Here is a 56763-nt window from a genome sequence, read left to right on the forward strand (position 1 = left end):
CTCGAACACCGCCCGAGCCGACGCGCTGGCCCCATGGCTCAAGCACTACAACTACGCTCGAGCCCACACCGCCTGCGGAGGCAAGCCACCGATCAGCCGACTGTCACCAACGTGCTGACCGAGTACACCTAGGCCGACCCAGGCCAGCCGACCAGTCGACCGACGCCGCCCGGGTCCGCCCGGGCGGCGTCGTCGTGTCAGCGGTCCTGCCGGGGCGCGGCGAGGGAGCGCGCGAACTCGCGGTTGCGGGCGACCGCCGCGGTAGCCGCGTCGCCCGGCGCGTGCGCGACCTCCCACGCGTACCCGGCCGGGTCGACGACGTACCCGCTGTAGCCGCCCCAGTCCCGCCGCTGCGCCTCGCGAACCTCGCGCGCACCCGCCGCCCGGGCACGCTCCAGCACCGCGTCGACCTCCGCGTCGGAGGCGACGTTGTGCGCGAGCGTGATCGGCGGCAGGCCGGTGCCGGGCTCCCCCACCTCCTCGCGGAAGGAGGCGACGTCCCACAGCGACAGCAGCACCCCGGGCGCGACCGGGAGCATGATGACGTCCTGCTCGTCGACGACCGCGTGCCAGCCGAGACCGTGCACGTAGAAGTCGCGCGCCTCCTCCAACGACGGCACCGCCAGGGTCACGAGGCTCACGTACTGCTCCATGAGCCCATCGTCGCGCCCCGGTCCCACACGCGGGGTCGATCGGCGCGGTGCTTGTGGGAACTCCACAACCCAGGCCCTATCGTGGCGGCATGACGTCGGAGACCCGACCCCGGGCCGGTGCCCGCGGCAGCGACGACATGGTGCGTCGGCTGCGGCACGGCACCAACCAGCTCACCTCGGCCGCGCTGGCGCGGCTGGACGCCGAGCTGGCGTGGTACCGGGCGCTGCCGGCCGAGGACCGGTCCTGGATCGGCCTCGTCGCGCAGGCCGGCATCGCGAGCTTCATCGCCTGGTACGAGAACCCGACCCGGGGCACCTCCAACGCGGCCGAGATCTTCCGCGCCGCTCCCCCGGAGCTCACGCGCTCGATCTCGCTGCAGCACACGCTGCAGCTCGTGCGGATCGTCGTCGAGATCGTCGAGGCGCACACCGACACGCTGGCCGCGCCCGAGCACCGCGGCGCGCTGCGCGAGGCCGTGCTGCTGTACTCGCGCGAGGTCGCCTTCTCGGCGGCCGAGGTCTACGCGCGCGCCGCCGAGTCGCGCGGCGCGTGGGATGCGCGCCTGGAGGCGCTCGTCGTCGACTCGCTGCTGCGCGACGAGCCCGACGACGGGCTGCGCTCGCGCGTCGCGGCGCTGGGATGGGCGGGCCGCGGCAACACGATCGTCATGGTCGGCTCGGTCGACGAGCACCTCGACGACGTCTCCGCCGCGGACCTGCGGCGCGCCGCCCGCCGTGCCGCCTCGGACGCGCTCGTCGGCATCCAGGGCGACCGGCTCGTCGTCGTCCTCGGCGGCGAGGGGAACCTGCGCGAGCAGGCGGCGACGCTGCTCGACCGGTTCGGCCCCGGGCCGGTCGTCATCGGGCCGCAGGTCCGCGGGCTCGCCGACGCCGGCCGCTCGGCCCGGGCGGCGCTGTCCGGCCTGGTCGCGGCGCGCGCCTGGCCCTCGGCACCGCGTCCGGTGCTCGCCGACGAGCTGCTCCCCGAGCGGGTGCTCATCGGCGACGAGGATGCACGGCGCACGCTGCTGGCGGAGGTCTACACGCCGCTGCTGGGCGTGGGCGGCCACCTGCTGGAGACGCTCGGCGCCTACCTCGACGCCGGCCGCTCGCTCGAGGCGACCGCTCGGCAGCTCTACGTGCACCCGAACACCGTGCGCTACCGGCTGCGCCGCATCAGCGCCGTCACGGGGTGGGACCCGACCGACGCGCGCGAGGGCTTCGTGCTGCAGATCGCGCTCGCCGCGGGCCGGCTCAGCGCCGACGAGCCGTCCTAGCAGCCGCCGACGTGCGCGGGCGTTTGTAGGGTGTCCACAATGTCGCTGCGGCACGTTGGTCCGTTCCGGCGTGCTCGACGGCGTCCCTCGGACGGGAGAGTAGACAGCGTGATCGCCATCCTGTGCCCGGGTCAGGGCTCCCAGACACCGGGCATGCTCGAGGCCTGGCTGGAGATCGACGGCACCCGCGAGCGGCTCGACCGCTACGCGGCCGCCGCCGGTGTGGATCTCCTCGGCCTCGGCACCACCGCCGACGCGGAGACGATCCGCGACACCGCGGTGGCGCAGCCGCTGATCGTCGCGGCCTCGCTCGTCAGCCTCGCCGCGCTGACCGAGCGCACGGGACCGCACACCGCCTGGGCGGGCGCGGCGGCCGGCCACTCGGTCGGCGAGTACGCCGCCGGCGCCGTCGCCGGCGTGCTCGACGACGAGGACGCGCTCGCGCTCGTCGCGACCCGCGGCCGGGCGATGGCCGAGGCGGCCGCCACGACGCCGACCGGGATGTCCGCCGTCGTCGGCGGCGACCCCGACGAGGTGATCCGGACCATCCGGGCCCACGGCCTCGTGCCGGCCAACGTCAACGGCGGCGGCCAGGTGGTCGCGGCCGGCACGCTCGCGGACCTGGCTCGGCTCAAGGAGGCCGCGCCGGCGAAGGCGCGCGTCATCCCGCTCCCGGTCGCCGGGGCGTTCCACACCGACCACATGCGACCCGCGGTCGAGGCCGTCGCCGCAGCGGCCGCGGCGCTCACGCCGTCCGACCCGGCGCTCACGCTGCTCACCAACGCCGACGGCGGCGTCGTGCCTTCGGGCACCGCCGCCCTCGAGAGCATGGTCGCCCAGATCGCGCGCCCGGTCCGTTGGGACGCCTGCCAGGCGACGCTCGCCGACCTGGGCGTCACCGCGGCCGTCGAGCTCGCGCCCGGCGGCGTGCTCGCCGGGCTCGCCCGCCGCAGCCTGCCCGGCGTCGAGGTCGTGGCCGTCAAGAGCCCCGCCGACCTCGACGCCGCCGCCGACCTCGTCGCCCGTCACCGCACCGACACCTCCGAGGAGTCCCGATGACCGCCCTCCGTCTCGCGCCGCCGGTCGCCGGCTCGCGCATCGTCGCCATCGGCGGCTCCCGCGGCGAGAACCTCGTGCCCAACGACGACATCGTCGGGCCGATCAACTCCTCGGACGAGTGGATCGTCCAGCGCACCGGCATCCGTACCCGGGTCCGTGCCGACGAGGGCACCAGCGTCCTCGATCTCGCGGCCGCGGCCGCCGAGGACGCCCTGGGCAAGGCCGGCATCGAGCCGGCCGACCTCGACGCCGTCGTCGTCGCGACCGTCACGCACTTCGAGCAGACCCCCGCGCTGGCCACCCTGCTGACCGAGCGGCTCGGCGCCACCCCGGCGGCCGCCTACGACATCTCCGCCGCATGCGCCGGCTACTGCTACGGCATCGCGCAGGCGGACGCGCTCGTGCGCTCCGGCACCGCGCGCCACGTGCTCGTCGTCGGCGTGGAGCGGATGAGCGACTTCATCGACCCCACCGACCGCACGATCTCGTTCCTGCTGGGCGACGGCGCAGGCGCCGCGGTCGTCGGCCCCTCCGACGAGCCGCGCATCGGCCCGACCGTCTGGGGCAGCGACGGCAGCCTGGCGAGCGCGATCTACCAGACCCGCTCCTGGCTCGACTACCGCCGCGAGGAGCTCGGCGAGCCCGTGCCGGCCCGGCCCGAGCTCGCCGAGGAGGTGTCCCAGATGGTGACGCCGACGCTGCGCCAGCAGGGCCCGACCGTCTTCAAGTGGGTCATCACGAACATCCCCAAGCTGGCGCTGCGCACGATCGAGGCGGCCGGTCTCACGCCCGCCGACATCGACGTGTTCGTCCCGCACCAGGCGAACATGCGGATCACCGACCAGCTGCTCAAGACCCTCAAGCTGCGCGACGACGTCGTCGTCGGCCGTGACATCGCCGACACCGGCAACACCTCCGCGGCCTCGATCCCGCTCGCCACCGAGCGGCTGCTGCGCGAGGGAGACGCCAGGTCCGGTGACGTCGCCCTGCAGATCGGCTTCGGCGCCGGAATGGCGTTCGCCGGCCAGGTGGTGATCCTGCCGTGATCCCCGCCGACCACAGCGCGTTGCCGTCACCAGCGGCGCCGCGTCCGCAACACTGAGTCCCGCCAACGGTCACCCACGACCGCGAACACCTACCGTCTCCAGAAAGGGAGCACCCAGCATGGCGCACAGCGAAGACGAGATCCTCGCCGGCCTGGCCGAGATCGTCAACGAGGAGACGGGTCTGCCGACCGACGCCGTCACCACCGACAAGTCCTTCACCGAGGACCTCGACATCGACTCGCTCACGATGATGACCGTCGTGTCGGTCGCCGAGGAGAAGTTCGGCGTGACCATCCCCGACGAAGAGGTCAAGAACCTCGCCACCGTGGGCGACGCCGTCCGCTACATCGCGCAGGCGCAGTCCTGACCGCGGGACGGGTGCCGCTGCCGATCGGCGCGGCACCCGTCCGCCCACCCGTACCACTGAGGAGGAGCGACCAGCCGTGACCAACCACGTCGTGATCACCGGACTCGGCGTCACCAGCCCGCTGGGCGGTGACGTGGCCAGCACGTGGGAGGCCGCGCTCGCAGGTCGCTCCGGGGTGAACAGCCTCGAGCACGACTGGGTCGAGCAGTACGACGCCCCGGTCCGGTTCGCCGGCGAGCTCGCCGTGCCGGCCGCCGAGGTGCTCAGCGTCCCCGAGACGCGCCGCATGGACCCGAGCGCGCAGTACGCCGTCGTCGCGGCGCGCGAGGCCTGGGCCGACGCCGGCAGCCCCGAGCTCGACCCCACCCGGCTGGCGACCGTCGTCGCCTCCGGGATCGGCGGCGTCTGGACGCTGCTGTCGCAGTGGGACAACTACAAGGAGAAGGGCCCCCGCCGGGTCTCCCCGCTCACGGTGCCGATGCTCATGCCGAACGCACCCTCGGCGCAGGTGTCGATGCTCGTCGGCGCCCGCGCCGGCGCGCACACGCCGGTGTCGGCGTGCGCGTCCGGTGCCGAGGCGATCGGCTACGCGGCCCAGATCATCCTCTCGGGGCGTGCCGACGTCGTCCTCGCCGGCGGCACCGAGGCCCCGATCCACCCGCTGCCCCTCGCAGCCTTCGCGCGCATGCAGGCGCTGTCGACCCGCAACGACGACCCGCAGGGGGCGTCACGCCCCTACGACGTCACGCGCGACGGCTTCGTCATGGGCGAGGGTGCCGGCATCGTCGTGCTCGAGCGCGAGTCTCACGCGCGTGCGCGCGGCGCCCACATCTACGCCCGCATCGCCGGCTTCGGCATCACCTCCGACGCCGCGGACATCGCGGCGCCGTCGCCCGAGGGCCAGGAGCGCGCCATGCGCGCCGCGCTCGCCGAGTCCGAGCTCAGCGCCTCCGACATCGTCCACGTCAACGCGCACGCGACGTCGACCCCGGTCGGCGACATGGGCGAGGCCGGTGTGATCGCCAAGGTGCTGGGCGACCGTGCGGCCGTGTCCGCGACGAAGTCGATGACCGGTCACCTCCTCGGTGGTGCCGGTGCGCTGGAGACGATCTTCACCGTGCTCGCCCTGCGCGACCGCAAGGCGCCCCCGACGATCAACGTCACCCAGCCCGAGCCCGACCTGCCGATCGACCTCGTGCGGGACGTGCCGCGCGACCTGCCCGCCGGCGACGTCGCGGCGTTCAACAACGGCTTCGGCTTCGGCGGCCACAACGCCAGCCTCATCATCGCCAGCGTCTGAGCAGCCGCTCCCCCACGCCGTCGCGCGCAGCCGGACGCCGCCGCGCGCGATCTCGTAGCCGGCTGCCGATCTCGTACGGTGCACGCCACGAGATCGGCAGCGAGGTACGAGCTCGCTGGCAGCGCCGGGCTGCGACGGTCAGCCGACGCGGTGCAGCCAGCGCACCGGCACACCCGCGCCGGCGTAGCGGAAGGGCTCGAGCTCGTCGTCCCAGGCCTGCCCGAGCGCGAGGTCGAGCTCCTGGCGCAGCCGCACCGGGTCGGCGACGTGCTCCATCGCGGCACGGATCCGGTCCTCGGGCACGACGACGTTGCCGTGCACGTCGGTCTGCGCGTAGAAGATGCCCAGGTCGGGCGTGTGGCTCCAGCGACCGCCGTCGGTGCCCCGTGAGGCCTCCTCGGTGACCTCGTAGCGCAGGTGGGTCCACCCGCGCAGCGCGGACGCCAGCCGCGCGCCGGTGCCCACCGGGCCGGTCCAGGACAGCTCGGTCCGGAACAGGCCGGGTGCAGCAGGCTGCGCCGCCCACTCCATGGACACGCGCGTGCCCAGCACGGACCCGATCGCCCACTCCACGTGCGGGCACAGCGCCCGGGGTGCAGAGTGCACGAAGACGACACCGCGGGTGCTCACACCTGACGCCACAGCTGGCATCGCCGCTCCTTCCGACTCGGTCGAGATTCGTCTTCCCCTACGCATCTCGCCCGGCGCCGTCCAGAGACGACCACGGCTCGTTGCCGCCATTGTGCCCTATCGGGCGGGTTCCGGCCACTCTCCGGAGTGCGACGCGCCCGGACCGGCACCTGGCCGGCCCGGGCACGCGGTGCCGTCACTGGTCGGCGAGCACCCAGCGGTAGGACTGGCTCTCGCCGGAGAAGTCGAAGATGTTGGCGTACGTCACGGCGGTGACGCTCGTCGGCACGTCGAGCAGCACCCAGCCCTCGTACTCCTTGTCGGGCTGCATCTCGCTCGGCGCGCTCTGGCTCTCGTCGAGGCAGAAGATGCCGGCACCGAACCCATTGGCCTCGAGCTTCGCGCCATCGACCTCGGCCCCGATCTCCCAGCCGATCAGGGTGTAGGTCGGCGGGTCCTCCTGCGCGAGCGCCGGCAGCGTCGTGATGTCGAACCGCAGCGCGAGGTACTGGCCGTTCTCCGCCTCGCTGCAGAACATGCTGTCGGCGCCGGGCTGCCAGTCGGCCACGACCTCCGCGAGCCGCAGCTCGGCGATCGGGTCGCCGTCGACGCCGACCGCCACGGCCGGCTGGTCGCCGGTGAGCTCGACGACGCCGTCGCCGCCGGCTGGCGGGTCGGTGGCGTCGTCGGTCGGCTCGTCGGTGGGCTCGTCCGTCGGCTCGTCGGTGGTCGGGTCGTCCGTGGGCTCGTCGGTCGGCTCGGCCGTGGTGGGCGCGACCGTCGGGTCGGGCTCGTCACCGCCGCCGCCGAGCAGCGACGAGATCCCCCACGCGCCCAGCGCGAGCACGAGCGCCGCGATCACGCAGACGACGACGATCGCGGCCGTGTTGCGCTGCTTGGGCTGCGGACCGCCCGGGTACCCCGGCTGACCGCCGGGGCCAGGCATCCCGGGCCCTCCCGGACCACCCGGTCCGGCCTGGCCGGGCCCGCCGTAGGGCGAGGCGCCCGGCTGCTCCAGACCAGCGCTCGGCGCGTAGCTGTACAGACCCGGACCGGAGCCGGCTCCCGGAGCGCCCTGCGGAGCGGGCGGGCCCGCGTTCGGCATCACCTGGGTGGGCTGGCTGCCCATCGTCTGGGTCGCGAACGGGTCGGCGGCAGGCGGCTGCTGCGCCGAAGCCGCGGGTGCGGCGTCGTCGACCCAGAACTGCCAGCCCTCGGGCGCCGGCGGCCACGAGGGGTCGGGTGCCCACCCGGGCGGTGGCGTCCAGCCCTCGGGGGGCTTGGGCCAGCCGGGTGGTGAGTTGAACGTCGCGGCCATGTCGTGCAGACCCCCTGGTCGATCCAGCCGGCCGGCGAGCGCCTGCTCGGCTGTCACATCCTAGGAGGCCGCGCGCCGCGGGCGGTGCCCGCGGCGCGGGCAGGTCTACCCCTCCGGCGTGAGCGCGAGCTCGACGGTCGCGAACGAGTGCGGCGGCAGCGTGACCGGCAGCTTCCCGTCCGTCACGGCGCCGACCTCGAACGCGGCGGGGGCGACGGCGTCGGGACGCCCGGAGGTGTTGTGGGCGGCGACCTCGGGCGCGGTGAGCAGCCGGCCGCTGACCTCGGCGACCACCCGACCGCGCAGGTCGAGCGTGACCTCGACGGGCTCGGTCAGGTGGAGGTTGGACAGCGACACCAGCGCCCGGCCGTCCTTGACCGACGCCGACGCCGAGACCCGGTTCAGCGAGCGGTCGCCGACCTCGATCGCGTTGTCGTCGCCCAGCAGGTGCACGGCGAGCGACGCGGCGTCCTGGTGCCCCTTGTTCATCTCGAACACGTGGTACGTGGGCGTGACCACCAGCTCCTGCGTGTCGGGGTCGGTGAGGATCATCGCCTGCAGCACGTTGACGGTCTGCGCGATGTTGGCCATCACGAGCCGGTCGGCGTGCCGATGGAAAGCGTCGAAGTGCACCGAGGCGACCAGTGCGTCGCGCATGGTGTTCTGCTGGTACAGGAACCCCGGGTTGGTGCCGGGCTCGACGTCGTACCAGGTGCCCCACTCGTCGAGGATCAGGCCGACCCGCTTGTGCGGGTCGTAGCAGTCCATGACGGCGGAGTGGCCGGCGATCAGCTCCTCCACACGGGCGGCCTTGGCGAGGGTCGTGTAGTACTCGTCGTCGCCGAACTCGGTCGCGCTGCCCTTGTGCTCCCAGGGGCCAGGCACCGTGTAGTAGTGGAAGGTGAGGCCCTGGAAGATGTTGCGGGGCTCGCGGGTGCAGCCGAGGCAGCTGATCGCCTTCATCAGCGTCTCGGTCCAGCGGTAGTCGTCGTCGGCGGCGCCTGCCGCGATCCGGTAGAGCTTGTTGTCGCCGTGGTCGCGGCAGAAGGTCGCGTAGCGGCGCAGCTCCTCGGCGTAGTGCTCGGCGCTCATGTTGCCGCCGCAGCCCCACGCCTCGTTGCCGATGCCCCAGAACGGCACCCGCCAGGCCTTCTCGCGCCCGTTGGCCTTGCGCAGCCGCACCATCGGGGAGTCGCCGTCACGGGTCAGGTACTCGACCCAGTCGCTCATCTCCTTGACGGTGCCCGAGCCGACGTTGCCGTTGACGTAGGGGTCGGCACCGAGCATCTCGCACAGCGCCATGAACTCGTGCGTGCCGAAGTGGTTGTTCTCCTCGACGTCGCCCCAGTGCGTGTTGATCATCCGGGGCCGGTCCTCCTTGGGACCGATGCCGTCCATCCAGTGGTACTCGTCGGCGAAGCAGCCGCCCGGCCACCGCAGGTTCGGGATCCGGAGCGCGCGGAGGGCCTCGACGACGTCGAGCCGGATCCCGCCCTCGTTCGGGATGTCGGAGTCCTCGCCCACGTAGAAGCCGCCGTAGATGCAGCGGCCGAGGTGCTCGGCGAAGTGGCCGTAGAGGTGCTTGTTGATCCGCGGTCCCTCGACGTCGAGGTCGATCACCGCACGCAGCGCAGTCATGGATGTGAACGCTAACAGGCCGGGTGGCACGCGTTCCAGCGTCATCTCACGCGTGGCGGTCGGCGCGCCGGTGCAGCACCCACAGCCCGAGACCGAGCAGGGTCAGCAGCAGCGCCGTCGTCGCCACCTCCAGGAGGCTGCCGGCGACGAGCGGCACGATCGCGCCGGCGAGCACGGCGTTGAAGGCGAGCGAGGCGAACGTGCCCAGCGAGGCGGCCGCGCCGCGGTGGTGCGGGAAGCCGTCGAGGATCTCGAGCTGGATCGCGGGGAACGCCACGGCGATCGCGAGCGCGAGCAGCGCCGGCCCGATCATCGCGAACGGCAGCCGGGGCGCTCCGGCCACGATCGCGACGTTGAGCACCGCCGCCAGCAGCCCGACCGCCAGCGCCAGGTCGACGAGGCGGGTGCGTGGGACCCGCTCGGCCAGCCGCCCCGACAGCCACGCACCGACCATCAGGCCACCGATGATCGGGACGAACAGCACCCAGAAGTCGCGCTCGCCGAGCCCGAACAGGTCGACGACGATGATCGGGGCGCCCATGATGTAGACGAACTGCCCCGCCATCACGAACGCCGTGACGAGCGCGAGCCGCACCATCCGTGGGTGCCGCCCCACGAGCACCAGCGAGCGCACCACCGCACCGACCCGCAGCGGTGAGCGCTCCTGCGGCGGGTGGGTCTCGGGCAGCACGACCAGCACGGCCAGCGCCGCCAGCGCGCCGTAGCCGGCGACGGCCCAGAAGATGGTGCGCCAGTCCCCCACCTGCAGCAGCCAGCCACCGGCCACGGGCGCGATCGCCGGTGCGACGCTGAAGATCATCATGATCCGGCTCATCAGCCGGTGCGCCGCCGGTCCGGCGAACATGTCGCGCACGACGACGCGCGACACGATCGTCGCGGCCCCCGCGCAGGTGCCCTGCAGGGTGCGCATGACGAGCAGCACCGCGAGGTTCGGCGCGAGCGCGCAGCCGACCGAGGCCACGACGTACCCGACGAGGCCAGCGACCATCACCGGCTTGCGCCCGAGGGCGTCCGAGATCGGGCCGTGGAAGACGCTCATGACGGCGAACGCCAGCATGTAGACGCTCGTCACCTGCTGCATCGCGGTCGCGTCGGCGCCGAGCTCGGCACCCATGCGCGCGAACGCGGGGAAGACCGTGTCGATCGTGAACGGGCCGAGCATGCTCAGCGCCGCGAGCACGACGGTCACGACGGCGCCCGCGCCGCGGTCAGGGACGGCCGGGTCCCCTGGAGTCTCGACCGCCCCGCTCACCCGGGTCACTCTAGGAGGCGCCACGAGGATGCCACGGCGTGCCCCCACCGTGCGCCCCTCTCGCGTGCCCTCCCGCCGAGATCGAGGTGTTGGGTCGAGATCGAGGAGTTGTTTCCTCGATCTCGACGCAGAACCTCGATCTCGACGGCGTCGGTCGGGCGGCGTCGGCTCAGGCGACCTTGGCGCCGGCGGCCAACCGGGCCGGCGTCTCGTCGGTGAACTCCGCGAAGAACCCGCCGACGCGCTCGGTGAGCTCCGACATCCCGTCGCAGGCGAAGAGCACCGGCTGGTAGTGCGTGATGTCGTAGTCGAAGGTGCCCATCTCGTGGAAGTCCAGCGGGCGGATCTCGGCGCCGCGGAACTCCTCGATCTCGCCGTAGGAGGACAGCAGGCCGGCGCCGTAGCAGCGCAGCTCGCCGTGCTCGTGCATGACGCCGAACTCGATCGTGAACCAGAAGACGTCGGCGACGAACTGCAGCCCCGCCTCGGTCTCGCACCGGCGGGCGGCCTCGCCCGCGAGGCGCTTGACCTCGGCGACCTCGGGCGAGGCGAGCAGGTTCCCGTGGCCCACGATCTCGTGGAGGATGTCCGGCTCCGGCGTGTACAGCGGTGTGGAGCCGTGCCGCAGGTACTGCGTGGAGTGGAACACGCGGTCGGCGAGCGAGCCGTAGAAGACGTCGAGCGGCACCAGCCCGGCGGCCGGGTGCAGCCGGAACCCGGTGAGCGACGAGAGCCGGTCGCTGACCTCCTGCAGCTGCGGGACGTGGTCCTCGGGCAGCGCGAGGGCCTCCTTGCCCTCGAGGAACGCGCGGATCGCGTACGTCTCGTGCTTGGCGCGCAGCTCGCGGCTGACGGTCGCCCAGATCGCGTGCTCCTCGTCGGTGTAGTCGACGGTCGGCAGCGGCTGCCCCGGCTCCCAGGACAGCGCCGCCTGCGCGATCTCGTTGCGGCGGCGGCGGTAGTCGGGGTCGTTCGCGCCGGGGTGGTCGTCGGCGAGGTGGACCTGCGCGCCGTCGGGGCCGTCGGTGACAGGGGCGTAGAGCTGCGCTTCCTCGAACATGCGGCATCTCTACGCGTGATCCAGGTCACATGCAATGATCATGTCGATAACCTCGACGTCGATGGCAACGAAGCCCACACTCGACGACCTCGATCGCAAGATCCTTGCGATCCTCCGCCGCGACGGCCGCCGGTCGTTCGCCGATGTCGCACGCGACCTGGACATCTCGATCGCCACCGTCAAGCGTCGCGTCGACCGGCTCGAGGACTCGGGCGTCGTGCAGGGCTACGCCGCCGTCATCGACACCACGCGGCTCGGCGCCGGGTTCGAGGCGATCGTCGAGGTCTACTGCGCCGAGAAGACGACACCACGCGACGTGCTGTCCACGATCAGCGGCCTCGAGGAGGTCGTGAGCGCGGTGACGGTCAGCGGCGAGCCGGACGCGGTGCTGCGCGTGCAGGTCCTCGACGTGCCGCACCTGGAGCGACTGATCGAGAGCCTGCGCCGCCGGCCGAGCATCGTCCGGACCCGCACGATGCTCGTCCTGTCGGTGCTCGCCGACCGGCCCTCGGGGCTGATCGGGACGAGCGGCGGCTCGGCTGCCTCCGTCTGAGCGTCCGGTCGACGACTAGGCCGGCCGCACCAGGTAGCCGTCGTCGTTCTTCTCGAGCGTGATCACGCCTGCCGTCTCCGCGGCCCGGCTGAACTGCAGGAACGAGCGGTAGCCGAACGTCTTCTCGGTGAAGTCGGGGTTGTCGCGGCGGATGTGGTCCTTCAGGCCGCTGAGCGGCACCGGCTGGCCCTTCCCCACCTCCTCGACGGCGGCACGCAGCAGCCCGAAGGCCTCCTCACGGCTGCCGCGCTCGCTCAGCCGCACCACGGGGTCGCCCTGGGCCGGACCGTCGCTGACGTCGAGCACGCCACGGTCGGCGAGGTGTCGGACGAGCTCGCCGAACGCGCGGAAGCCGTAGTCGGCCTCGTTGAAGGTCGAGTCCTTGCGCAGCAGCGTGCGCTTGAGCAGCGAGGCGGTGACGCCGGAGCCCGACGACTGCTCGAGCCCCGCCACCGTCTGGGCCACGAGCACGGCGATGTCGCCACGGGAGGTCGGTGCGCCGTCGTCGGTCTCGGGATCGGCGACCGGCTCGGCGGGCGACGGCGCGGACGGTGCGGCGGGCGCCGACGCCGCGGCGCCGCCGTCGGGAGCGGGCGACGAGGCGGCCTTGCCGCCCCGGCCACGCCGTCGCGGCGGCTCCTGGGACTCCAGCCCGGCGAGGTCGTCGTAGTAGAGGAACTCGTCGCACGCGGGCGGCAGCATCGCCGAGGTCGAGTGCCGCACCCCGACACCGATGACGCGCTTGTTGAGCTCGCGCAGCTTGTGCACGAGCGGGGTGAAGTCGCTGTCGCCGGTGCAGATCGCGAACGTCGAGACGTAGTCGCGCGAGAACGCCAGCTCGATCGCGTCGACGGCCATCTTGATGTCGGCGGCGTTCTTGCGCGAGGCGCCCATCCGCTGCGGCATCTCGATCAGCTCCACGTGGGCGCGGGTGAGCATGCGGCGGTCCTCGTCGAAGTAGGACCAGTCGGCGTAGGCGCGCCGCGCGACGACCCGACCGCGCTCGGCGAGCGCGTCGGCGATCGGCCGGAGGTCGAAGCTGGCCCCGAGATGGTCCCGCGCACCGAGCGCGAGGTTCTCGTAGTCGAGGAACAGGGCGATCCGGTCTTCGTCATCCACGCCGCGAGCCTACGCGGGTCGAGCGGTCCGGGACGCCGCCGCGGCGTATCACCCCCGCGCGCCGTCGGCTCCTGACACCTGACGGTGCACGAGCGGGAGGTTCGAGATGACGACACCGGCAGGCGACCTCGCCGACACGCAGGCGGCGACGAGCGAGGTCAGGTGGGACGACGTCGTGACCGAGGTGGTCGCGACGCCGTTCGAGGAGATCCCGGGATCACCGCCGGTAATCCCGGCGGACGACACCTTCGAGGAGCTGGGCACATGAGCATCGCGAGCGTCGAGCAGCGCATCGGGTTCGCGTCGGGCAAGGTCGGCGCCGGCCGGGAGTTCACCGGGCGCTGCGAGGCGTTCGTGCGGTCGTGCTTCGGCTTCCCGGCCAGGTACGCCTCCGCGCGGCTGGCGTTCGAGGCGACGACCCGGCGCCACCCCGAGATGGCGGCACCCGCCGGCGTGCCGGTGTTCTGGGACATCCTGGCCGGGCCCAACGTCAACGCCGACCACATCGCGCTGAGCGTGGGCGGCGGGTTCTGCATCAGCACCTCCGCCGGGCGGAACCGCACGGTGGCGAAGGTGTCCATCGACGACCTCACGCGGCGCTGGGGGATGCGCTACCGGGGCTGGTCGGAGGACTACCACGGGGTGGTGGTGCACGCCGGGTCGCATGGCATGGCGAGCGCGGAGGAGCAGGTCGTCACGATGTCGCCGGACGCGCGGCCGATGCGCGACCTGCCGGTCGCAGGCAACCACACGCCGTCCTCGCTGCGCGCGTGGCGCACGCTGATGGCGAGCATCGGGTTCACCGACGACGACCTCGACCTCGCGATGCAGCGCTGGTTGCGCAGGCGGGGCTTCTACGCCGAGCACCTCCTGCTCGACGGCGACTTCGCGGTCGAGTCGGTGAAGGCGCTGCAGCAGTTCCTGGCCGGCAAGGGGCTGTACCCGTTCGGGATCGACGGCGACCGCGGCCCCGACACCGTGCAGGGCGAGATCCGCTACCTCAACCAGCAGCGTCGCTTCCTGGTGTGAACCGTGGGTGGTGCCCCAGGTGGGGCTTGAACCCACGACCGACGGATTATGAGTCCGCTGCTCTGACCGGCTGAGCTACTGGGGCCGACGGCCTCCCACCCTAGTGCGGCTGCCGTCGCCCCTGAGCGGCCCGCGCCGGGCAGGTGCCGGCGTCGCGATGTGATGCACTGGAGCCGTGGAGAAGCGCAGCAAGCCGCCGGCCTGGGTGGGCCGGTCCGTCCCCGGCAAGGTCATGGTCGCGGAGGCGCTCGACGACGGCCGCTGGCTCGTGCTGACGCGCGACGAGGTCGCGCTCGTGGCCGAGTCCGGGCTCCAGTGGCGCCGGCCATGGTTCGAGGTGGAGCGCGGCGAGTGGGACGGCGAGAGCCACACTCTCACCGTGCACTGGGTCGGCGACGCGACCCCGGTGCCGCTGACGACGCGGAGTGAGTCGCCGAAGACCCTCCCGCTGGCGTTCCGGGAACGGGTCGACGCCAGCGTCGTGCACGTCGAGACCGAGCGCGCGCGTGGCGGCGGCAGCCTGCGCGGCGCGGTGCGCCGTCGGCCCGACGGGAGCCTGCTGGTGCAGGTGCTGGGTGTCGGCCGCCTCCGCCCCGGCCCCGAGCTGGAGACGCAGGTCGACGCGCTCGAGGCGCGGCTGCGCGACGCCGTCGGCCTGTGAGCCGCCGGCGGGTGTGACGAGCGCCGCAAGCGCGTGTGTCGGGGCACCCCCGCGAGACCGCTATGATCGTCCGGGCGATCCCCCGTAGCTCAATTGGCAGAGCGTCCGACTGTTAATCGGCAGGTTACTGGTTCGAGTCCAGTCGGGGGAGCTTCACCAGCGGGACGACGACGGCGTCACTCCCCCGCAGCCCCATCGCCCGCCCGCCGCTCACCGGCGCGTGATCGCGCCCGCCCACACCCACGCCACGCCCTCGCGGCCGTGCTCGTCGCGGTAGCGGACGTGACCGGCCGTCGGGGTGTAGGCGGTGGCGACGGCCTCCAGCCGCGCCCAGCCGAACCGCGCCCGCGGCACCCACACCAGCACGGGGACCGGCGGGTCGAGCGGCCGCACCGGCTGGCCGACCGCCGCCGGCGGCAACGACAAGGCACCCTCGTGCAGCGGCACCCGGTCCGGGTGGCGTCCCTCTCCTGTCACACGACCATTCGAACAGGTGTGCGAGTGATGTGTGCGGGATCGGCACGCCGTGGGCGCACGCTGTTGCACGGGCTCTGCGGTCCCGCGGGTCTCGGCCACCACCACACGACCCCGAGGTCGCCGCGCTCCCGGCGCTACTCCCCCTGCAGCGCCCTGCGGCGCTGCTCGAGCGCGATCAGCTCGGCGAACGTGGTCTGGTAGCTCGGGTCGTCGGGCTCGGTGCGCTGCAGGCGGGCCTTCATCTCGCCGATCTGGCGGTTGAGCCCCAGCCGCACGAGCGCGAGCAGCACGCCGCGCGCCCACGGCCCGATCGCCTCCGGGCGATCCTCCGGCAGCGGCGCCACCGCGAGCTCGGTCACCATCCCCGCGACCGGCCCGGCCGACTCGCGCACCGACTCCGCCCACTGCGCCACCGCCTGGGCGGGCGCTGACGTCCCGGCTCCGCGCGCCGTCAGCTCCTCGACGAGCGCGCCGTAGGCGGCGACCCCGCCCGCGGCGCGGATGGCGTCGTGGACGGCGCGGTGGGCGGGCACGGCGAAGGTGTCGGCACCGAGGTCGTCGAAGCCGGCGGCCAGCGCGTGCTGCGGCAGCTGCAGCACCGCGACCAGCACCTCGCGCTCCAGGCGCACGACCGGGTCGTCCGACCGCGGGCGCTGCTGCTGCGGCGGGGGCGCCGGTTCACCGCGGTCCTCCGGACCGGTGCGTCGCTCCTGGGGCCGGCCGTCCTCGCGCCCGGCGCGCTGCACCGCCTGCCGCACCGACACCTCGTCCATGCCGAGCCAGCCGGCGAGCTCGCGCGCGTACTCGCCGCGCAGCGCGTGGTCGCGGATCCGGGCCACCACCGGCGCGGCCGTGCGCAGGCCCGCCACGCGCCCCTCGGCGGTGCCGAGATCCACCTGCCGCAGCACCGAGCGGATCGCGAACTCGAACAGCGGCTCGCGCGCCGCGACGAGCTCGCGCACCGCGGCGTCGCCGCGCTGCTGCCGCAGGTCGCAGGGGTCCATCCCGCTCGGCTCCACCGCCACGAACGTCTGCGAGGCGAACCGCTGGTCCTCGTTGAAGGCCCGCAGCGCGGCCTTCTGGCCCGCCTCGTCGCCGTCGAACGTGAAGATCACCTCGCCGCCGACCGCCGCGCCGCTGGAGAGCATGACGCCCGAGGCGCCGCCGACGCCGTCGCCCAGCAGCCGCCGCACCACCCGCACGTGCTCCGCACCGAACGCGGTGCCGCACGTCGCGATCGCCGTCGGCACACCGGCGAGGTGCATCGCCATGACGTCGGTGTAGCCCTCGACGACGACGACCTGCTTGCGGCGTGCGATCTCGCGCTTCGCGAGGTCGATGCCGTAGAGCACCTGCGCCTTGCGGTAGAGCGGGGTCTCCGGGGTGTTGAGGTACTTCGGCCCCTGGTCCTCCTCGTACAGGCGGCGGGCCCCGAAGCCGACGACGTCGCCCGTGGTGTCCCGGATCGGCCACACGAGCCGGCCGCGGAACCGGTCGTAGGCGCCGCGGTTGCCCTTCGACGCCAGGCCCGACGTGACCAGCTCGGCCTCGGTGAACCCGCGGCCGCGCAGGTGCCGGCTCAGCGACTCCCAGCCCTTGGGCGCGTACCCGACGCCGAACGGCTCGGTCGCGGCGCGGTCGAAGCCGCGCTCCGCGAGGAACTCGCGCGCCACGCTCGCCTCGGGCGACTCCAGCTGCTCGACGTAGAACTCGGCCGCCACCCGGTGCGCCTCGAGCAGCCGCTGCCGCCGCCCGGGCTCCATGCCGGGCCGCGCGCTGCCGCCGTCCTCGTAGCGCAGCTGCACGCCCACCCGGCCGGCGAGGTGCTCGACCGCCTCGGTGAAGGAGAGGTGGTCGATCTTCTGGACGAAGGAGATGACGTCGCCGCCCTCGCCGCAGCCGAAGCAGTGCCACAGCCCCACCTGCGGCCGCACGTGGAAGCTCGGGGTGCGCTCGTCGTGGAAGGGGCACAGGCCCTTCATCGAGCCGACGCCCGCCGCCTTGAGGGTGACGTGGGCGCCGACGATCTCCTCGATCCGCGCCCGTTCCCGGACCGCCGCGATGTCGTCGCTGCGGATCCGGCCTGCCATGGCGCGAGTCTATTGCTCCCGCACGGCCGGACTCGCTCCGTCCACGTTCCCCGCCGCGGTGCCGGCTGCCGGGCCCGGCACGCCGTCGGCCACCTGCTCGTCGAGGTGCTGACCGGCGTCGGGCAGGTCGTCGGCGACGCCGGTCTCGGCTGCCGCGGCGGCCTCGGCCGCGCGGATCTCGGCGGTGCTCACGCGGCGCAGCGCGTAGCCGAGCACGAGGAAGTGGCCCACGCCGGCGAGCAGGAAGACGCCGCGCAGCGCCCACTCGCGCGGCACCACACCCTCCCCCAGCGTCACAAGCGCGCCACCGAGCACGGTGCCGATCGAGATCGTGCCCCAGCCGAAGAACCGATAGACCGAGTTCACCCGGCCGAGCAGCCGGTCCAGGATCAGCCGCTGCCGCAACGAGACCGTGATGACGTTCCACACGACGATGAAGACGCCGCCGACCAGACCGCACAGCCAGAACGCGACCGCCCACGGCAGCAGGCCCATGAGCGTCGTCGCGGCCCCCATGCCGACGATCGAGACCACCAGCGCGGTGCCCGGCGAGAGCCGCGCCGTGACGCGCTCGGCGAGCAGGGAGCCGAGCACGGCACCCGCGGCGAACCCGGTCGTCACCAGCCCGAACTGCCAGCCCTCGTAGAGACCGAGCACCTCCTGCACGAACAGCACGCTGACGACGAACGCGATGTTGCTCAGCAGGTTGAGGATCCCCAGCAGGATCGCGAGCGTGCGGATCAGCCGGTGGCTCCACAGCCAGCGCAACCCCTCCCCGATCTCGCCCTTCCAGTCGATGCGGCGGCTGCGCTCGACGTCCTCGCCGCGCGGGCGGAACGTCCCGACGAGCGCGAACACCAGCGCCGCGCTGACCGCGAGCAGGCCGGCGTTGACGAGGAACGGCACCGCGAGCGCGACCGCGAGCAGGATGCCCGCGAGCGGCGGGCCGACGAAGCTGTTCATCGTGGTCTCGGCCGCCCACATGCGCCCGTTCGCCTTCTCGAGCTGGTCGGACCGCACCACCGAGGGCATCAGCGTCTGGGCGGTGTTGTCGCGCAGCACCTCGGCGCAGCCGAGCAGCAGCGACGCCGCGCACAGGGCCGCCACCAGCAGGGGCCCGCTGGCCGGCTCGGGTGCACCGGCCGCCAGCTGCTCCGGCGTCGGCAGGTCCTGCTGGTAGCGGAGCACGACCGCACCGAGCGCCGCGACCACCACGACGCGCACGACGTCCATCCAGGCGACGAGCCGCCGTCGGTCGACACGGTCGGTGATGACGCCCGCGGGCAGGCTGAACAGCAACCACGGGATGCGGCTGGCCACGCCCACGAGGGCGATCGCGAGCGCGTCGCGCGTGACGGCCGAGGCCAGCCACACCATCGCGACGCTCATGAGGCCGTCGCCGAGGTTCGCCGCCGTGGCGGAGGCGAACAGCTTGCGGTAGTTGGCGCCCAGCGGCGCGCGGGTCGCGGTGGTGCTCATGCGTCCTCCTGGTGGCGCAGGGGCGGCCGCTCGGTCGCGTAGACGCCGAACACCAGCGCGTAGGTGACGTCGCCCTCCGCGGGCTGGGAGGCGAACTCCATGACGAGGTCGTTGAGGCGATGCGCCCACTCCCGCGCCCGCTCCGGCGAGATGCGTGCGTAACGCATGTTCGCGGTCAGCTCGCCGCCCGGCGCGTGCGAGATCTCGGCGGCGGCCTGGGCGAGCACGCGCTCCTCCTCCCCCACGGCCTCGTGCTCGCGCTGGTAGAGGAACACCCGCGCGGTACGGCCGTAGTATTTGGCCTCCAGCGCACGGACCCGCTCGGTGCGCACGACCCGCACCAGGCCGGCGTCGGCGAGCACCTTGAGGTGGTGGCCGACCGTGCCCTTCGGCTTGCCGAGCACCTCCGCGAGCTCCGACGTCGTGGCCGCGCGCTCCAGCAGCAACGACACGATCTCCTTGCGGGTGTCCTCGAACAGCGCCCGGTACTGCGCCGGGTCGTCGAGCTCGAGCATCTCGTCGAGCTCGTAGTCGGGTGTCGACGGCGGCGCCCCGCCGGGCTTGTTGTCGGCCATTCCCGTATGGTCGGCCATTCCCGACCATACTGTCAAGGCCGACCATTCGCCGTCGTCCCGGGGGCGGGTCGGGAGGCGGGCTACGCGCCCCCGACGGGCCGGACCGCGGCGGACTGTCGCCACGGGAGACGCGCGACGCCCCGCGTGGCCAAGCCCCGCACGCGCACGGGCCCATCAGCGCGCAGAACCCGCCCACGCGGTCGATTCCGCACACACGACACCCACCTCCACGCGCAGAACCCGCCCACGCGGTCGATTCCGCACGCACGACGCCCACCTCGAGGACCCGCGGTCGGACCCGCACGCCGGCGTGCCGCGCGCGCACGGATCACACGGGCCGACGCCGCAGACGCGGCTCGAGCCGGCGGAGCCGTCTCTCGTGCGCCCTCAGGCGGGATCGCGCGGCCCGCAGAGACGGGCGTGCCAGGCGTAGGCCGACAGGTCGGTGAGCGAGGCGACCTGGTCGATGACAACGCGCAGCCGGGCGGCGTCGTCGGCGGCCTCGCGCCAGTCGGCCAGGAACATCGGCTCCAGCGCCGCCTCGGCCCTTTCGGCGAGGACCTCGACGAGCTCGGCGAGGACGACCCGTTGCCGGTGGTAGACCGGCTCGTCCTCGCGCGGCGCCATCACGTAGGCGGCCGCGATCCCCTTGAGGACCGCGATCTCGGCGAGGATCTCGGTCGGCACGACGATCGAGGCGTCGTAGCGGACCAGCCGGCCCTCGCCGTAGCGGGCGCGGGTGGCGGCGGCAGCGGCGTCGCAGAACCGGCCGATCAGCTGGCTGGTCATGTCCTTGAGCGCGGCGAGCGCGCGGCGGCTGCCGTCGTGGGCCGTCACCCAGTACGGCAGCGCGACCAGCCGGTCGAGCGCGTCGCCGAGCTCGTCGTCGGAGATGTCCGGGTCGTACCAGTCCCGCACCTGCGTGACGACCTTCTCGTGCGCGGCGGCTGTCGTGAGCATGCCGGGGTCGACGCGGCCCAGCACGATCGCGTCCTCGACGTCGTGCACCGAGTAGGAGATGTCGTCGGCGAGGTCCATCACCTGCGCCTCGAGGCACCGCACCCCCGCCGGGGCGCCCTCGCGCAGCCAGCGGAACACCTCCGCGTCCTCGTGGTAGACCCCGAACTTCGCGGTCACCAGACCGTCGGAGCCGACCGGCCCCTCGCCGCTGAACCACGGGTACTTGGTGGCGGCGTCCAGGGAGGCGCGGGTGAGGTTGAGACCGCACGGGACGCCGTCGGGCGTGAAGGTCTTGGGCTCCAGCCGGGTGAGGATCCGCAACGTCTGGGCGTTGCCCTCGAAGCCGCCGATCGACATCGCCACGAGGTCGAGCGCGTTCTCGCCGTTGTGCCCGAACGGCGGGTGGCCGAGGTCGTGCGACAGGCAGGCGGTGTCGACGACGTCGGGGTCGCACCCCAGGGACTTGCCCAGCTCGCGCCCCACCTGCGCGACCTCGAGGGAGTGCGTGAGCCGGGTACGGACGAAGTCGTCGGAACCCGGCCCGAGCACCTGCGTCTTCGCACCGAGGCGCCGCAGCGCCGAGGAGTGCACCACACGTGCGCGGTCACGCTCGAACGGGGTGCGGCTGGCGCGCTTCGCGGGCTCGGGGAACCACCGCTGCACGTCGCTCCCGGCGTAGCCGGCCCCCGGCTGCTCGGCGCCCGAACGCATGCTGGAGGTCACCCCGAGGAGCCTAGTTGCTGCGGTCGCGCGACCGGACCGCGCCGTCGGTGACGGCGCATGACCTCCGAGGTCATCGACGTCGAGCGACGCCTCCGGCACCGTGGCGTGGGTACCCCACCCGACGCACGAGGAGGAGCCACCGTGACCGCGTACGTGATCGGCCACCTGCGGCCGACCTACCCGCACACCGACATCGCCGACTACATGGACCGCGTCGTCGCGACCTTCGAGCCCTACGGCGGGGAGTTCCTCGTGCACGGCACGCGCCACGAGGTCCTCGAGGGCACCTGGGAGGGTGGCGTCGTCGTCGTCGGGTTCCCCGACCTCGAGGCCGCCCACGCGTGGTGGGACTCCTCCGGCTACCGGGCGATCGCGCCCCTGCGCTCGCGCCACATCGACGGCGACATCGTCGTCGTCGACGGCGTCGCCCCGGGGTACCGACCCGCGGCGGCCGCGGCAGAGATGCGGGAGGCGGCGGCAGCCGACGGCTCGCGCGCGGTCAGCCCAGCAGCCGTCGACGCGTGAGGTCGTCGGCGGGCAGGAAGGTCTCCAGGTGCAGGCCGGCGAGCGCGGCGTCACCGGCGTCCTCGACCTGGGTCGCCACGCTCACCAGCCGCAGCAGCTGCCCACCGCTCTCGACCTCCAGCAGCGAGACCGGGCCGAGCGGCGGCGCGCCCGGGTCCGGCTCGGCACCGGGGTAGCCGCGCACCTCCTCGCGCAGCGCGACCAGAGCTGCCGGCGCCGCAGCGCGCGCGATCCGGCGGTCGAGCTGGTGCAGCAGCCGCGCCCGCCAGGCGGCCAGGTTGCGGATCCGGGGGGCGAGGCCGTCCGGGTGCAGGCAGAGCCGGACGACGTTGAGCGGCGGCTCGAGCAGCCGCGGGTGGCTACCGGCGACGAGCGCGTCGACGGCGGCGTTCGTGTCGACGACGTCCCACCGGTCGTCCAGGAGCAGCGCCGGGTAGGGCTCGTGCGCGTCGAGCAGCCGGCGCAGACCCGCCATCACCGCGGCGACCGCGTCCGCCTCGAGGCCCCGGGCGGGTCCGCGCGGCGCGAAGCCGCCCGCGACGAGGAGCCGGTCCCGCTCCGCCTCGGGCACGTCCAGGACCGCGGCGAGCCGCAGGATGAGGTCCGCCGACGGCGTCGACCGGCCGTTCTCGACGTAGCTGAGGTGCCGTGTGCTCACCTGTGCCGCGGTCGCGAGCGCGAGCTGGCTCAGCGACCGTCGCTGCCGCCAGCGGCGCAGCTCGGCGCCCACCGGCGAGACCTTCACGGGGCTGACCACCGTCCGAGGGTAGGCATCGGCACGTCGGGCGCCGGCCGACCCCCGCTCGGCGTTTTGCGTCGCCGAGAGGCCGCGGGAACAATGAGGTGGTGACGACGACCTCCCCCGCGCTCGACCCCGAGGCCCTCACGACCACGACGCTCGTGCACCCCGCGACGGCCGAGGCGCAGTGGTGGCGCAGCGCGGTGATCTACCAGGTCTACCCGCGCAGCTTCGCTGACTCCGACGGCGACGGCCTGGGCGACCTGCCGGGCATCACGGCGCGCCTGGGTCACCTGACCCGGCTCGGAGTCGACGCGCTGTGGCTGTCGCCCTTCTACACCTCGCCGCAGCGCGACGCCGGCTACGACGTCGCGGACTACCGGTCGGTGGACCCGCGCTTCGGCACGCTCGCCGACGCCGACGCGCTCATCGAGAAGGCGCACCGGCTGGGGCTGCGGGTCATCGTCGACCTGGTGCCCAACCACACCAGCAGCGAGCACGCGTGGTTCCAGGCCGCGCTCGCCGCGGCGCCCGGCTCGCCCGAGCGTGCCCGGTACGTGTTCCGTGACGGCAAGGGGCCCGGCGGCGAGCAGCCGCCCACCAACTGGCGCAGCGTCTTCGGCGGCCCCGCCTGGAGCCGCGTCACCGAGGCCGACGGCCGCCCGGGCCAGTGGTACCTGCACCTCTTCGACGCCACCCAGCCCGACCTCAACTGGGAGAACGACGAGGTCCGGGCCGAGCTGGAGTCGGTGCTGAGGTTCTGGCTGGACCGTGGCGTGGACGGCTTCCGCGTCGACGTCGCGCACGGGCTCGTCAAGGACCAGTCCTTCCCGGACTGGGGCCACCGCACCGACATGGTCAGCGGCGACGACGAGGACGACGCCGGGCACGACCCGGGCCCCTCGCCCTACTGGGACCAGCCGGGCGTGCACGACATCTACCGCCGCTGGCACCAGGTGCTCGCCGGCTACGACGGCGACCGCTGCCTCGTCGCCGAGGCGTGGGCGGACACCCCGGAGAAGATCGCCGCCTACACGCGCCCCGACGAGATGCAGCAGGCGTTCAACTTCGACTACCTCACCACGCCGTGGGACGCCACCCGGCTGCGGGAGGCGATCACCGACGGGCTGACCGCGAGCGACGCCGTCGGGGCGCCCTGCACCTGGGTGATGTCCAACCACGACGTCGTGCGCGCGAGCTCGCGGCTCGGGCTGCCGGAGACCGGCAAGGGCCCCAACGGCATCGGGGCCGACGACCCGCAGCCCGACGCCGAGCTCGGGCTGCGCCGCGCGCGCGCCGCCGCCCTGCTGATGCTGGCGCTGCCGGGCTCCGCCTACCTCTACCAGGGCGAGGAGCTCGGGCTGCCCGAGCACACGACGCTGCCCGACGAGGTCCGCGAGGACCCCGCCTTCTTCCGCACCGGCGCGGCGGAGAAGGGTCGCGACGGCTGCCGCGTGCCGCTGCCGTGGGAGGCCGACGCACCCGCGTTCGGCTTCTCCCCCACCGGCGCCACCTGGCTGCCGCAGCCCGCGGACTGGGGCGGCTTCGCCGTCGACGCGCAGAAGGGCGTGCCGGGCTCGACCTACGAGACCTACCGCACCGCGCTGCGGCTGCGCCGCGACTTCCGGCTCGGCACCGGCTCGCTCGCGTGGGTCGACGGGCTGCCCGACTGCACCGCCGAGCGCGTGCTCGCCTTCACCAACCGCGAGCTGCTCGTGCTGGCCAACCTCGGCGCGGAGGCCGTCGCGCTGCGCGACGTCGAGGTGCTGCACGCCAGCGGCCCGCTGGGCGGCGGGCTCGACGGCGAGGTGCTCGTGCCGCACGACACGACCGTGTGGGCCCGGCTGCGTCGCGACGACGCCGAGCGGGACTGACCCGCCCGACGGCCGCGACGCCGTCGACCCGCGAGGCGCGGGACGCCGTCAGCCCTTGACGGCGCCGGCGACCAGCCCACCCACGATGTAGCGCTGCAGGAACTGGAACAGCACGACGATCGGGATCGAGGCGATCACCGCACCGGCGGCGAAGATCCCCCAGCGCGCGTCGAACTGCCCGGACACGAACTGGTAGAGCCCGACGGCGACCGTCAGCTGGTCCTGCTGCGTCAGCACCACGCGGGCGATGATGAAGTCGCTGAAGGAGCCGACGAACGCGAGCAGCGCCACGACCGCCAGCACCGGCGCGACCAGCCGCAGGATGATCGTGAAGTAGATACGGCTGTGCGAGGCGCCGTCGATGCGCGCCGCCTCGTCGAGCTCCCGCGGCACCGAGTTGAAGAACCCGTACATGAGGAACGTGTTCGCGCCCAGCGCGCCGCCGAAGTAGACCGCGATCAGCGCGGCCTTGCTGTTGAGACCCAGCAGCGGCACCGCGTGCCCGAGGGCGAGCAGCAACAGCAGGATCGCGACGAACGCCAGCAGCTGCGGGAACATCTGCAGCAGCAGCAGGAACGTGAGCGTGCCGCGGCGGCCACGGAAACGGAAGCGGGAGAACGCGTATGCGGCCGCCGACGCCATCAGCACGGTGCCGACCGAGGACACCCCGCCGATGATCAGCGAGTTCGCCATCCACGTCCAGAACAGGGTGTCGAACAGCGCGTCGTACTGGACTGTGGTGACCGAGGTGAACAGCCCCGAGGTGCCGCTCAGCGTGCCGCGCGAGGACAGCGACGCCGAGAGCACGAACACGATCGGGAAGATCGCGTAGAGGATCGCCGCCACGGCGATCAGGTAGCGCCACGACAGCTCGCGCCACCACCGCACCCGCTGGGCCTGCTGCCGGGAACCGGTCGCGTCGACGACGGCCATCTCAGAGCACCTCCTCGAGCTTGCGGGTCTGTCGGAAGCCGAGCCAGGACACCAGGCCGACGATCAGGAAGATGACGATCGACATCGCGGCGGCCAGCCCGTACTGCTTCGTGCCCGCCACCACGGCCACCTTGTAGACGACCGAGATGAGGATGTCGGTCTCCCCCAGCGCCAACGGGTGGCCGGGGATGTTCGGCCCGCCCTCGGTCACGAAGTAGATGAGGTTGAAGTTGTTGAAGTTGAAGGCGAACGAGGCGATCAGCAGCGGCGCCACCGAGATCATGAGGAGCGGCAGCGTGATCGAGCGGAACTGCCGGAAGGCGCTGGCGCCGTCGAGCCGGGCCGCCTCGTAGACGTCGCCCGGCACGGCCTGCAGCGCGCCGGTGGCGATGAGGAACATGTACGGGAACCCCAGCCACAGGTTGACCGCGATGATCGAGAACCGCGCCAGCCACTCCTCGGTCAGCCACGGGATGTCGGCGCCGCCGAGGATCGTGGAGTTGATGAAGCCGTACGGGTTGTTGAGCATGCCGCGCCACACCAGCGCTGCCAGGAAGCCCGGGAACGCGTAGGGCAGGATCAGCAGCGACCGGATCACCTTGCGGCCGCGCACCCCCGGGTGGTTGAACGTCATCGCGAGGAACAGCCCGAGGAAGAACGTCGTCGCGACCGACAGGAACGCGAACGCGAACGTCCACGCACCGGCCTGCAGCAGCGCGCTGCTGATGCGGCTGTCGGTCAGCATCCGCTGGAAGTTCTCGAACCCGACCGTCACCGGCCAGCCGGGCGTGAGCCGGGAGCCGTCCGGAGCGGCGAAGAAGCCGCGGTCGTTCGGCGTGTAGACGACCTCGGTGGTGAGGTCGGTGAAGGTGTCGGTCGCCTCGTCGTAGCTGTAGCGCGGCGACGACTGGAAGCCGACCGAGCCGGTCTGGGTCCGCACCCAGCCGTCGGCGGGGTCGTCCGAGAACGGCACCCGCAGCGCCGTCACCTCGCTCTGCACCTCGAGGATCTGGCCGAGGTTCAGCACCGTCCAGCCGGGCACCTCTTCGGGCGCACCGTTGCCGCCGACGGTCGCGCCGCCGACCGGCTCGAGCGGCTCCTCGGCCGTCCCTGCCTGGACGACGCCGTCGACGACGACGGCGAACCCCAGGTCGCCGGCCTCGTCACGGACGACGGCGAGCGGCAGGTCGGCCGCGCCCTCCACGCGCACGTCGCCCGTGCGCAGGATCTGCTCGATCGCCTGGTCCTTGCGGATCGTGTTCTCGGAGCCGTAGTTGGTGAACGCGATGTAGGCCGTGTAGCCCATCGTGAACACCTGGTAGACCAGCAGGAAGACGATGCCGGGCAGCAGGTACTTCGCGGGCACCATGCGCCGGCTGACGTAGACCCAGTTGACGACGACCAGCAGCACGGCGGTGAAGCCGAGGATCGCCCACTCCTGGACCATGAGGGCCGAGTACGCGGCGTACAGCAGGCCGGCGTTCAGCAGCGCCATCACGGCGAGCTTGACGACCCACCAGCGGTTCAGCTCGCGGGCGTGGGAGGTGGTGGCCCGTGGCGGGGTCTCCGACGGGGCGACGGTGCTCATCGAGTCTCCTGGGTCAGGCGCGACGTCGCGCGAGACGGGCGGCCGGCTCCGCCCGGTGCAGGTGGACCGTGCCCCCGAGGCGCGGTGCGGCGTCCCGGGGGCACGGTCGGAGCATGCAGGGCATGCCCGAGGGCGTCAGCCGATCGCGCCCTGGATGTTGTCGACCATGGTCTGCCAGGCGGCCTCCGGGTCGCTGGCGTCACCGGAGATGATGTCGGCCTGGGTGGTGCCCCAGAAGTCCCACACGGCGCCCATCTGCCGCAGGGAAGGCATCGGGACGCCGACCTCGCCGGCGGCGGCGAAGCCCTCGACGATCGGGTCGTCGGCCGCGATCGCGTCGGCGGCCTCGGTCAGCGCCGGGATGCGGCCACCGGACTCGTAGAGCGCGGTGTGCACCTCGAGGGTGGAGACGTAGTCGAGCAGGAAGGTGTTCGCCAGCAGCGCGTTCTCCGACTGCGCGTTCACGAAGAAGCCCTGCACGCCCACGAACGGGGCGGCGGTCTCACCACCGGCCGACGGCACCGGCAGCACCGAGACCTCGAGCCCGGCGTCGGTGAACGCCGAGATGTTCCACGGGCCCGTCACGATGAACGGGGCCTCGCCGTTGGCGAACTTCTCCTTGGCGATGTCCGCGGTGATCGCGGTGTCGAGGATGCCCGAACCGTTCGAGCCGTTCTCGGCGAGCCAGTTCGCGAAGGCCGCACCGGCCTCGCCGCCGAGCGCGAGCTCGGGCAGGTAGGAGCCGGACTCGTCGGTCGCGAAGACCGGCGCCCCGAAGGAGGTCTGGAACGGGTACATGTGGTACGCGTCGCCCGCGTCGCCCTGCTGGAGCAGGAAGACGTGCTCGCCGCCGGCGGCCTCGCCGGCCTCGACCATCTCGTCCCATGTGGTGGGGCTGGCGTCGGTCATGCCGTCGTTGCGGACGAGCGCGATGTTCTCGATGCCGTACGGGACGCCGTAGTTGGCGCCCTCGTAGCTGAAGGCGTTGACGGCGACCTCGGCGAAGCCGTCCGCGGTGGCGCCCAGGTCGATCGGCGCGACGACGCCGCTCGAGACGAGCTCACCGGTCCAGTCGTGCGCGCCGACGATGATGTCCGGGCCCTCACCCGTGGGGGCCTGCGCCAGGAACTCGGGACGGATGTCGTCGAAGTTCTTCTGGACGATCTCGATCGTGATGCCGTTGTCGGCCTCGAACTGGGCGGCGACGTCGGCGAGCGGGCCTGCCCGCAGCTCGTCGGCCCAGATGGTCAGCGTGCCGCCGGCGGCGGGGGCGCTGGTCTCCTCGCCGGTGGCGTCGTCGGTCGTGGGGTCCTCCCCGCCGCCGCCACCGGAGCATGCGGCGAGAGCCAGGGTCAGGCCCGAAGCCGCAGCGATCATGATGCCTCGACGCATCTGTCACTCCTGTTGTTCGTGAGCTCGGCCGCGAACGCGTCCTTGGCGTGCGGCCCTTGGCGGGAACCGTACGCCGGAGTCTTTCGGGATGCAAGATCTTGCTGTAACTTTCAGAACGCCGTTGCAGGACGAGGAGGTCGGGTGTGAGCACCCCCAGCACGAGCAGCCGGACACGGTTGACGGACCTGGCCGAGCTGGCGAACGTCAGCACGGCCACCGTCTCGCGCGTCCTCAACGGCAAGCCCGGCGTCGCCGCCGAGACCCGCCAGGCGGTGCTGCAGGCGCTCGACCTGCTCGGCTACGAGCGCCCCGAGCGGTTGCGAGGCCGCTCCAAGGGCCTGGTGGGCCTGGTCGTGCCCGAGCTCACCAACCCCGTGTTCCCGCTGTTCGCGCAGCGGATCGCGTCGAACCTGGCGACAGCCGGCTACACGCCGCTGCTGTGCACGCAGGTGCCGGGCGGCACCACCGAGGACGAGTTCACCGAGATGCTCCGCAACCACGGCGTCGAGGGGATCGTGTACGTCTCCGGTCTCCACGCCGACCGGCAGGCCGGCCACGAGCGCTACCAGCGGCTGCGCGCGGACAACCTCCCGATCGTGCTCGTCAACGGCTACCTCGACGACCTCGACGCCTCCTTCATCTCCGCCGACGACGGCGAGGCGATGCGTCTCGCGGTGCGCCACCTGACCTCGCTCGGGCACCGCCGCATCGGTCTCGCGGTCGGCCCGCACCGCTTCACCCCGGTCGTGCGCAAGATCGAGGGGTTCGCGCAGGCGCTGCGCGCCGCGCTCGACGTCGACGACCCCGAGGAGTGGGTCGCGACGTCGCTGTTCACGCTCGAGGGCGGCCAGGCGGCCGCCTCGGACCTGCTCGACCGCGGCTGCACCGGCATCGTCTGCGCCTCGGACGTGATGGCGCTCGGCGCGGTGCGCGCCGCCCGCAGCCGCGGCCTCCACGTCCCCGACGACGTGTCGGTCATCGGCTACGACGACTCGCCCCTCATCGCGTTCACCGATCCCCCGCTCACGACGATCCGGCAGCGCGTCGAGGAGATGTCGGCCGCCGTCGTCCACGCCCTGCTCACCGAGATCGACGGCGCCACGGCGCCGCGCACCGAGCTCGTCTACGCCCCCGAGCTCATCGTGCGCGGGTCCACCGCCCCCGCCCCCTCCTGATTTCACCGCACTTTGCAACACACCCCGGTTTCACCGCGCTTTGCAACTGGCCCCGGTTTCACCGCACTTTGCAACAAGGTCGGGTCGCCCGTGCTGCGTAGCGCGCGATGCGGTCGCGCGCCTATCCACAGGTAGCCCGCGCTGCACCGCCGTCCACAGCAGGGGTCGGACGCCTGAGAACCTCACGGCGGGGTGGCGTAGTCATCCTTCGATGAGCGACGCCGTCCTTCACCACCTCGGCCGTGAGACCTCAGGAGTCTTCACGCCCGCCATGGCCGCTGCCGCCGGAATCCCTCGCGTCGGCCTGACGAGGATGCGACGCGCCGGCCTCGTCTCCCGCGTCTGCGGACTCGGCCACGTCGCGGGCAGCGGACGTCCGACGATCGAGCAACGCGCAGTGGCCGCGTGCCTGACCTGGCCCGACGCCGTCGTGTGCGAGCGCACCGCCGCCATCCTCCACGGGCTGCTCGGGGCCGAGCATGACGACGGGCTGACGCACGTCCTCGTCCCGAACGGTCGGCGACCCTTTCGTGGGCTCGCCACCCACTACTGGAGCGTCCGACCGACCGAGGTCGAGAGGCGCGGCGCGATCGCTCTGACGGATGGGCTGACAACGCTCGCCGACTGCCTCGGTCGCTTCGACGACGTCGACGCCTGGGGTCTGCTCGCCTGGCTCGCCACCCGAGACCGGATCACGGCTGACGACGTCGAGGCCCAGATCGCCGAGCGATACCACCTGTACGGCGTCCCACGGCTGCGCTCGATGGCCGCCGCGCTGCGTCGAGGTGCCGTCAGCGCAGCAGAGGTGGAGCTGCACGAGTTCCTCGATCGGTGCGGCTTCACCGGCTGGGCGGGCAACCAGAAGATCTGGCACGCGGGCACGATCGTGGCGAACGCCGACGTGCTCTTCGCAGAGGAACGCCTCGTCCTGGAGTTCGACGGTCGGCTTGCGCACCCGCGCGAGCGAGGTCGCACGACGCCCCGCCAGCGGCGCGACGACCAGCGCGACCGCCTGCTGCGTGCCCTCGGTTATCGGGTGATTCGCATCAGGTGGGAGCAGCTCGTGTTCCGGCCTGACCTCTTGCGACGCCTCATCGAGTACGCGCTCTCGGCCGCACGCGAAGCTGTCGGATAGCACCGGGCGGATGTCTCCCAGGCGTCAACACGACGGCGGACGTTTGTCTGAAAGTACGGTCACACACTTGGGATGTTCCAAAGTGCGGTGACACCGCGGAGTGTTCCAAAGTGCGGTGAAACCGGGGTGTGTTTCAAAGTGCGGTGAAAGTGGGGCGGGGCGTGAGGGGCGGGCGTCAGGGGCGGGCGAGCGCGAGGGCGTGGATCGCGAGGGCGGAGACGGGGGCGACGGTGGCGGTGACCGTCCCGTCGTCGGCGACCTCGACCGTCTCCCCCGCGCACGCGCCGTCGACCATCGGGCCGGCGGCGACGTCGCAGTAGGTGCCCGGGGCGAGCGACGTCGACCAGGTGCCCTCGTACGGCTCCTCGGCCTTGTTGACCACGACGAAGCCGGCGTCGCCGCGGCCGAAGGCGATCTGGCGGGTGTCGTCCCACCAGTCGGTGACCGGCTCGCCGTGGGTGGCGTCGTGGAAGCCGACCATGCCCGCCACCGCCGGCCAGGCGTGCGTGCACACCCACTCCCCCTCGGACCGCCCGACGGCGGGACCCACCTCGGCCGGGCACGTCGCGTCGATCACGGCGCCGTCGGCGTCCTGGGGCGGGCCGGCGTCGCGGTCGGAGAAGGCGTAGCCGGAGTAGACGACCGGGGTGCCGTAGTCCGTCGCGAGCAGCAGCACGTTCGCGAGCGCGTACGTGGCGCCGTCCTCGGCGGTCAGCGTGCGTCCGTTGCGCTCGGTGTCGTGGTTGTCGACGAAGGTGACCGCGTGCTCGCCGTCGAGCATGGCGACCGTGCCGAGGTCGGCGAAGACCCGCAGCGACCCGCCCTGCAGCATCCCGACGAGGTTCTCGCCCCATGCGAACTCGTAGACGAGGCCGGCGTCGACGTAGTGCTCGGGGGCGATCGGCTCGCCCGCGCCGCGGATGACCTCCTGCAGGATCGCGACGTCGTCGGGCAGGTCGGCGACGATCGCGGCGACGTCCTCGGGCGGCATGTGCTTGGCGGCGTCGATGCGCAGGCCGGTGACTCCCAGCGAGACGAGGTCGGCGAGGTAGGCCCTCAGCCGTTCCCGCACGCGCGGCTCCTCGGTGCGCAGGTCGGCCAGGTTGACCAGCTCGCACTCGCGCACCTGGAGGCTGTTGCGGTAGTCGGCGATGTCGCCGTCGGGTGTGAGCCCGCAGCGGTGGAAGTCGTCCTCGGTCCAGATCCCGGGGTACTCGTAGTGGCGGTAGCTCGACCCCGCCCAGCCGGTGGCGACCTGCTCGTCGTCGCCGATCCCGGTCATGTGGTTGACGACGGCGTCGGCGTAGACGGCCACCCCCGCCTCCTCGCACCGCTGCACCATCGTGGCGAACTGCTCGCGCGTGCCGAGCCGCGACTCGACGAGGTAGGAGACCGGCTGGTACGCCGTCCACCACTCCTCCCCCAGCACGTGCTCCTGCGGCGGCGACGTCATCACCCAGCCGTACCCGGCCGGGCCAAGGGTGCGCTCGCACTCCTCGGCGATCGCGTCCCACGTCCACTGGAACATCTGCACGCCGACGACGTGCGGCCCGTCCTCGCGCTCCGGCGCGTCGCTCGTGCAGGACGCGACGCCCAGCAGCGCGGCGAGCGCGACGGCGGCCACGGCCACGCGACGTCGTGCAGGCACGGGCTCCTCCGTCCGGTCGGTGCCGCTCACCCTATACGCGCCCGGCCGGCCCCGCCTCAGTCCTCGAACACCTCGCGGCCCGGGTAGTGCGGCTTGATCTCGCGGTTGACGAAGGACCCGATCGAGGGCGCCGCCAGCAGCGCCCGGTGGACCGACGGCGGCACGAGCGAGTACCGGTAGACGTCGCCATGGGCGTACTCGATCTCGAGCTCGTTGGTGGCGGGGTCGTAGCCGACGGCGCTCACCGCCGACGACTGCACCGGTTCACGCCGCACGGGTTCAGCGTGCGCCACCCGGGCGCCGACGGGCAAGAGGTGGCAGGATCGCGCCGAGCCCGCGCCGGAGCAGGAGGTTCGTCCATGGCCGACCCGATCGAGCAGTCGACCGCCGCCGAGGGGGCGCCGCGCCCCGCCGGCGCACCGGTGCGCCGGACCCCGCCGTGGCGCTACGCGCTGGGCATGTTCGGCACGTCGATCCCGATCAACATGATCAAGGGGTCGATGATCCTGTTCTACGTCGACATCCTCGGCCTGGACGTGCGGGCCTACGGGGTCGTCATGGTGATCTACGCCGTCATCGACGCGATCGACAACCCGCTGCTCGGCCACCTCTCGGACGGCACGCGCACGCGCTTCGGGCGACGGCGGCCGTGGCTCGTGATCGGTGCGCCGCTGCTGGCCGCGTCGATGATCGCGTTCTTCTCCGCGCCCACGTCGTTGGAGGGGATGTCGCTCGTGCTGTGGTTCGCGGTGTTCGCGATCCTGTGCGAGGCGTTCGACTCGATGCTCAACGCGAACTACGGCGCGCTGCTGCCCGAGCTGTTCCCGCAGGAGAAGGACCGCGCGGTCGCCAACGGCCTGCGCCAGGGCTTCCAGCTGGTGGCGCTGATCGTCTCGCTCGCCGTCACGCCGCTGCTCACCACGCGGGTCTTCGGCACCGAGACGACCACCGAGGGCTTCCGCACCACCGCGATCATCTACGGCGCGGTCGCGGTCGTCGTCATCGTCGTCATGGCGCTGGGCGCGCGTGAGAACCCGCGCTACGCCGCGACGGAGCGCCCGCCGTTCCTGCCGAGCGCGCTGGCGATCCTGCGCAACCCGCTGTTCTGGAAGGTCGGCCTCATCGGCGCGTGCTACGCGATCCCGATGGCGCTGGTGCTCTCGGGCGTGCAGCTGTTCGTCCGCTACTCCCTCGACCTGCCGGTCGCGAACGCGCTGTACCTGCAGGGCATGGTCATCGTGGTCTCGGCGATCGGCCTGGCCGTCTGGACCCGGGTGGTGGCCCGCAAGGGTGCGCTGTGGACCTGGCGGCTCGCGTTCCCGCTGCTGTGCCTGAGCTTCGTGGCGCTGTTCTTCGCACGCGACCTCGTCACCGGCGTGCTCGCGGGCGCCGTCGTCGGGGTCGGCTGGTCGGGGATGCTGGCGACCAACGACCTCATCGTGGCCCGTGTGCTCGACGGCGACGCCGTGCGCCACGGCACCCACCGCGAGGGCCTGTTCCTCTCGGCGTTCGGGTTCTTCGGCCGGCTCAACGGTGTCGTCACCGGTGCGGCGCTCGCCTCGCTGGGGATCTTCTTCGGCTACACCTCCGGCGACGACCCGGGCAACGACCCCGGCACCGCGTTCCGCGTCTACATGTGCGTCTACCCGTTCGTGCTCACGCTGATCGGGTCGGTCGCCGCCCGGTTCGTGCACGTGCCCGAGCAGACCCCGCCGGAAGCCGTGGAGCCGGCGCCCGCGACGCCGTGACGCGCCGGCTCGTCGTCACCGCCGACGACCTCGGCCGCGACCCCGCCACCGACGCCACCGTGCTCGGCCTGCTCGCCGCCGGGCGCGTGACGGCGACCACGCTGCTGGTCGTCACGCCGCACGCGGCCGCCGCGGCCGAGGCGGCGACCCGGCTCGGGGTGACGCCGCGGCTGCACGTCGCCCTCACCAGCGAGGGCGGGCTGCCGCCGTGGTCGCCGCTCAGCGGCGCCCCGTCGCTGCACGACGGCGGAGGTCAGCTCCCCGCGGACCCGCAGGTCCTCGACGCGCACGCGGTCGAGACCGACGTGCTCGCCGAGCTCGACGCCCAGCTGGCGTGGATGCACGAGCGCGGTCTGCACCCCTGGGGCGTCGACTCCCACGCCGGCACCCTGTACGGACTGGCGGGGCGGTCGTGGCTCGGGCCGGCGCTGTGGTGGTGCGGGTCCGCCGGGCTGGCGTTCCGGCTCCCCCGCGACCTGCGGCCCTACCTCGGCGGACCACCCGCGCCGGAGCTGGCACGACGGCACGAGGCCGCCGTCGCCCTCGCCGACGAGCTCGGGGTGCCGCTGCCCGCGGCGATGCTGACCAACCGGCGGAACGCCGCCGAGCTCGGCGACTACGAGGCGCTGCGCGATCACCTGGTCGCCGCGCTCGACGACCTGCCCGACGGCGTCAGCGAGCTCTTCCTGCACCCCGCCGAGGGGCTGCCCGGCGAGGCGGGGCGCACCCGCGCGTGGGAGGCACGGCTGCTCCGCGACCCGGCCTGGTGGGACGCGGTGTCCCGCGCCGGGGTCGAGCTGGTCCACGACTGGCAGGACGCGCACGGCTGATCGCGCCGCCCGTCCCGCGGCGGCTCAGCCGCCGGAGACGCTGAGCTCGGCCTCGGCGAGCATCGCCCGCAGGCCCTCGTCGATGCCGCGGTGGTCGAGCCACCCGTCGGGCACCGCGGGGCGCTTGGGGCTGCCGGCCCGCCCGCGCTGACCCTCGGCCGCCGCACCCGGGTAGGGCTGGTCGAGGTCGAGCGCGGCGAGCCGGTCGTCGAGCTCGGCGAGGCTGCTCACCAGCCCGAGCGCGGCCCGAGCCTCGCCCCCGACGACGTAGCCCTTGAGGTACCAGGACATGTGCTTGCGCAGCTCCCGCAGCGCGCGACCCTCGTCGCCGAAGTGCTCGACGTGCAGCTCGGCGTGCCGCCGGATGACGGCCGCGACCTGCCGCAGCCCGGGCCGCACCCGCAGGTCGGAGCCGGCGAAGGCCGCCACCAGGTCGGTGAACAGCCACGGCCGTCCCTGGCAGCCGCGCCCGACGACGACGCCGTCGCACCCGGTCTGCGCGACCATCGCGAGCGCGTCCTCGGCCGACCAGATGTCGCCGTTGCCGAGCACCGGGATGTCGGTGACGGCCTCCTTGAGCGCCGCGATCGCGTCCCAGCGCGCGGTGCCGGAGTAGTAGTCGGCGGCGGTGCGGGCGTGCAGCGCGACGGCGGCGACGCCCGCGTCCTGCGCTCGCAGCCCCGCGTCGACGTAGGTGAGGTGGTCGTCGTCGACGCCCATCCGCATCTTCACCGTCACGGGCACACCGGCCGGCGCGGCCTCCTCGACGGCACCGGTGACGATCGCCCCGAACAGCTCCTGCTTCCACGGCAGCACCGCGCCGCCGCCCTTCCGGGTGACCTTCGGGACCGGGCAGCCGAAGTTGAGGTCGATGTGGTCGGCGCGGTCCTCGGTGACGAGCATCCGCACCGCCGCGCGCACCGTGGCCGGGTCGACGCCGTAGAGCTGGACCGAGCGGACCTTCTCGCCCTCGTCGTGGCTGATGATCCGCATCGACTCCGGGGTGCGCTCGACGAGCGCACGGGAGGTGACCATCTCGGCCACGTAGAGCCCGACGGGGGCGGGCGAGGCGGTGAGCGCTGGCGCGGCGTCCGGTGGGACGCCGTCGAGCGCGGCGTCGCGGCACAGGGTCCGGAACGGCGCGTTGGTGACACCGGCCATCGGCGCGAGCACCACAGGGGTGCCGACGTCGATGCCTCCGATCCGCAAGCTCACCGCACGAGTATCGCCGATGCGGCGGCCGGTCCCTCCCCGGCCGCCGCACCGGTGGTCAGGGGGTGGCGCGCCGCAGCGTGAGGAACGACGACCCTGCCAGGAGCACCAGCAGCAGCGCCGCCCAGCCAGTGAGGCCGAGCGCCCCCTGGTCGGCGAGCCACTGCCACACGCGCGGCCAGGCGTCCATGCGCGAGATCAGCCAGGCACCGACCACGGCGAGCAGGGTGATGCCGACGAGGACCGCGGCGAAGACGACCCCACGGAACCGGACGTAGATCGTCGCGCCCCAGAAGCCGACGACGAAGAAGAACATCGCGATGACGAAGTAGGCGAGCCAGGCCACCCACCAGCCCTCCTCGGTGAGGAACGGCAGCTGGAAGGTGTAGCCGTTGGTGCCGAAGCCGTCGGTGGCGGACTCCAGCGCCGCGCCGATCGTGAACACGGTCGCCATCGCCGCCGCGGAGATCGCGGCGGCCGCGAGCGAGCCGAGGTAGAACTCGCGGCGGGTGAGGCTCATCGCCTGCGCGAAGGGGAAGGTGAGCGTGAGCGCCTGCGAGCCGATGATCGCGAAGTACCACAGCGGCGCCTGCGCGGCACCGCTGTACATCGGCCCGTCGGCGGGGATCAGGCTGAACACCAGCAGCGCGATGACGAACGCGCCGACCAGCACGATCAGCGGGATCCACAGGAACGTCTGCTTGTTGACGAACTGCAGGCGGACGACGTTCAGGGTGCGGTTCATCGGCGTGCCTCCTCGGGCTGCGGCTCGACGGTGCTCTGACGCTGGGTGAGGCGGACGACCAGCTGCTGCAGCGACACCGCGCCGGTGTCGATGCCGGCGGCCGCCAGCCGGGCGCGGTCGTCGTCGTCCAGCCGGCCGAGGATCGTCGCGGACGTGACACGGCCGAGGCTCTCGCGGTGCAGCACCTCACGACCGACGACGAACTCCTCGACGGCGTCGCCGGGCCCCACGACGGTGGTCGCGAGCCCGCGCACCTCGTCGGTGGGCGCGTCCATGAGGATGCGGCCGCGGTCGATGACGAGGACGTGCTCGAGGATGTTCGAGACCTCGTCGATGAGGTGGCTGGACAGCACGATCGTGCGCGGGTGCTCGGCGTAGTCGGCGAGCAGCCGGTCGTAGAAGATCTGCCGGGCCACGGCGTCCAGGCCGAGGTAGGGCTCGTCGAAGAACGTGATCTCGGCGCGCGACGCGAGCCCGATGATCACGCCGACCGCGGAGAGCTGACCGCGCGAGAGCTTCTTGATCGTCCTCTTCATCGGCAGCCGGAACTCCTCGACCAGCTCGCCGGCGAGGTCGTCGTCCCAGTGCGGGAAGAACAGCCGCGCGCTGCGCAGGGCGTGCCGTGGCGTCGCGTCCTCGGGGTACTTCTGGCTCTCCCGCACGAAGCACATCCGGGACAGCACGCGCGCGTTCTCGTAGGGGTCCTCGCCGTAGACGCGGACGGTGCCGCTGGTGGCGAAGTTCTGCGCGGTGAGGATCGACATCAGCGTGGTCTTGCCGGCGCCGTTGCGCCCGAGCAGCCCGTAGATGGTGTCCTGCTCGAGCGTGAGGCTGACGTCGTCGAGCGCGAGCGTGTCGCCGTAGCGCTTGCTGAGGTGGCTCACCTCGATCACGTGGGTCATCGCGGGTCTCCGTTCGTGGGTCGCTGGGCAGCCCGTGCGCGGTCGGCGATCATCCGGGCCAGGTCGTCGGGTCCGAGGCCGAGCCGGGCGGCCTCGACGAGGAGCGGGTCGAGGAACCGCTCGGCGAAGGCGGTGCGGCGCTCGGTGAGCAGCAGCTCGCGAGCGCCGGGGGCGACGAACATCCCGATGCCCCGCCGCTTGTAGAGCACTCCCTTGTCGGTGAGGAGGTTGACGCCCTTCGCGGCGGTCGCCGGGTTGATCCGGTGGAAGGCCGCGAGCTCGTTGGTGGAGGGCGCGCGCTCCTCCTCGCCGAGGCTGCCGTCGACGATCGCGTCCTCGACGCTCTCGGCGATCTGGAGGAAGAGCGGCCTGCCCTCGCCCACCATGCTCGACCTCCTCGGTTCCTTACTTGACTAGGTAACCATGCAACTATGGGGGCCGTCCTGTCAACCCCTCGATCGAGCCGACGCCTGCCAGGCGCGCACGGTGCATGGCGACGTCGTCTGCGGGCGGGCGATCTCGCCGACCGAGCCGGTGTGCGAGCGCGCCCGGCGCCGTCGGTACCCTGCGGCGCATGGCTGAGCACCCCTCGATCACACGGTTCCGCGAGGCGCTCGACGCCGCCGGCGGCACGGGCGAGATCCGTGTCCTGCCCGACTCGGTGCACACCGCCGCCCTGGCGGCGGAGGCGCTCGGGTGCGAGGTCGGCGCGATCGCCAACAGCCTGCTGTTCGACGCCGAGGGCACGCCGGTCCTCATCCTCACCTCGGGCGCCCACCGCGTGGACACCGCGCTCGTCGCGCGCACGACGGGCCCGCTGACCCGCGCCGACAAGGACTTCGTGCGCGCACACACCGGGCAGGTCATCGGCGGCGTCTCGCCGCTGGGCCACCCGGCCCCGATCCGCACCTACATCGATCCCTGGTTGCGCCGCCACCCTGTCGTGTGGGCCGCCGCCGGCCACCCGGCGGCGGTGTTCTCGACGACGTTCGACGAGCTCGTCCGGATGACGGGGGCCACCGAGCTCGAGGTCGCCTGAGGGACCTGCCCCACGTGCGCCCCGCGCACGCCCTGCCCCAACCCGGCCCGGGTGCCCGCGACGGGTCGAGGTCGTGCCTGCGTGCCGACATCGGACCGGGCCCGGCCCGACCTCGGCACGACCGCACGAACTCGGCACCGGGTGCGCCCGGCGAGAGCTCGGTCGGCGGTGAGCCCGAGGGGTCCCGCGCCCCGCTCAACGGCTGAAAACGGGAAACGTCAACCCTCGACCTGCCCATGCTCGGGTAGATGTTCGGTCAAACGCTGTTCAGCCTCGCGTCAGGTCGGGTACTGATGAGTCGGGACCGAGGGGTTCCACCCGGTCGTCCCCGTCGACCGGCTCACCGATGGAGGTCGCATGTCCAGATCGAACCCGACGTCGATCACTCGCAGAACCATCCTCACCAGCGGTCTCACGGCCGCGGCGCTCGGCGTCGCCGGGCCGGCGCTCGCCAGCGGTGGGGGTCCCGGCGGCCCCGCGGGCCGCAAGCCAGGCACCGGCGGCGAGCACGGCTGGGTGACCTCCCGGCTCGCGCGGATGTCGCTGGAGCAGAAGGTCGGCCAGCTCTTCGTCCAGAACGTCTACGGCACCGACGCGACGACCCCCGACGAGCGCAACGTGCCGCTCTACGGCGTGGCCAGCCCGGCCGAGGTGGTCCGCAAGTACCACCTGGGCGGCGTCATCTACTTCGCGTGGACCGACAACGTCGGCAGCCCCGAGCAGGTCGTGGCGCTCTCGAACGGGCTGCAGCACGCCGCGCTCACCAACGGCCACGGCAGGTCGAAGGTCGAGATCCCGCTGCAGATCGCGATCGACCAGGAGGGTGGTCTCGTCACCCGCATCGGGCCGCCCGCCACCCAGTTCCCGGGTGCGATGGCGCTCGGTGCCGGCCGCAGCGCCGACGACGCCCGTACCGCCGCCGACATCATCGGCTCCGAGCTCCTCGCGATGGGCGTCAACACCGACTTCGCGCCGGTGTGCGACGTCAACGTCAACCCGCTCAACCCGGTCATCGGCACCCGCTCGTTCAGCTCCGACCCGCAGCTCGCGGCCGAGCTGGCGGCGGCCCAGGTGCTGGGCTTCCAGGTCGACGGCGGCGTCGCCGCCTCGGCGAAGCACTTCCCCGGCCACGGCGACACCGACACCGACTCCCACGTGGCGTTCCCGATCATCACGCACACGCGCGAGCAGTGGGAGGAGCTCGACGCGCCGCCGTTCCGGGCGGCGATCGAGGCCGGCATCGACATGATCATGACGGCGCACCTCGCGTTCCCGGCGCTCGACGACTCCGGTGACCCGGCGACCCTCAGCCACCCGATCCTCACCGGGCTGCTGCGCGAGGAGCTCGGTTTCGACGGCGTCATCGTCACCGACGCGCTGAACATGGAGGGCGTGCGCGAGCTCTACGGCGACGCCGAGGTCGCCGTGCGGGCGCTGCTCGCCGGTGCCGACCAGCTGCTGATGACGCCAGCGATGGACGAGGCGTACGCGGCCGTCCTCGACGCCGTCCGCTCGGGTCGCCTCAGCCGCCAGGAGCTCGACACGAAGGTGGCGCGCGTGCTGCGGCTCAAGCACCGCCGCGGCATCGTGGCCAGCCCCTACGCCGACCCCGACCAGCTCGACGCCGTCGTCGGCACCCCCGAGCACCTCGAGCTCGCCGACGGCATCACCGACCGCACGACGACCGTGGTCCGCAACGACGACGCGGTGCTCCCGCTCGCCGTCGGCGGCTCCTCGGTGCTGGTGACCGGGTGGGGCGTGGAGACGACGACGGTGCTCGCCGCCGAGATGCAGGCGCGCGGGGCGCAGGTGACACGCCGCGAGACGGGCGCGACGCCGTCGGCCGCGACGATCGCCGCCGCCGTCGCGGACGCCGAGAACGCCGACGTCGTGGTGGTCTCGACGATGAACGCCGCCGGCTCGGCCGCCCAGCAGCACCTGGTCGCCCAGCTCCGCACGACCGGCACGCCGGTCGTCGTGGTGGCGGTGCGCAACCCCTACGACGTCGCCCACCTGGGCGACGCCCCGACGTACGTGGCGACGTACTCCTACTCCCCCGTCGCCCTGACGTCGCTGGCCCGCGTCCTCACCGGCGAGGTGTCGCCGTCCGGCAGGTTGCCGGTCGACATCCCGATGGCGGACGACCCCGAGCAGGTCCTGTACCCGTTCGGGCACGGGCTGACCTGGTGACCGCACGATGACGACCCGAGACGAGAGAGCAGACCAGATGCCCCTGAACCGACGCACCCTCCTCACCACCGGCCTGTCGACGGCGGGTCTCGCGACCGCCGGGGCCCTCGCCGCCGCGGCACCCGCCACCGCAGCGCCGGGGCCCGGCGGTGGACCGGGCGGCCCCGGTGGCAGGCCCGGCGGCCGCGGGGTGACGCCGGGCGCCGACCGTGCCGCGCAGGACCGCTGGCGCGTGCTCGCGGACCAGCGGGTCGGTGTCATCACCAACCCGACCGGGGTGCTGCGCTCGCTGCGCAGCATCGTCGACGAGATGCACGAGTCGGGCCGGGTCGAGATCGGCGGCGTGTTCGGCCCCGAGCACGGCTTCCGCGGCACCGCGCAGGCGGGTGAGGCCGAGGAGACCTTCATCGACCCGCGTACCGGGATCACGGTCTACGACGCCTACGGCGCCGGGGTCGACGCGATGGCCCGGATGTTCACCGAGGCGGAGGTCGAGACGGTCGTCTTCGACATCCAGGACGTCGGTGCCCGCTTCTACACCTACATCTGGACGATGTACACCGCGATGCGGGCAGCGGTCCGCACCGGCCTGCGGTTCGTCGTCCTCGACCGCCCCAACCCGATCGGTGGCACGGCGCGCGGCCCGATGATGACGACGGAGTACACCTCCGGCGTCGGGGCGAAGGAGATCGTGCAGGCGCACGGCATGACGGTGGGCGAGCTCGCCCGGTTCTTCGACGGCGAGTTCCTCACCGACGACGAGGGCGGGCGTCTCACCGATCTCGAGGTCGTGGAGGTGCAGGGCTGGAAGCGTCGCGACCTGTTCGACGCGACCGGTCTGCAGTGGGTGCTGCCGAGCCCGAACATGCCGACCCCGGACACCGCCCTGCTCTACCCGGGGACGTGCCTGTTCGAGGGCACCAACCTGTCGGAGGGGGGCGGCACCACGCGCCCGTTCGAGCTGATCGGCGCCCCGTTCGTCGACCACGAGTGGGCGGCGGCGCTCAACGACGCCCGGCTGCCGGGCGTGACGTTCCGGGAGGCGTACTTCACGCCGTCGTTCAACAAGTACGTCGGCGAGGTGTGCGGCGGCGTGCAGGTCCACATCGACGACCCCACGAAGCTCGACCCGGTCCGGGTCGGCGTCGAGATGCTCGTCGCGCTGCGGGCCCGCTACCCCGACTTCGCGTGGCGTCAGGACTCCTGGGACACCGAGCGCCCGTACTGGATCGACAAGCTCACCGGCTCCACCCGGCTGCGCGAGCAGGTCGACGCCGGCGCGAGCGCGCGCGAGATCGAGCGTGCCTGGAAGGACGAGCTGCACGCCTTCGAGCACCAGCGCAAGCCGTACCTGATCTACCGCTGATCACCGTCCGCGGCGGCCGCAGCTCGGCGTCCGCCGCGGGCGGGCGGCGGGGTGCGTCAGTGCGTGCCGGTCGTCGAGCGCCGCAGCAGCCTGCCTGGTCGCGCCTCGGTCTGCACCCCGTCGCGCACGGTCGCGACGCCGGAGACCCAGACGTGCTCGATGCCGACGGGCGCGGCGCACGGCTCGTCGAAGGTCGCCAGGTCCTGCACGCGATCGGCGTCGAGGGCGACGAGGTCGGCGACCATGCCCTCGGCGACGCGACCCCGGTCGGTGAGCCCGAGCCGACGCGCGTTGGCCCACGTCATCTTGCGGACGGCGTCCTCGAGCGTGAGCACGCCGAGCTCGCGCACGTAGCGGGCGAGCACGCGCGGGAAGGTCCCGAAGTGCCGCGGGTGCGGGCGCCGGCTCTCCTGCTGCACCGCGATCGCGTTGCCGTCGGAGCCGATGCTGGCGAACGGGTGGGCGAGGAACGCCTGGACGTCCTCCTCGACGCGGTAGGAGAGCACGACCTCGACCTCGTTGCCGTGCCGGCGGCAGAGGTCGAGCACGAGCTCGACGGGGTCGCGACCGGTCGCGCCGGCCACGTCCTCCAGCGTGCGGCCCGCGAGACCAGGCTCCGGCGCGTCGGCGATGCGGACCCGGTCCCACAGCCACGGGATGCCGCCGTACCAGCCGCGTGCGGTCTCGGCCACGGCACGCTGCCACGTCGTGGGGTCGCCGAGCCGCGCCGCCATCGCCTCGGAGCCACCCTCCTGCACCCATCCGGGCAGGTACTGGCTGAGCGAGCTGCTGGACGCCGCGTAGGGGTACAGGTCGAACGCGACGTCGAGCCCGGAGGCCGCGGCCTCCTCGAAGAGGGCCAGCGGCTCCTGCGCGCGCCCCCAGCTCGACGGCTCGTTGAGCGCGACGTGCGAGTACTGCAGGCGCGCTCCGGAGCGGCGCGCCGCGGCGAGCGCCTCGCGCACCGCGTCGAGCTCGGCGCCCGCCGTCGCGCGCGCGTGCGTCGCGTACATCGCACCTGCCTCGGCGACCGGTGCGAGCAGGTCGACGACCTCGTCGGGCCCCCCGTAGCTGGACGGCACGTGCGTCAGACCGGTCGTCAGCCCGAAGGCACCCGCGGCGAGCGCGTCCGCCAGCAGCGCGCGCATGCGCGCCCGCTCCGCCGAGGTGGTCTCGCGCTCCTCGACGCCGACGACCGCCACGCGCAGCGTGCCGTGCCCGACCAGAGCGGCGACGTTGAGCGCGGGTGGACGCGCGGCGAGCCTGCGCGCGTAGCCGTCGAGGTCGAGCCAGTCCGGGGTCATCGGCGGCTCGCCGAGACGTGCCATGTGATCGCGGTGCAGGTCGAGGCGATCCTCGGCGTGCGGGAACGGGGAGAACCCGCAGTTGCCGATCACCTCGGTCGTGACGCCCTGTCGCACCTTGCTCTCGCCCGCCGGGTCGTGCACGAGGCTGACGTCGGAGTGGGTGTGGATGTCGACGAACCCCGGCGTGACGACGAGGCCGTCGAGGTCGACGACCTCGGCGTCGCGCGCCCGCGCCTCGACCAGCAGGTCACCCACGGCCACCACCCGGCCGTCGGCGACGAGAACGTCTGCGCGGCGCGCCGGCGCGCCGGTGCCGTCGACGAGCGTGCCGCCGGCGAGCAGCAGCGGCCGGCTCACAGCGTCACGGCCTGTGCCTCGGCCTGGACAGCGGCGGCGACGACCGGGAGCGCGTCGTCGTCGAACCGCACCGTCGGCGCCGAGAGGCTGATCGCGGCCACCGTGCGACCCTCGCGGTCACGCACGGGCGCGGCCACGCAGCGCACCCCGAGCTCGCTCTCCTCGTCGTCGACCGCCCATCCCCGCTCCGCGACCACGGCGAGGTCGCGCATCAACGGGGCGAGCGCCACGATCGTCTTCGGTGTCAGGGCCGCGAGCTCGGCGTCACCGAACATGCGCCGCACCTCGCTGCTCGGGCGCGCCGCGAGGAACACCTTGCCGAGCGCCGTGGCGTGCATGGGGTCACGGGAGCCGACCTGACTCCCGGTCCGCAGCCCGCGCGAGCTCTCGAGGATGTCGAGGTAGAGCACCTCGTCGCGGCTGGGGATGCCGAGGTTGACCGTCTCGCCGAACTCCTCCCAGAGCCGCACGAGCCCAGGGCGAGTCCGCTCGATGATGCTCGCCGAGCGGGGCGCGGGCTCGCTGATGTCGGACAGGCTCGGGCCCACGAACCAGAGCTGGTCCTCGCGTGCGGCCCAGCCGCGCCGGTCGAGCACGCCCAGGATGCGGTACAGCGCAGGGCGGCTGATCCGGGTCACGCGGCTGAGGTCCGTGACTCCCAGCCCGGCGGACCCCGCCTCGGCCAGAGCCTCGAGCACGTCGACGACGCGATCGGTCGAGCTGGCGCCGGCGCGGTCGGTCTCGGTGTCGTCAGCGGCCGCGGCAGCAGGGGGTCGAGACATCGGCGTTCACCTCCAGGCAGAGAACCTACACGCGAACCATGCCGTCCTCTGGGCGGACGATTGTTACGACTTGATGAAATCTCAGCGTTCGGTGCTTGACCTGCGGGCACGTTCCTGCTGAACTGTGCCCGGTCAGCGACACATCGTCCGCTGACCGGACAGACTAGCAGAGGTGCTACGTGCCCCACCCACAGCTCTTCCCCCAGCCCCGGCACATCGACGTGCTGGACGGGTCGCCGATCTCGGTCGACCGCTGGGAGCTCGGCCAGGTCGATCCCGCGCTCGACGGCTACACGGCCGCGATCACGGCACTGTTCGCCGAGCGTGCACGCCCCGGCCGCGCGCTGCCGGTCACCGTCGCCCGCGACGCGACGCTGGGAGCCGAGGGGTACCGGCTGCGGGTCACGCCAGGAGGCGTGCACCTCGAGGCGGCGGAGCCGCTCGGCGCGCTCCAGGGCGCCCGCACGCTCGCCGACCTCCTCGACGCCACCGACGGCCGGGTCAGCCCGATGACGATCGCGGACTCCCCCTCTCTCGCGTGGCGCGGCATCCTCGTCGAGTCCTACTGGGGCTCCGACCTCATGACCCTGGAGGACTGGAAGGACCTCGTCGACCGGCTCGGCGCGCTCAAGCTCAACACGCTCGCGATCTCGATCTACGGCTGCTGGGACCTGCGTCACGACCGCGACCGCGGCGAGTTCCTGTTCGTCCCGCTGTCGGACTTCCCGGAGCTGCGCACACCCCACCGCTACCGCAGCTGGGACCCGCAGACGCGGTCCGAGATCGTCATGGACTACCTGCCGCGCATGTTCGCCGAGGACCTGTTCGGCCAGGTCGCCGCCTACGCGGCCAGCCGCGGGATGCGCGTGATCCCGCTGTTCGGGGGGCCCGGTCACAGCTCGTACCTGCCGCGCGCGCTGCCCGCGCTCTCCGCGGTCGACGACGACGGCGAGCCCACCGGCTTCGGATACTGCGTCACCGACCCCGCGCGGACCGATGTGCTCCGCGCGGTGCTGCGCAACGTCGTCGAGCAGCACCTCGTGCCGAACGGCATCACGACGATGGCGGTGCCGGGGGACGAGTTCTACCCGATCATCAACGTCGACCCCGAGGACCCGACGAAGGAGTTCTCGCCCTACTGCCGTTGCCCCGGGTGCCGCGACCTCAGCCCGGGTGAGCTGCTCGTGCGCTATCTCGTGCTCGTGGCCGAGCTGCTGGAGGGCTACGGCATCCGCGCCCTCAACTGGCAGGACAGCCTCGAGCGCGAGGACGCGTTCGACCTGTACGAGCAGGCGCTCTCGGAGTCGGCGGTGCCGGCGCCGATCGTGTCGTGGTGGCGCTACAACGAGCCGATCCCGGTGGTCGACGGCGACCGTCCGTGGGAGACGTGGGTGACCCCCTCCCCCGGCATCATCGGGTCGCTGTTCGCGCAGAACCTCGCGCTCAACATCGAGCAGATGCTGCGTTCCGGCGCGCGGGCCGGTGCGACAGGCGTGCTCGCCTACAGCATGCCGGACCCGGCGATGCACCGGAACTTCGCCTTCCTCGCCGACGCGAGCTGGAACCTCGAGGGCTCCGGCGGCGCGTCGGGCTTCGACCGCCGCTGGGTCGCGCGGGTCTGCCCGCACGACCAGGCGACGGCGGACCTCGCCTACCGCCTCGGCGACAGCATCATCGGCTGCTACGCGCTCATGAACTACGTCGCGAACCACCTGCTGCCGTACTTCTCGACGGCCCCGTACGGCGCGACGACGTTCCCCGACGACCTCGTCCAGCCGCTGTCGGTGCCGACACCGGCGTTCACCTCGGTGCTCCGTCAGGTCCGCGACACCGTGCGCGAGTCGATGGCGCTCATGCCGCCGACCCGGCCGCTCGCGGGCTGGCCCGACCCCCGCGGCACCTGGCTGGCCGAGGGCGAGCGCCTGGCGACCACGGCCGACCTCTTCCTGCGCCTGGTCGAGCTGGCCCGGCGTCTGCACGACGTCGCGCCGGCGGCGCTCGAGGACGAGATCGCCGCGCTCGAGCGCGACGGCGAGGCGCTGCTCGTGCACGTCGCGGCGACCAAGGTCGGCTACCAGCAGCCGAGCGTGCTGCGCGAGCACCTCGGTCTCGTCGGCGAGCTGCGGGGGATGCTCGAGAGGCTCGCGGCGGCCCCGCACAAGCTGCCCGCGCGGACCGGGAGCTGGCACGCATGGCTGTTCTGACCGACGCCCGCCCGGTCGCGCTCGTCACGGGCGCCCGCCGGGACATCGGGGCGGCGATCGCCACCGGCCTCGCCGCGGACGGCTACGACCTGGCGCTGCACCACCTCGACGACGCCGAGGAGACCTCGCGCGTCGCGGCGCTGTGCGAAGAGCTCGGCGCCCGCACGCTGCTCGTGCAGGCCGACCTGGGCGACCCGAGCCAGGTGGCGGCGTGCGTCCCGGCGGTGCTCGCGGGGCTGGGCCGGCTCGACGCCCTGGTCAACAACGCGGTGCGGCCCTCGAACGTGCCGTGGGACGAGGTCGACCTCGAGGAGTGGCAGGCGACCCTCACGGTCGGCCTCACCGCCCCGTTCCTGCTGTCCCAGGGCGCGGCACGCGCGATGCGTGAGCAGGGCGGCGGTCGCATCGTCAACATCAGCTCGGTGACCGTGCGCCTCGGAGGTCCCTCCGGCGTGGCGTACGTCGCCGCCAAGGCGGGCCTCGTCGGGATGACCCGGTCGCTGGCCCGCCAGCTCGGCCCGCACGGCGTCACCGTCAACGCCGTCTCACCCGGAGCCGTCCGCACCACCAACGAGGCGGAGCTCTACGGACCGGACGCCCAGGAGCAGCTCGACCGCGAGCTCCTGGAGAAGCAGGCGCTGCAACGTCGTCTCCACCCCGACGACATCGCCGGAGCCGTCCGCTACCTGTGCTCGGCAGCGGCAGAGGCCGTCACCGGCCAGGTCCTGGAGGTCAACGGCGGCTGGCTCAGCCGCTGACCTCACCCTCCTCCTCCCCTCCCGGCCTCGGCCACATCTCTCAAGGAGAACCAGCATGTCCGCTCTACCTCGCCGTCAGTTCCTCACCCTCGCCGCGGGCGGCACCGGCGCCGCCGCGCTCGCGGGTCTGCTCGCCGCCTGCGGGGGCAGCGGGAGCGGGACGCAGCCCACGACGTCGGGTTCCGCCGCCACCGACGACGCCGCGGGCCCCACCGTCATCACGATCGGCAACTCCGAGGGCGACCCGGCCAACCTCGACACCGGGATGCAGAACACCTTCGCCAACCTGTCGACGGTCGGCTCCGCCTGCCACGCCTACCTGCTCTACCTCACCGCGGACGGCGCGCTCGAGGGCGACCTCGCGACGGGCTACGAGGCGGAGTCGGAGACCCGCATCCGCTTCGACCTGCGCGAGGGCGTCACCTTCCACAACGGGCGCGCGATGACCGCTCAGGACGTCGTCGACTCCTTCGAGCGCCTCATGGACCCCGAGAGCGGCTCCCCGTACGCCGCGCTGCTCACCCCGATCGACTCGATCGAGGTGCTCGACGACCTCACGGTCGCGTTCAACCTCTCGCAGCCCTACGCGCCCCTGACGGCGCTGTGCAGCCAGATCCCGATCATCCCGATCGAGACGGCGGACCAGCAGGCCACCGCCCCCGTTGGTGCCGGGCCGTTCACGTTCGAGGCCTGGGAGCAGGACAACTTCATGGCCTTCACGCGCTTCGAGGACTACTACGACGCGTCCTTCCCGAAGGTCGACGAGATCCGGTTCCTCCCGCGAGGCGACGCCACGGCGCTCCGCTCGGGCTTCCAGTCGGGCGAGTCGAGCGCCATCGCCGGCTTCGCCTGGCCCGAGATGGAGTCGCTGGCCTCGCTCGAGGGCGCGACCGTGGGCACCTCCTACATCAACGGGTTCAACTACATCTCCTTCAACTGCCGCGTGGCGCCGTTCGACGACGTGCGCGTCCGCAAGGCGTTCTCGCTCGCGCTCGACCGCACCCTCATGGCGACGGCGGAGAACGGGCCCGACGCCGAGCCGGCGCACGTGCTCATCGCGGCGACGAGCCCGTACTTCCCGGCCGATCTCACGGCTCCGTTCGACCCCACCGAGGCCCGTGCACTCCTCGACGAGGCCGGCATCCCCGAGGGGTTCGAGGTCGAGGCGCTGATCCCCGACCTGCCGCTGCTGCGCCCGCTGGAGCCGGTGTGGCAGTCGCTCATGGCCGACGTCGGGATCACGCTCAACACCCGGCTGCTGCCGCCGGCCGACTACGTCGCCCGCGTCTTCACGAACTTCGAGTTCAGCGTCGGCATCGCCGGCGACTCCTCGGCACCGGACCCGGCGCTGTTCCTCGACCGCTATCTGATGACCGACGGCGCGTCGAACCACATGGGCTACAGCAACGGCGAGCTCGACGAGATCCTGGCGGCCGCCTCGGCGACCTTCGACGAGGCCGAGCGCACGGATCTCTACCACCGCGCGATGGAGATCGTGCTGGAGGAGGCACCGATCATGCCGTTCATCCAGATCCCGGTGAACACGGCCGTCTACCCGGAGGCCGCAGGTTTCACGGTGCGCCCGAACTACCTGTTCGAGGTGCGCGGGGCGGGCAGCTGACCACGCCATGACCACAGCAGTGATCCGCCGGCTGGGCGTCGGCCTGCTCACCCTGTGGGTGGTGAGCGTCCTCGTGTTCCTCATCATCCACAACCTCCCCGGTGACCCGATCTCGGTGCTGCTGCGGCAGTACGCCACACCCGAGACGCGGGCCGCGCTGGAGGCTCTGTGGGGTCTGGACAAGCCCCTCACCGAGCAGTACCTGGCGTGGCTGGGCAACCTCCTCACGGGTGACTTCGGCGTCTCGATCTCGTCGAACCTCCCGGTGGGCCAGATCCTCGCCGAACGCCTGCCGCGCACGCTGCTGCTGATGACGGGCGGGCTTCTGCTCGCCCTGCTGGTCGCGATCCCCGGCGGGATGCTCGCTGCGTCCCGCCGGGGGTCGGCCGTCGACCACGGCCTCACCACCGGCTCGCTCGTGCTGCAGGCGCAGCCGGAGTTCTGGATCGGTTCGCTGCTCGTGCTGACGTTCGGGGTGACGCTGGCCTGGTTCCCGACCTCCGGCTACGTCGACCTCGCCGACGACCCCGTCGGCTGGCTCCGGCACTCGGTGATGCCGATGCTGACGATCGCCGTCGTGACCACCGGGCTGCTGCTGCGCACGGTCCGGGCGAGCATGCTCACCGAGCTCCAGCAGGACCACATCCTGCTCGCGCGCTCGAACGGCGTGCGGCCCTGGCGCGTCATCGGCTGGCACGCCGGCCGCAACGCCGTCGCTCCCACGCTCACCGTCGTCGGCCTGCAGGTCGGCATCCTCATGAGCGGCGCCGTGATCACCGAGCGCGTGTTCGGCTACCCGGGCATGGGGCTGACGCTGGTCAACGCACTGATCTCGCGCGACTACCCGGTCGTGCAGAGCGGGATCCTCGTGTTCGCCGCTCTCTTCATCGTCACCAACACCGTGGTGGACGTCGTGTCGATGTGGCTCGACCCGCGCACCCGCGCCACGCTCCAGGGGGCACGATGACAGCGCTCGACCCCACCACCGCGGCCGACCCGCTGTCGCCCGGCGGTGTCGACCCCGTGCTCGACCCCGCCTCGGCCCGCCCGCAGCGCGTGTGGCGCCAGCTGCACCGCAACCCCAAGACCCTCGTCGGGCTCCTCGTGCTGGTGCCGACCGTGCTCGTCGCGATCCTCGCGCCGTGGCTGACGCCGTACCCCTACGACCAGGTCTACGTCGGCGAGGTCCTCGGTGCCCCGGACGCCGACCACCTCCTCGGCACCGACCTCAACGGGCGCGACCTGCTCAGCCGGCTGATCATGGGTACCCGCGTCGTCGTCGGGATCCCCCTCGTCGTCGGGCTGCTCACGCTGCTCATCGGGGTTCCCGTCGGGCTCCTGGCCGGGTACCTGCGCGGCCCGTTCGACGCCGTCGCGATGCGCGTCGTCGACATCTTCCTGAGCTTCCCGTGGCTGCTGGTCGCGCTGGGTCTGGCGTCGGTGCTCGGCGCCGGGCTGAGCACGGTCGTGGTCACGCTCGTCGTCGTGTACTGGCCGCAGGTGGCACGCGTGACCCGCAACTCGGTCATCGCCGTCACCGAGGCCGAGTACGTCAAGGCGGCCGCCGCGATCGGCGAGAGTCGCACGTCGATCGTGCTGCGCTACGTGCTGCGCAACGCCTACTTCCCGGTGCTGGTGCTGCTGAGCAGCATGATGGCCTTCTCGATCCTCAACGAGGCCGGCATCAGCTTCCTCGGCTTCGGGATCCAGTCGCCCGACACCAGCTGGGGGCTCGAGCTCGCGGCGGGCAGCACCTACCTCTCGGCGGCGCCGCACCTCGTCGTCTTCCCCGGCATCGCGATCGTCGTCGTCGTGCTGGGCATGAACCTGTTCGCCGACGGCCTCGGCGACCTGCTGAGCCGACAGGGGCGGAACCGATGACCGAGACCGACGTCACGCTGCGCGTGGCCGACCTCCGGGTCGACCTGGCCTCCGGTGCGCAGCCTGTCGAGGGCGTCTCCTTCGACGTCCGGCAGGGCGAGATGCTCGGCATCGTCGGCGAGTCCGGCTCGGGCAAGTCGATGACGCTGCGCGCGATGTCCGGGCTGCTGCCCCACGGGGTGCGGGCCACGGTCACCGGGTCGGTGACGGTCGCCGGCACCGAGCTCGCCACCGCGTCCGGGCGCCCGCCGCGCCATCCGCGCGTCGGCGACCGAGCGGCGTTCGGCTACGTGTTCCAGGAGCCGCTGGCGGCGCTCAACCCGGGTTTCACGATCCGGCGCCACCTGCTCGAGGCGCTGCGGGCCCACGGGCGGCTCGGCGACCGCTCCGACCGCCACGACCGGCTGGTGGCGGCGCTCGCCGACGTCCGCCTCCCCGAGCCCGAGCGGGTGCTGCGCAGCCACCCGCACGAGCTCTCGGGCGGTATGCGCCAGCGGGTCGTCATCGCGCTCGCGCTCATCGGCCGGCCGCACGTGCTGCTCGCCGACGAGCCGACGACCGCGCTCGACGTGACGGTCGCCGCCGAGGTCCTCGACCTCGTCCAGACGCTGCAGCGCGAGCACTCGCTCACGTCGGTGCTCGTGTCGCACGACCTGAGCCTCGTCGCGCAGCGCTGCGACCGGGTGCTCGTCATGTACGGCGGCGAGATCGTCGAGTCGGGCGCCGCGGCCGACCTCATGACGTCACCGCAGCACCCCTACACGCAGCGGCTGCTGGAGGCGACGGTCGACCCGTTCGACCCCGAGCTCCGGCGCACGCCCGACCCGGAGGTCGAGAGCCGCGCACCGCTCATGACGGCCGGCGGTGTGACGGTGACCTACCCGGCCCGGCGCCGCCGCCAGGACCCGGTGGTCGCGGTGGACGGCGTCGACGTCGCCGTGCGCGCGGGTGAGGTCGTCGCGGTCGTCGGCGAGTCCGGATCGGGCAAGTCGAGCATGGCGAAGGCCCTCGCGGGCATGCAGCCGGTCGACGACGGCGACGTGCGGCTGGGCGGGCGGACGGTGACGACGGACCGGCGGGACCGGACCTGGCTCACGGGCGAGGTCCAGATGGTGTTCCAGGACCCGTACTCGGCGCTCAACCCGCGGATGCCGGTCGGCACCGCGATCCAGCGCTCGCTCGCGATCCACCAGCCGGCCCTCGACGCGGCCTCCCGGCGCGAGGAGGCGCGACGGCTGCTCGACGACGTCGGGCTCCCCCGGTCCTTCGAGGACCGGTACCCGGTCGAGCTGTCGGGCGGGCAGCGCCAGCGCGTCGTCGTCGCGCGCGCGCTCGCGGCGCAGCCACGCGTGCTGCTGGCCGACGAGCCCACCTCCGCGCTCGACGTCTCGGTGCAGGCGCAGCTGCTCGCGCTGCTGCGCGACCTCGTGGACCGACGAGACCTCGGGATGCTCCTCATCACGCACGACTTCGCCGCGGTGCGCGCGATCGCCGACCGCGTCGTCGTCATGAGCCGCGGCCGGATCGTCGAGGCCGCCCCGATCGACGACCTCATCACCACCCCGACGGACCCCTACACCCGCAGGCTCCTCGACGCCGTCCCGAGCGCGAGGCGCACCCACACCACCCAGGAGAGCACGTGACCAGCCCCCGGATCGCCGTCGGCGGCATCTACCACGAGACGAACACGTTCGCCGTCGGCACCACGGCGCTCGACGGCTTCGCGGCCTACCAGTACTTCGTCGGCGACGACCTCCGCCGACTGGCGGCCACCCGGTCGGAGACCGGTGGCTTCCTCACGGCGCTCGAGCGCGCCGGCGCCACGTCGGTGCCGACGACCTACGCCGCCGCCGTCCCGAGCGCGACCGTGGCGCACGAGGTCTACGAACGGTTGCGCGACGGCATCCTCGCGGCGATCGCCGACCAGCCCGTCGACGGCGTGCTGCTCACCCTGCACGGTGCGATGGTCACCGACGGCAGCCCGGACCCCGACGGCGAGCTCGTCCGCGCGGTCCGCGACCTCATCGGCCCCGACGTCCCGCTCGCCGTGACGATCGACCTGCACGCGAACGTCAGCGCCGCGATGGTCGAGGGCACGCAGGCGGTCGTCGCCTACGACACCTACCCGCACGTCGACATGTTCGAGCGCGGGCAGGAGGCGGCGGACCTGCTGCTCGAGGTGCTGCGCACCGGCCGCGAGCGCCACGTGGTGCACCGCAAGCTGCCGTTCATGACGGCGCCCGGCATGCAGGCGACCGACGGCGACCCGATGCGCGACCTCGTGGCGCTCGCGCACCGTCTGGAGCGCGAGGCAGGCGTGCAGGTGTCGCTGGCGCCGGGGTTCTCCTACGCCGACGTCGACTGCGTCGGATTCTCCGTCGTCGTCAGCGGCGACGACGCGCGCACCGCCACGCAGGCCGCCGACGAGATGGCGGCCGCGGTCGACGACGCCAAGGAGCGCTTCGTCTACGGGGCGCTGAGCGTCGCCGAGGCGTGCGCGGCCGCGCAGGTCGCACAGGACCGGCCCGTCATCCTGGTCGACGCCGCCGACAACATCGGCGGCGGCGCCCCCGGCGACGGCACCGCGATCCTCCAGGAGTGGCTGCGCACCGGCGGCCGCGGCCTGGTCACGACGATCGCCGATCCCGAGTCCGTCGCGGTCTGCGTCGAGGCCGGGGAGGGCGCGACCGTCCGGCTGCGGCTCGGGGCGAAGACCGACGACCAGCACGGCGAGCCCGTCGACGTCACCGCCACCGTGCAGCGGCTGACCGACGGCCGTTACCGGCACCTGGGCAGCTACAACCGCGGCTACGAGGTGTCGATGGGCCGCACCGCGGTGCTCGACGTCGCGGGCAACACCGTCGTCGTCAGCGAGCTGAAGGCGATGCCGTTCGATGCCCAGCAGCTGGTGTCCCAGGGCGTCGATCCGGCCGCCGCCGACGCGATCGTCGTCAAGTCCGCGATCGCGTGGCGCGCCGCGTACGGCGACGTCGCCGGCGAGGTCATCGAGGTCGACACCCCCGGGATCTGCACCAGCTTCCCCGACCGTCTCCCCTGGTCCCCCGAGCGCGCAGCGATGCTGCCGCACTGGACCCTGCGGGCCCACCGCACCACCCAGCACCCCACCGACAGCACGACCGCGACCCAGCGAGCAGAGGAACGATGAGCACCAACCTGCAGACCCCGCCGACCGACGTCCGGAGCCAGCGCTACGCGCGCTCTCAGGAGTTGATCGAGCGAGCCTCCCGGACGGCGCCCGCGGGCGTCCACAGCAGCTTCCGGCTGAAGGGCTCCCCCACGCCGCTGGTGTACGAGCGCGCGGAGGGCTCCCGGCTCTGGGACGTCGACGGCAACTGCTACGTCGACTACGCGATGGCGTTCGGCCCGCACGTGCTGGGCCACGGGCACCCGGCGGTCACCGAGGCGGTCGCCTCCGTGCTGGGCACCGGCCAGCTCTGGGCCGGCCAGCACCTGCGCGAGATCGAGCTCGTCGAGGAGATGGTCGAGATCCTCCCGAACGCCGAGCGGATCCGGCTGGGTCAGTCCGGCACCGAGATGGACCAGCTCGCGCTGCGACTGGCGCGCGCCGCGACCGGGAGGCGCCGCGTGATCCGGTTCGCCGGCCACTACCACGGCTGGCTCGATCCGCTCTTCGTCGACCCGGCGACCGACCCGTACCCGGCCCAGGGCGCCCCGCTGACGCCGGGCCAGTCGGCGGCGGCGGCCGCCGACGTCGTCGTCATCCCGTGGAACGACGTCGACGCGGTCGCGGCCGTCTTCGACGCCCACGACGACGTCGCCGCCGTCTTCATGGAGCCGATCCTGTCCAACGTCGGCATGATCATGCCGCGGCCGGGCTACATCGAGGCGGTCCGCGAGCTCTGCGAGAAGAACGGCGCGCTGCTCGTGCTCGACGAGGTCATCACCGGCTTCCGGGTGCGGCTCGGCGGTGCTCAGGAGCTGCTCGACGTGCGCGGCCACCTCACGGTGTACGCCAAGGCGATGGCGTCCGGCTTCCCGGTCGCCGCCCTCGCCGGGCCGGCCGACGTCATGGACCTGCTCGCGACGCCCGCCGTCATGCACGGCGGCACCTACAACACCGGGATCAGCGCCGTGGCCGCCGCGCTCGCGACCGTCCGGGTGCTCCGGGACACCAACCCCTACCCGCAGATGATGGAGGTCGGCGGGGCGCTGATCGACGGCATCCGGGCACTCGCGCAGCGGCACGGCGTCGAGCTGTCGGTCGACGGCATCGGGCCGGTGTTCCAGACGCGCTTCGGCCCGGCGGGCGGGGTGCACGACCGGCAGACCTACATGGAGCGCTCCGACCCCGCGCTGGCCGACCGGTTCCTGTGGGCCCTGCAGGACCGAGGCGTGCGGATCACCCACCGCGGCACCTGGTTCCTGTCGGCGTCGCACACCCACGCCGACGTCGAGGAGACGCTCGAGGCGGTCGACGGTGCGCTCGGCGCTCTCTGAGCACCCCGCCGGCGGGGTCGACCCTGCGCTCTCGCTGGGCGAGGGGTCGACCCCGGTCGTGCGACTGCCCGCGCTCGAGGAGCACGTCGGCGGCGCGCGGCTGTGGTGCAAGGCCGAGCACCTCAACCCGACCGGGTCGTACAAGGACCGGCTCGCAGTCCGCGCGGTCACCGTCGCCCGCCGGCACGGACTCAGCGGGATCCTCGGGACGTCGTCCGGCAACGGCGCCGCGGCGATCGCGGCGTACGGGGCGCGGGCGGGCCTGCCTGTGCGCATCCTCACCGTGCCGGGTGCGCCTGCGGCCAAGCTCCTGGGTGCGAGCGCCGCGGGCGCGCGCACCCTCCCGGTCGAGGGGCTCGGCATCACGCCGGCCGAGACCGACCGGGTGTTCGCGAAGGTTCTCGAGGTGGCCGACGAGCTTGGGCTGTACCCGTTCATCACCGCCTGGTCGTTCGCGCCGGACATGATGACGGGCGCCTGCGGCATCTCGACGGAGCTGGCGCACCAGCGCCCGGACGCCTCCGTCGTCTACGTCCCGGTGGGCGGTGGCGGGCTGCTCACGTCGGTGTGGCGCGGCTTCCGCGACGCCGCCGGCCCTCGGCCCCGCGTCGTCGGCGTGCAGCCGGTCGGCAGTGCCACCCTGCGGCGGGCGTGCGACGGCGACCTCAGCCCGCTGCCGCGCGTCACCACCACGGTCTCGGGTCTGCAGGTGGCCCGGCTGCTCGACGTCGAGGGCGCGACCGAGGCGGTCACGGCCTCGGGCGGTCACGTCGTCGAGATCACCGACGAGCAGGCGTTCGAGGCGCAGGCGATGCTGGCGCGCGACGGCCTCCTCGTGGAGCCGGCGGGTGCGGTGGCGCTCGCCGGTGCGCTGGCCGACGCCAGGGCCGGCCGGCTCGGGCCGGACGACGAGGCGGTCGTGATCGCCTCCGGCGCCGGCTGGAAGGACAGCACCTCCCTGCAGCGTGTCGCGGGCGAGCCGCCTCCCACAGAACCGGTCGCGGTGGCCGACCTGCCCGCAGCCCTCGCCCGTGAGCTGTCCGCAT

The 56763-nt window shown here is 72.9% G+C and carries 52 protein-coding genes, 2 tRNA genes and 2 pseudogenes (2 of these 56 cut by a window edge); 31 read left to right on the forward strand and 25 right to left on the reverse strand.

Going from position 1 to position 56763, the window contains the following annotated elements; translation table 11 throughout:
- Window positions 1-118: pseudogene (locus GPA02_RS05765) on the forward strand (IS481 family transposase); the annotation flags it as partial.
- A 79-nt stretch (window positions 119-197) separates the two neighbouring features.
- Here the strand turns inward: GPA02_RS05765 and GPA02_RS05770 are convergent.
- Window positions 198-653 (reverse strand): VOC family protein, encoded by a 456-nt coding sequence (locus GPA02_RS05770; RefSeq protein WP_156198957.1) that lies wholly within the window; start codon window positions 651-653, stop codon window positions 198-200.
- Window positions 654-742: 89 nt separating this feature from the next.
- On the opposite strand from GPA02_RS05770, the gene GPA02_RS05775 reads away from it, so the two are divergent.
- From GPA02_RS05775 to GPA02_RS05795, 5 genes are all read left to right on the forward strand, one after another.
- The gene (locus GPA02_RS05775; protein ID WP_156198958.1) at window positions 743-1930 is read left to right on the forward strand and encodes a PucR family transcriptional regulator; all 1188 of its coding nucleotides are present in this window, start codon (window positions 743-745) and stop codon (window positions 1928-1930) included.
- A gap of 108 nt (window positions 1931-2038) precedes the next feature.
- Window positions 2039-2989: an ACP S-malonyltransferase gene (locus GPA02_RS05780; protein ID WP_156198959.1), complete on the forward strand. Its 951-nt coding sequence runs from the start codon at window positions 2039-2041 to the stop codon at window positions 2987-2989.
- A complete protein-coding gene (locus tag GPA02_RS05785; RefSeq protein ID WP_156198960.1) occupies window positions 2986-4035 on the forward strand; it encodes a beta-ketoacyl-ACP synthase III in 1050 nt (349 codons plus the stop codon). Before GPA02_RS05780 ends, GPA02_RS05785 begins: the two co-directional genes overlap by 4 nt.
- Window positions 4036-4153: 118 nt before the next feature.
- Window positions 4154-4402: an acyl carrier protein gene (locus tag GPA02_RS05790; protein ID WP_156198961.1), complete on the forward strand. Its 249-nt coding sequence runs from the start codon at window positions 4154-4156 to the stop codon at window positions 4400-4402.
- Between the two features lie 76 nt (window positions 4403-4478).
- A complete protein-coding gene (locus GPA02_RS05795; RefSeq protein WP_156198962.1) occupies window positions 4479-5702 on the forward strand; it encodes a beta-ketoacyl-[acyl-carrier-protein] synthase family protein in 1224 nt (407 codons plus the stop codon).
- A gap of 138 nt (window positions 5703-5840) precedes the next feature.
- On the opposite strand, the gene GPA02_RS05800 is transcribed toward GPA02_RS05795, so the two are convergent.
- From GPA02_RS05800 to GPA02_RS05820, 5 genes are all read right to left on the reverse strand, one after another.
- Window positions 5841-6353: a DUF3145 domain-containing protein gene (locus tag GPA02_RS05800; RefSeq protein WP_156198963.1), complete on the reverse strand. Its 513-nt coding sequence runs from the start codon at window positions 6351-6353 to the stop codon at window positions 5841-5843.
- 175 nt (window positions 6354-6528) lie between these two features.
- Window positions 6529-7650: a hypothetical protein gene (locus GPA02_RS05805; RefSeq protein WP_162457713.1), complete on the reverse strand. Its 1122-nt coding sequence runs from the start codon at window positions 7648-7650 to the stop codon at window positions 6529-6531.
- 105 nt (window positions 7651-7755) lie between these two features.
- Complete coding sequence (locus GPA02_RS05810; RefSeq protein ID WP_156198965.1) at window positions 7756-9288, reverse strand: alpha-N-arabinofuranosidase; 1533 nt, start codon at window positions 9286-9288, stop codon at window positions 7756-7758.
- A gap of 46 nt (window positions 9289-9334) precedes the next feature.
- Window positions 9335-10561 carry a multidrug effflux MFS transporter gene (locus tag GPA02_RS05815; RefSeq protein WP_240133912.1) on the reverse strand — a complete coding sequence of 409 codons (1227 nt, stop codon included), beginning with the start codon at window positions 10559-10561 and terminating at the stop codon, window positions 9335-9337.
- 169 nt (window positions 10562-10730) lie between these two features.
- The gene (locus GPA02_RS05820; protein ID WP_156198966.1) at window positions 10731-11621 is read right to left on the reverse strand and encodes a phenylalanine 4-monooxygenase; all 891 of its coding nucleotides are present in this window, start codon (window positions 11619-11621) and stop codon (window positions 10731-10733) included.
- Window positions 11622-11682: 61 nt separating this feature from the next.
- On the opposite strand from GPA02_RS05820, the gene GPA02_RS05825 reads away from it, so the two are divergent.
- Window positions 11683-12174 carry an Lrp/AsnC family transcriptional regulator gene (locus GPA02_RS05825; protein WP_156198967.1) on the forward strand — a complete coding sequence of 164 codons (492 nt, stop codon included), beginning with the start codon at window positions 11683-11685 and terminating at the stop codon, window positions 12172-12174.
- Window positions 12175-12189: 15 nt separating this feature from the next.
- Here the strand turns inward: GPA02_RS05825 and GPA02_RS05830 are convergent, their stop codons facing one another.
- Window positions 12190-13293, reverse strand: coding sequence for an NYN domain-containing protein (locus GPA02_RS05830; RefSeq protein ID WP_156198968.1), 1104 nt, complete (start codon window positions 13291-13293; stop codon window positions 12190-12192).
- 106 nt (window positions 13294-13399) lie between these two features.
- Here GPA02_RS05830 and GPA02_RS05835 point away from each other — a divergent pair, with 106 nt between their 5' ends.
- The gene (locus GPA02_RS05835) at window positions 13400-13561 is read left to right on the forward strand and encodes a hypothetical protein (RefSeq protein WP_156198969.1); all 162 of its coding nucleotides are present in this window, start codon (window positions 13400-13402) and stop codon (window positions 13559-13561) included.
- The gene (locus GPA02_RS05840; protein WP_156198970.1) at window positions 13558-14322 is read left to right on the forward strand and encodes a peptidoglycan-binding domain-containing protein; all 765 of its coding nucleotides are present in this window, start codon (window positions 13558-13560) and stop codon (window positions 14320-14322) included. Before GPA02_RS05835 ends, GPA02_RS05840 begins: the two co-directional genes overlap by 4 nt.
- A gap of 8 nt (window positions 14323-14330) precedes the next feature.
- Here the strand turns inward: GPA02_RS05840 and GPA02_RS05845 are convergent.
- Window positions 14331-14407: transfer RNA gene (locus GPA02_RS05845), tRNA-Ile, on the reverse strand.
- A 90-nt stretch (window positions 14408-14497) separates the two neighbouring features.
- Here GPA02_RS05845 and GPA02_RS05850 point away from each other — a divergent pair.
- Window positions 14498-14983 (forward strand): hypothetical protein, encoded by a 486-nt coding sequence (locus GPA02_RS05850; RefSeq protein WP_156198971.1) that lies wholly within the window; start codon window positions 14498-14500, stop codon window positions 14981-14983.
- Window positions 14984-15061: 78 nt separating this feature from the next.
- Window positions 15062-15134 (forward strand) — tRNA-Asn (locus GPA02_RS05855).
- A gap of 59 nt (window positions 15135-15193) precedes the next feature.
- On the opposite strand, the gene GPA02_RS05860 is transcribed toward GPA02_RS05855, so the two are convergent.
- The 5 genes from GPA02_RS05860 to GPA02_RS05880 form a co-directional block, all read right to left on the reverse strand.
- A complete protein-coding gene (locus GPA02_RS05860) occupies window positions 15194-15460 on the reverse strand; it encodes a hypothetical protein (RefSeq protein WP_156198972.1) in 267 nt (88 codons plus the stop codon).
- A gap of 134 nt (window positions 15461-15594) precedes the next feature.
- A complete protein-coding gene (gene dnaG / locus GPA02_RS05865; protein WP_156198973.1) occupies window positions 15595-17550 on the reverse strand; it encodes a DNA primase in 1956 nt (651 codons plus the stop codon).
- A 9-nt stretch (window positions 17551-17559) separates the two neighbouring features.
- On the reverse strand, window positions 17560-19029 hold the full coding sequence (locus GPA02_RS05870) for an MFS transporter (protein WP_156198974.1): 1470 nt from the start codon (window positions 19027-19029) through the stop codon (window positions 17560-17562).
- On the reverse strand, window positions 19026-19604 hold the full coding sequence (locus tag GPA02_RS05875; RefSeq protein WP_156198975.1) for an ArsR/SmtB family transcription factor: 579 nt from the start codon (window positions 19602-19604) through the stop codon (window positions 19026-19028). The genes GPA02_RS05870 and GPA02_RS05875 overlap by 4 nt, the downstream gene beginning before the upstream one ends.
- A gap of 387 nt (window positions 19605-19991) precedes the next feature.
- Window positions 19992-21275 carry a deoxyguanosinetriphosphate triphosphohydrolase gene (locus tag GPA02_RS05880; RefSeq protein WP_156199162.1) on the reverse strand — a complete coding sequence of 428 codons (1284 nt, stop codon included), beginning with the start codon at window positions 21273-21275 and terminating at the stop codon, window positions 19992-19994.
- A gap of 153 nt (window positions 21276-21428) precedes the next feature.
- On the opposite strand from GPA02_RS05880, the gene GPA02_RS05885 reads away from it, so the two are divergent.
- Window positions 21429-21812: a DUF1330 domain-containing protein gene (locus tag GPA02_RS05885; RefSeq protein ID WP_156198976.1), complete on the forward strand. Its 384-nt coding sequence runs from the start codon at window positions 21429-21431 to the stop codon at window positions 21810-21812.
- Here the strand turns inward: GPA02_RS05885 and GPA02_RS05890 are convergent.
- Window positions 21787-22569, reverse strand: a complete 783-nt coding sequence (locus GPA02_RS05890; RefSeq protein ID WP_204986514.1) for a helix-turn-helix domain-containing protein — start codon at window positions 22567-22569, stop codon at window positions 21787-21789. The genes GPA02_RS05885 and GPA02_RS05890 overlap by 26 nt on opposite strands.
- An 89-nt stretch (window positions 22570-22658) precedes the next feature.
- Here GPA02_RS05890 and GPA02_RS05895 point away from each other — a divergent pair, with 89 nt between their 5' ends.
- Window positions 22659-24425 (forward strand): glycoside hydrolase family 13 protein, encoded by a 1767-nt coding sequence (locus GPA02_RS05895; protein WP_156198977.1) that lies wholly within the window; start codon window positions 22659-22661, stop codon window positions 24423-24425.
- 48 nt (window positions 24426-24473) lie between these two features.
- On the opposite strand, the gene GPA02_RS05900 is transcribed toward GPA02_RS05895, so the two are convergent.
- The 3 genes from GPA02_RS05900 to GPA02_RS05910 all read right to left on the reverse strand — a co-directional run bounded on the left by GPA02_RS05900 (window position 24474) and on the right by GPA02_RS05910 (window position 28323).
- Window positions 24474-25358, reverse strand: a complete 885-nt coding sequence (locus GPA02_RS05900; protein ID WP_156198978.1) for a sugar ABC transporter permease — start codon at window positions 25356-25358, stop codon at window positions 24474-24476.
- A gap of 1 nt (window position 25359) precedes the next feature.
- Entirely contained in the window at window positions 25360-26946 is a 1587-nt protein-coding gene (locus GPA02_RS05905; RefSeq protein WP_156198979.1) for an ABC transporter permease subunit, read from the reverse strand.
- 135 nt (window positions 26947-27081) lie between these two features.
- Window positions 27082-28323, reverse strand: a complete 1242-nt coding sequence (locus tag GPA02_RS05910; RefSeq protein WP_240133913.1) for a sugar ABC transporter substrate-binding protein — start codon at window positions 28321-28323, stop codon at window positions 27082-27084.
- A 158-nt stretch (window positions 28324-28481) separates the two neighbouring features.
- On the opposite strand from GPA02_RS05910, the gene GPA02_RS05915 reads away from it, so the two are divergent.
- The 3 genes and pseudogenes from GPA02_RS05915 (at window position 28482) to GPA02_RS05920 (ending at window position 30648) form a co-directional block, all read left to right on the forward strand.
- A complete protein-coding gene (locus GPA02_RS05915; RefSeq protein WP_156198981.1) occupies window positions 28482-29513 on the forward strand; it encodes a LacI family DNA-binding transcriptional regulator in 1032 nt (343 codons plus the stop codon).
- A gap of 211 nt (window positions 29514-29724) precedes the next feature.
- Window positions 29725-29844, forward strand: a pseudogene (locus GPA02_RS19590) (type IV toxin-antitoxin system AbiEi family antitoxin domain-containing protein); the annotation flags it as partial.
- Window positions 29845-29910: 66 nt separating this feature from the next.
- Window positions 29911-30648: a DUF559 domain-containing protein gene (locus GPA02_RS05920; protein WP_162457714.1), complete on the forward strand. Its 738-nt coding sequence runs from the start codon at window positions 29911-29913 to the stop codon at window positions 30646-30648.
- 175 nt (window positions 30649-30823) lie between these two features.
- On the opposite strand, the gene GPA02_RS05925 is transcribed toward GPA02_RS05920, so the two are convergent.
- Together GPA02_RS05925 and GPA02_RS05930 are read right to left on the reverse strand one after the other, a co-directional pair.
- Entirely contained in the window at window positions 30824-32296 is a 1473-nt protein-coding gene (locus tag GPA02_RS05925; protein ID WP_240133914.1) for an alpha-amylase, read from the reverse strand.
- A 56-nt stretch (window positions 32297-32352) separates the two neighbouring features.
- Window positions 32353-32571: a KTSC domain-containing protein gene (locus GPA02_RS05930; RefSeq protein ID WP_156198984.1), complete on the reverse strand. Its 219-nt coding sequence runs from the start codon at window positions 32569-32571 to the stop codon at window positions 32353-32355.
- Between the two features lie 84 nt (window positions 32572-32655).
- Between GPA02_RS05930 and GPA02_RS05935 the strand changes: the two genes are divergently transcribed.
- Both GPA02_RS05935 and GPA02_RS05940 read left to right on the forward strand, forming a co-directional pair.
- On the forward strand, window positions 32656-34044 hold the full coding sequence (locus tag GPA02_RS05935) for an MFS transporter (RefSeq protein ID WP_156198985.1): 1389 nt from the start codon (window positions 32656-32658) through the stop codon (window positions 34042-34044).
- On the forward strand, window positions 34041-34874 hold the full coding sequence (locus GPA02_RS05940) for a ChbG/HpnK family deacetylase (protein WP_162457715.1): 834 nt from the start codon (window positions 34041-34043) through the stop codon (window positions 34872-34874). The genes GPA02_RS05935 and GPA02_RS05940 overlap by 4 nt, the downstream gene beginning before the upstream one ends.
- A gap of 24 nt (window positions 34875-34898) precedes the next feature.
- On the opposite strand, the gene dusB is transcribed toward GPA02_RS05940, so the two are convergent.
- From dusB to GPA02_RS05960, 4 genes are all read right to left on the reverse strand, one after another.
- A complete protein-coding gene (gene dusB / locus GPA02_RS05945) occupies window positions 34899-36035 on the reverse strand; it encodes a tRNA dihydrouridine synthase DusB (RefSeq protein ID WP_240133929.1) in 1137 nt (378 codons plus the stop codon).
- A 109-nt stretch (window positions 36036-36144) separates the two neighbouring features.
- Window positions 36145-36831 (reverse strand): hypothetical protein, encoded by a 687-nt coding sequence (locus GPA02_RS05950; protein WP_156198988.1) that lies wholly within the window; start codon window positions 36829-36831, stop codon window positions 36145-36147.
- Window positions 36828-37733 carry an ABC transporter ATP-binding protein gene (locus tag GPA02_RS05955; protein ID WP_156198989.1) on the reverse strand — a complete coding sequence of 302 codons (906 nt, stop codon included), beginning with the start codon at window positions 37731-37733 and terminating at the stop codon, window positions 36828-36830. Before GPA02_RS05955 ends, GPA02_RS05950 begins: the two co-directional genes overlap by 4 nt.
- Window positions 37730-38119, reverse strand: a complete 390-nt coding sequence (locus GPA02_RS05960; RefSeq protein WP_156198990.1) for a GntR family transcriptional regulator — start codon at window positions 38117-38119, stop codon at window positions 37730-37732. The genes GPA02_RS05955 and GPA02_RS05960 overlap by 4 nt, the downstream gene beginning before the upstream one ends.
- 188 nt (window positions 38120-38307) lie before the next feature.
- Here GPA02_RS05960 and GPA02_RS05965 point away from each other — a divergent pair, with 188 nt between their 5' ends.
- From GPA02_RS05965 to GPA02_RS05975, 3 genes are all read left to right on the forward strand, one after another.
- Window positions 38308-38772, forward strand: a complete 465-nt coding sequence (locus GPA02_RS05965) for a YbaK/EbsC family protein (protein WP_156198991.1) — start codon at window positions 38308-38310, stop codon at window positions 38770-38772.
- Between the two features lie 357 nt (window positions 38773-39129).
- A complete protein-coding gene (locus tag GPA02_RS05970; RefSeq protein ID WP_156198992.1) occupies window positions 39130-40962 on the forward strand; it encodes a glycoside hydrolase family 3 protein in 1833 nt (610 codons plus the stop codon).
- A gap of 37 nt (window positions 40963-40999) precedes the next feature.
- A complete protein-coding gene (locus tag GPA02_RS05975; protein WP_156198993.1) occupies window positions 41000-42328 on the forward strand; it encodes an exo-beta-N-acetylmuramidase NamZ family protein in 1329 nt (442 codons plus the stop codon).
- Between the two features lie 56 nt (window positions 42329-42384).
- On the opposite strand, the gene GPA02_RS05980 is transcribed toward GPA02_RS05975, so the two are convergent.
- Window positions 42385-43992 (reverse strand): N-acyl-D-amino-acid deacylase family protein, encoded by a 1608-nt coding sequence (locus GPA02_RS05980; protein ID WP_156198994.1) that lies wholly within the window; start codon window positions 43990-43992, stop codon window positions 42385-42387.
- Window positions 43989-44774 (reverse strand): IclR family transcriptional regulator, encoded by a 786-nt coding sequence (locus GPA02_RS05985; protein ID WP_156198995.1) that lies wholly within the window; start codon window positions 44772-44774, stop codon window positions 43989-43991. Before GPA02_RS05985 ends, GPA02_RS05980 begins: the two co-directional genes overlap by 4 nt.
- A gap of 179 nt (window positions 44775-44953) precedes the next feature.
- Between GPA02_RS05985 and GPA02_RS05990 the strand changes: the two genes are divergently transcribed.
- Window positions 44954-46978 (forward strand): glycoside hydrolase family 20 zincin-like fold domain-containing protein, encoded by a 2025-nt coding sequence (locus GPA02_RS05990; RefSeq protein ID WP_156198996.1) that lies wholly within the window; start codon window positions 44954-44956, stop codon window positions 46976-46978.
- The gene (locus tag GPA02_RS05995) at window positions 46966-47736 is read left to right on the forward strand and encodes an SDR family NAD(P)-dependent oxidoreductase (protein ID WP_156198997.1); all 771 of its coding nucleotides are present in this window, start codon (window positions 46966-46968) and stop codon (window positions 47734-47736) included. Before GPA02_RS05990 ends, GPA02_RS05995 begins: the two co-directional genes overlap by 13 nt.
- 55 nt (window positions 47737-47791) lie before the next feature.
- A complete protein-coding gene (locus tag GPA02_RS06000; RefSeq protein WP_156198998.1) occupies window positions 47792-49357 on the forward strand; it encodes an ABC transporter substrate-binding protein in 1566 nt (521 codons plus the stop codon).
- A 7-nt stretch (window positions 49358-49364) separates the two neighbouring features.
- Entirely contained in the window at window positions 49365-50324 is a 960-nt protein-coding gene (locus GPA02_RS06005) for an ABC transporter permease (RefSeq protein ID WP_156198999.1), read from the forward strand.
- Window positions 50321-51238, forward strand: coding sequence for an ABC transporter permease (locus GPA02_RS06010; RefSeq protein ID WP_156199000.1), 918 nt, complete (start codon window positions 50321-50323; stop codon window positions 51236-51238). Before GPA02_RS06005 ends, GPA02_RS06010 begins: the two co-directional genes overlap by 4 nt.
- The gene (locus GPA02_RS06015; RefSeq protein WP_156199001.1) at window positions 51235-52881 is read left to right on the forward strand and encodes a dipeptide ABC transporter ATP-binding protein; all 1647 of its coding nucleotides are present in this window, start codon (window positions 51235-51237) and stop codon (window positions 52879-52881) included. Before GPA02_RS06010 ends, GPA02_RS06015 begins: the two co-directional genes overlap by 4 nt.
- Complete coding sequence (locus GPA02_RS06020; RefSeq protein WP_156199002.1) at window positions 52878-54404, forward strand: M81 family metallopeptidase; 1527 nt, start codon at window positions 52878-52880, stop codon at window positions 54402-54404. Before GPA02_RS06015 ends, GPA02_RS06020 begins: the two co-directional genes overlap by 4 nt.
- On the forward strand, window positions 54401-55717 hold the full coding sequence (locus tag GPA02_RS06025) for an aspartate aminotransferase family protein (protein ID WP_156199003.1): 1317 nt from the start codon (window positions 54401-54403) through the stop codon (window positions 55715-55717). The genes GPA02_RS06020 and GPA02_RS06025 overlap by 4 nt, the downstream gene beginning before the upstream one ends.
- Window positions 55698-56763 carry the 5' portion of a pyridoxal-phosphate dependent enzyme gene (locus GPA02_RS06030; RefSeq protein ID WP_156199004.1) on the forward strand. It continues 2 nt past the right edge of the window, so 1066 of the gene's 1068 nt are visible here — the first part of the coding sequence; its start codon is at window positions 55698-55700; only part of the stop codon is in view: it crosses the right edge, with 1 base visible at window position 56763. Before GPA02_RS06025 ends, GPA02_RS06030 begins: the two co-directional genes overlap by 20 nt.
- On the forward strand, window positions 56762-56763 hold a 2-nt sliver of the coding sequence (locus GPA02_RS06035; protein ID WP_156199005.1) for a succinylglutamate desuccinylase/aspartoacylase family protein. Its footprint extends 913 nt past the window's final position; just 2 of its 915 coding nucleotides fall inside the window; the start codon is cut by the window's right edge — 2 of its three bases fall inside, at window positions 56762-56763; its stop codon lies off the right edge, out of view. Before GPA02_RS06030 ends, GPA02_RS06035 begins: the two co-directional genes overlap by 4 nt.

Source organism: Actinotalea caeni, assembly GCF_009733795.1.
In the GTDB taxonomy this organism is placed as follows: Bacteria; Actinomycetota; Actinomycetes; order Actinomycetales; family Beutenbergiaceae; genus Pseudactinotalea; species Pseudactinotalea caeni.

Bases quoted from the DNA above. Each gene is read 5' to 3' on its own strand.
- GPA02_RS05770 (WP_156198957.1), bottom strand. From the start codon at position 653: ATGGAGCAGTACGTGAGCCTCGTGACCCTGGCGGTGCCGTCGTTGGAG.
- GPA02_RS05775 (WP_156198958.1), top strand. From the start codon at position 743: ATGACGTCGGAGACCCGACCCCGGGCCGGTGCCCGCGGCAGCGACGAC.
- GPA02_RS05785 (WP_156198960.1), top strand. From the start codon at position 2,986: ATGACCGCCCTCCGTCTCGCGCCGCCGGTCGCCGGCTCGCGCATCGTC.
- GPA02_RS05790 (WP_156198961.1), top strand. From the start codon at position 4,154: ATGGCGCACAGCGAAGACGAGATCCTCGCCGGCCTGGCCGAGATCGTC.
- GPA02_RS05800 (WP_156198963.1), bottom strand. From the start codon at position 6,353: ATGCCAGCTGTGGCGTCAGGTGTGAGCACCCGCGGTGTCGTCTTCGTG.
- GPA02_RS05805 (WP_162457713.1), bottom strand. From the start codon at position 7,650: ATGGCCGCGACGTTCAACTCACCACCCGGCTGGCCCAAGCCCCCCGAG.
- GPA02_RS05810 (WP_156198965.1), bottom strand. From the start codon at position 9,288: ATGACTGCGCTGCGTGCGGTGATCGACCTCGACGTCGAGGGACCGCGG.
- GPA02_RS05820 (WP_156198966.1), bottom strand. From the start codon at position 11,621: ATGTTCGAGGAAGCGCAGCTCTACGCCCCTGTCACCGACGGCCCCGAC.
- GPA02_RS05825 (WP_156198967.1), top strand. From the start codon at position 11,683: ATGGCAACGAAGCCCACACTCGACGACCTCGATCGCAAGATCCTTGCG.
- GPA02_RS05835 (WP_156198969.1), top strand. From the start codon at position 13,400: ATGACGACACCGGCAGGCGACCTCGCCGACACGCAGGCGGCGACGAGC.
- GPA02_RS05840 (WP_156198970.1), top strand. From the start codon at position 13,558: ATGAGCATCGCGAGCGTCGAGCAGCGCATCGGGTTCGCGTCGGGCAAG.
- dnaG (WP_156198973.1), bottom strand. From the start codon at position 17,550: ATGGCAGGCCGGATCCGCAGCGACGACATCGCGGCGGTCCGGGAACGG.
- GPA02_RS05870 (WP_156198974.1), bottom strand. From the start codon at position 19,029: ATGAGCACCACCGCGACCCGCGCGCCGCTGGGCGCCAACTACCGCAAG.
- GPA02_RS05875 (WP_156198975.1), bottom strand. From the start codon at position 19,604: ATGGCCGACAACAAGCCCGGCGGGGCGCCGCCGTCGACACCCGACTAC.
- GPA02_RS05880 (WP_156199162.1), bottom strand. From the start codon at position 21,275: ATGCGTTCGGGCGCCGAGCAGCCGGGGGCCGGCTACGCCGGGAGCGAC.
- GPA02_RS05900 (WP_156198978.1), bottom strand. From the start codon at position 25,358: ATGGCCGTCGTCGACGCGACCGGTTCCCGGCAGCAGGCCCAGCGGGTG.
- GPA02_RS05905 (WP_156198979.1), bottom strand. From the start codon at position 26,946: ATGAGCACCGTCGCCCCGTCGGAGACCCCGCCACGGGCCACCACCTCC.
- GPA02_RS05910 (WP_240133913.1), bottom strand. From the start codon at position 28,323: ATGATCGCTGCGGCTTCGGGCCTGACCCTGGCTCTCGCCGCATGCTCC.
- GPA02_RS05935 (WP_156198985.1), top strand. From the start codon at position 32,656: ATGGCCGACCCGATCGAGCAGTCGACCGCCGCCGAGGGGGCGCCGCGC.
- dusB (WP_240133929.1), bottom strand. From the start codon at position 36,035: ATGGCCGGTGTCACCAACGCGCCGTTCCGGACCCTGTGCCGCGACGCC.
- GPA02_RS05950 (WP_156198988.1), bottom strand. From the start codon at position 36,831: ATGAACCGCACCCTGAACGTCGTCCGCCTGCAGTTCGTCAACAAGCAG.
- GPA02_RS05955 (WP_156198989.1), bottom strand. From the start codon at position 37,733: ATGACCCACGTGATCGAGGTGAGCCACCTCAGCAAGCGCTACGGCGAC.
- GPA02_RS05960 (WP_156198990.1), bottom strand. From the start codon at position 38,119: ATGGTGGGCGAGGGCAGGCCGCTCTTCCTCCAGATCGCCGAGAGCGTC.
- GPA02_RS05965 (WP_156198991.1), top strand. From the start codon at position 38,308: ATGGCTGAGCACCCCTCGATCACACGGTTCCGCGAGGCGCTCGACGCC.
- GPA02_RS05970 (WP_156198992.1), top strand. From the start codon at position 39,130: ATGTCCAGATCGAACCCGACGTCGATCACTCGCAGAACCATCCTCACC.
- GPA02_RS05975 (WP_156198993.1), top strand. From the start codon at position 41,000: ATGCCCCTGAACCGACGCACCCTCCTCACCACCGGCCTGTCGACGGCG.
- GPA02_RS05985 (WP_156198995.1), bottom strand. From the start codon at position 44,774: ATGTCTCGACCCCCTGCTGCCGCGGCCGCTGACGACACCGAGACCGAC.
- GPA02_RS05995 (WP_156198997.1), top strand. From the start codon at position 46,966: ATGGCTGTTCTGACCGACGCCCGCCCGGTCGCGCTCGTCACGGGCGCC.
- GPA02_RS06000 (WP_156198998.1), top strand. From the start codon at position 47,792: ATGTCCGCTCTACCTCGCCGTCAGTTCCTCACCCTCGCCGCGGGCGGC.
- GPA02_RS06005 (WP_156198999.1), top strand. From the start codon at position 49,365: ATGACCACAGCAGTGATCCGCCGGCTGGGCGTCGGCCTGCTCACCCTG.
- GPA02_RS06010 (WP_156199000.1), top strand. From the start codon at position 50,321: ATGACAGCGCTCGACCCCACCACCGCGGCCGACCCGCTGTCGCCCGGC.
- GPA02_RS06015 (WP_156199001.1), top strand. From the start codon at position 51,235: ATGACCGAGACCGACGTCACGCTGCGCGTGGCCGACCTCCGGGTCGAC.
- GPA02_RS06025 (WP_156199003.1), top strand. From the start codon at position 54,401: ATGAGCACCAACCTGCAGACCCCGCCGACCGACGTCCGGAGCCAGCGC.